50 protein-coding genes are annotated in these 41,816 nt (G+C 38.7%); 4 read left to right on the top strand and 46 right to left on the bottom strand.

Features of this window, described 5'->3' with window-relative positions; all coding sequences use genetic code 11:
* Positions 1-747: 747 nt before the first annotated feature.
* The 3 genes from AAA923_RS11705 to AAA923_RS11715 are packed head-to-tail and all read right to left on the bottom strand — an operon-like array spanning position 748 to position 2,840.
* Positions 748-1,254, bottom strand: coding sequence for a macro domain-containing protein (locus tag AAA923_RS11705; protein WP_338217339.1), 507 nt, complete (start codon positions 1,252-1,254; stop codon positions 748-750).
* 17 nt (positions 1,255-1,271) lie between these two features.
* Positions 1,272-2,096 (bottom strand): Cof-type HAD-IIB family hydrolase, encoded by an 825-nt coding sequence (locus tag AAA923_RS11710; protein ID WP_338217341.1) that lies wholly within the window; start codon positions 2,094-2,096, stop codon positions 1,272-1,274.
* A gap of 9 nt (positions 2,097-2,105) precedes the next feature.
* A complete protein-coding gene (locus AAA923_RS11715; protein WP_338217343.1) occupies positions 2,106-2,840 on the bottom strand; it encodes a DeoR/GlpR family DNA-binding transcription regulator in 735 nt (244 codons plus the stop codon).
* Positions 2,841-3,016: 176 nt separating this feature from the next.
* On the opposite strand from AAA923_RS11715, the gene AAA923_RS11720 reads away from it, so the two are divergent.
* Positions 3,017-4,120 carry a YdcF family protein gene (locus AAA923_RS11720; protein WP_338217345.1) on the top strand — a complete coding sequence of 368 codons (1,104 nt, stop codon included), beginning with the start codon at positions 3,017-3,019 and terminating at the stop codon, positions 4,118-4,120.
* A 33-nt stretch (positions 4,121-4,153) separates the two neighbouring features.
* On the opposite strand, the gene AAA923_RS11725 is transcribed toward AAA923_RS11720, so the two are convergent.
* The 36 genes from AAA923_RS11725 to rpsJ form a co-directional block, all read right to left on the bottom strand.
* Positions 4,154-4,672 carry a GNAT family N-acetyltransferase gene (locus tag AAA923_RS11725; protein WP_338217346.1) on the bottom strand — a complete coding sequence of 173 codons (519 nt, stop codon included), beginning with the start codon at positions 4,670-4,672 and terminating at the stop codon, positions 4,154-4,156.
* A gap of 333 nt (positions 4,673-5,005) precedes the next feature.
* A complete protein-coding gene (rpsI, locus tag AAA923_RS11730) occupies positions 5,006-5,398 on the bottom strand; it encodes a 30S ribosomal protein S9 (RefSeq protein ID WP_338217348.1) in 393 nt (130 codons plus the stop codon).
* A 13-nt stretch (positions 5,399-5,411) separates the two neighbouring features.
* The gene (gene rplM, locus AAA923_RS11735) at positions 5,412-5,855 is read right to left on the bottom strand and encodes a 50S ribosomal protein L13 (RefSeq protein ID WP_338217350.1); all 444 of its coding nucleotides are present in this window, start codon (positions 5,853-5,855) and stop codon (positions 5,412-5,414) included.
* Between the two features lie 125 nt (positions 5,856-5,980).
* Positions 5,981-6,727 carry a tRNA pseudouridine(38-40) synthase TruA gene (gene truA, locus AAA923_RS11740; RefSeq protein ID WP_338217352.1) on the bottom strand — a complete coding sequence of 249 codons (747 nt, stop codon included), beginning with the start codon at positions 6,725-6,727 and terminating at the stop codon, positions 5,981-5,983.
* A gap of 3 nt (positions 6,728-6,730) precedes the next feature.
* On the bottom strand, positions 6,731-7,528 hold the full coding sequence (locus AAA923_RS11745; protein WP_338217354.1) for an energy-coupling factor transporter transmembrane component T family protein: 798 nt from the start codon (positions 7,526-7,528) through the stop codon (positions 6,731-6,733).
* 3 nt (positions 7,529-7,531) lie between these two features.
* Positions 7,532-8,386: an energy-coupling factor ABC transporter ATP-binding protein gene (locus AAA923_RS11750; protein WP_338217356.1), complete on the bottom strand. Its 855-nt coding sequence runs from the start codon at positions 8,384-8,386 to the stop codon at positions 7,532-7,534.
* A complete protein-coding gene (locus tag AAA923_RS11755; RefSeq protein ID WP_338217358.1) occupies positions 8,362-9,195 on the bottom strand; it encodes an energy-coupling factor ABC transporter ATP-binding protein in 834 nt (277 codons plus the stop codon). The genes AAA923_RS11750 and AAA923_RS11755 overlap by 25 nt, the downstream gene beginning before the upstream one ends.
* A gap of 789 nt (positions 9,196-9,984) precedes the next feature.
* Positions 9,985-10,365 carry a 50S ribosomal protein L17 gene (rplQ, locus tag AAA923_RS11760; RefSeq protein ID WP_041501353.1) on the bottom strand — a complete coding sequence of 127 codons (381 nt, stop codon included), beginning with the start codon at positions 10,363-10,365 and terminating at the stop codon, positions 9,985-9,987.
* Between the two features lie 30 nt (positions 10,366-10,395).
* Positions 10,396-11,334, bottom strand: coding sequence for a DNA-directed RNA polymerase subunit alpha (locus AAA923_RS11765; protein WP_041501352.1), 939 nt, complete (start codon positions 11,332-11,334; stop codon positions 10,396-10,398).
* A gap of 63 nt (positions 11,335-11,397) precedes the next feature.
* Positions 11,398-11,784: a 30S ribosomal protein S11 gene (rpsK, locus tag AAA923_RS11770; protein ID WP_041501351.1), complete on the bottom strand. Its 387-nt coding sequence runs from the start codon at positions 11,782-11,784 to the stop codon at positions 11,398-11,400.
* A gap of 21 nt (positions 11,785-11,805) precedes the next feature.
* Complete coding sequence (gene rpsM, locus AAA923_RS11775; protein WP_041501350.1) at positions 11,806-12,171, bottom strand: 30S ribosomal protein S13; 366 nt, start codon at positions 12,169-12,171, stop codon at positions 11,806-11,808.
* Between the two features lie 24 nt (positions 12,172-12,195).
* The gene (gene rpmJ, locus AAA923_RS11780; protein WP_010018546.1) at positions 12,196-12,312 is read right to left on the bottom strand and encodes a 50S ribosomal protein L36; all 117 of its coding nucleotides are present in this window, start codon (positions 12,310-12,312) and stop codon (positions 12,196-12,198) included.
* A gap of 32 nt (positions 12,313-12,344) precedes the next feature.
* Complete coding sequence (gene infA, locus AAA923_RS11785) at positions 12,345-12,563, bottom strand: translation initiation factor IF-1 (RefSeq protein ID WP_010018544.1); 219 nt, start codon at positions 12,561-12,563, stop codon at positions 12,345-12,347.
* A 96-nt stretch (positions 12,564-12,659) separates the two neighbouring features.
* The gene (locus tag AAA923_RS11790) at positions 12,660-13,313 is read right to left on the bottom strand and encodes an adenylate kinase (protein ID WP_338217367.1); all 654 of its coding nucleotides are present in this window, start codon (positions 13,311-13,313) and stop codon (positions 12,660-12,662) included.
* 14 nt (positions 13,314-13,327) lie between these two features.
* Positions 13,328-14,623 (bottom strand): preprotein translocase subunit SecY, encoded by a 1,296-nt coding sequence (gene secY / locus AAA923_RS11795; RefSeq protein ID WP_338217370.1) that lies wholly within the window; start codon positions 14,621-14,623, stop codon positions 13,328-13,330.
* The gene (gene rplO, locus AAA923_RS11800; RefSeq protein WP_338217372.1) at positions 14,623-15,063 is read right to left on the bottom strand and encodes a 50S ribosomal protein L15; all 441 of its coding nucleotides are present in this window, start codon (positions 15,061-15,063) and stop codon (positions 14,623-14,625) included. Before rplO ends, secY begins: the two co-directional genes overlap by 1 nt.
* 30 nt (positions 15,064-15,093) lie before the next feature.
* Entirely contained in the window at positions 15,094-15,279 is a 186-nt protein-coding gene (rpmD, locus tag AAA923_RS11805; protein ID WP_041501346.1) for a 50S ribosomal protein L30, read from the bottom strand.
* A gap of 17 nt (positions 15,280-15,296) precedes the next feature.
* Positions 15,297-15,797: a 30S ribosomal protein S5 gene (gene rpsE, locus AAA923_RS11810; protein WP_041501345.1), complete on the bottom strand. Its 501-nt coding sequence runs from the start codon at positions 15,795-15,797 to the stop codon at positions 15,297-15,299.
* 18 nt (positions 15,798-15,815) lie between these two features.
* Positions 15,816-16,181: a 50S ribosomal protein L18 gene (gene rplR / locus AAA923_RS11815; protein WP_041501344.1), complete on the bottom strand. Its 366-nt coding sequence runs from the start codon at positions 16,179-16,181 to the stop codon at positions 15,816-15,818.
* A gap of 16 nt (positions 16,182-16,197) precedes the next feature.
* A complete protein-coding gene (rplF, locus tag AAA923_RS11820) occupies positions 16,198-16,728 on the bottom strand; it encodes a 50S ribosomal protein L6 (RefSeq protein ID WP_041501343.1) in 531 nt (176 codons plus the stop codon).
* Positions 16,729-16,758: 30 nt separating this feature from the next.
* Positions 16,759-17,157: a 30S ribosomal protein S8 gene (gene rpsH, locus AAA923_RS11825; RefSeq protein WP_041501342.1), complete on the bottom strand. Its 399-nt coding sequence runs from the start codon at positions 17,155-17,157 to the stop codon at positions 16,759-16,761.
* A 30-nt stretch (positions 17,158-17,187) separates the two neighbouring features.
* The gene (locus AAA923_RS11830) at positions 17,188-17,373 is read right to left on the bottom strand and encodes a type Z 30S ribosomal protein S14 (RefSeq protein ID WP_010018530.1); all 186 of its coding nucleotides are present in this window, start codon (positions 17,371-17,373) and stop codon (positions 17,188-17,190) included.
* Between the two features lie 16 nt (positions 17,374-17,389).
* A complete protein-coding gene (gene rplE, locus AAA923_RS11835; protein ID WP_041501341.1) occupies positions 17,390-17,932 on the bottom strand; it encodes a 50S ribosomal protein L5 in 543 nt (180 codons plus the stop codon).
* A 16-nt stretch (positions 17,933-17,948) separates the two neighbouring features.
* Positions 17,949-18,191 carry a 50S ribosomal protein L24 gene (gene rplX, locus AAA923_RS11840; RefSeq protein WP_041501340.1) on the bottom strand — a complete coding sequence of 81 codons (243 nt, stop codon included), beginning with the start codon at positions 18,189-18,191 and terminating at the stop codon, positions 17,949-17,951.
* A 32-nt stretch (positions 18,192-18,223) separates the two neighbouring features.
* Positions 18,224-18,592, bottom strand: a complete 369-nt coding sequence (rplN, locus tag AAA923_RS11845) for a 50S ribosomal protein L14 (RefSeq protein WP_025084417.1) — start codon at positions 18,590-18,592, stop codon at positions 18,224-18,226.
* A gap of 29 nt (positions 18,593-18,621) precedes the next feature.
* Complete coding sequence (gene rpsQ / locus AAA923_RS11850) at positions 18,622-18,897, bottom strand: 30S ribosomal protein S17 (RefSeq protein WP_338217378.1); 276 nt, start codon at positions 18,895-18,897, stop codon at positions 18,622-18,624.
* 22 nt (positions 18,898-18,919) lie between these two features.
* Positions 18,920-19,114: a 50S ribosomal protein L29 gene (gene rpmC / locus AAA923_RS11855; RefSeq protein WP_041501338.1), complete on the bottom strand. Its 195-nt coding sequence runs from the start codon at positions 19,112-19,114 to the stop codon at positions 18,920-18,922.
* Complete coding sequence (rplP, locus tag AAA923_RS11860) at positions 19,104-19,535, bottom strand: 50S ribosomal protein L16 (protein WP_041501337.1); 432 nt, start codon at positions 19,533-19,535, stop codon at positions 19,104-19,106. Before rplP ends, rpmC begins: the two co-directional genes overlap by 11 nt.
* Positions 19,536-19,538: 3 nt before the next feature.
* Positions 19,539-20,216: a 30S ribosomal protein S3 gene (rpsC, locus tag AAA923_RS11865; RefSeq protein WP_338217381.1), complete on the bottom strand. Its 678-nt coding sequence runs from the start codon at positions 20,214-20,216 to the stop codon at positions 19,539-19,541.
* A gap of 17 nt (positions 20,217-20,233) precedes the next feature.
* Complete coding sequence (rplV, locus tag AAA923_RS11870) at positions 20,234-20,587, bottom strand: 50S ribosomal protein L22 (protein ID WP_041501335.1); 354 nt, start codon at positions 20,585-20,587, stop codon at positions 20,234-20,236.
* Positions 20,588-20,604: 17 nt separating this feature from the next.
* A complete protein-coding gene (rpsS, locus tag AAA923_RS11875) occupies positions 20,605-20,886 on the bottom strand; it encodes a 30S ribosomal protein S19 (protein WP_041501334.1) in 282 nt (93 codons plus the stop codon).
* A 35-nt stretch (positions 20,887-20,921) separates the two neighbouring features.
* A complete protein-coding gene (rplB, locus tag AAA923_RS11880; protein ID WP_338217384.1) occupies positions 20,922-21,755 on the bottom strand; it encodes a 50S ribosomal protein L2 in 834 nt (277 codons plus the stop codon).
* Positions 21,756-21,771: 16 nt separating this feature from the next.
* The gene (gene rplW, locus AAA923_RS11885) at positions 21,772-22,059 is read right to left on the bottom strand and encodes a 50S ribosomal protein L23 (RefSeq protein WP_041501332.1); all 288 of its coding nucleotides are present in this window, start codon (positions 22,057-22,059) and stop codon (positions 21,772-21,774) included.
* Entirely contained in the window at positions 22,059-22,682 is a 624-nt protein-coding gene (gene rplD / locus AAA923_RS11890) for a 50S ribosomal protein L4 (protein WP_041501331.1), read from the bottom strand. The genes rplW and rplD overlap by 1 nt, the downstream gene beginning before the upstream one ends.
* 17 nt (positions 22,683-22,699) lie before the next feature.
* Positions 22,700-23,335: a 50S ribosomal protein L3 gene (gene rplC, locus AAA923_RS11895; RefSeq protein ID WP_041501330.1), complete on the bottom strand. Its 636-nt coding sequence runs from the start codon at positions 23,333-23,335 to the stop codon at positions 22,700-22,702.
* Between the two features lie 31 nt (positions 23,336-23,366).
* Complete coding sequence (gene rpsJ / locus AAA923_RS11900) at positions 23,367-23,675, bottom strand: 30S ribosomal protein S10 (RefSeq protein ID WP_010018513.1); 309 nt, start codon at positions 23,673-23,675, stop codon at positions 23,367-23,369.
* A 286-nt stretch (positions 23,676-23,961) separates the two neighbouring features.
* On the opposite strand from rpsJ, the gene AAA923_RS11905 reads away from it, so the two are divergent.
* Positions 23,962-25,167, top strand: coding sequence for a CPBP family intramembrane glutamic endopeptidase (locus AAA923_RS11905; RefSeq protein ID WP_338217389.1), 1,206 nt, complete (start codon positions 23,962-23,964; stop codon positions 25,165-25,167).
* Positions 25,168-25,511: 344 nt separating this feature from the next.
* Entirely contained in the window at positions 25,512-25,919 is a 408-nt protein-coding gene (locus tag AAA923_RS11910; protein ID WP_338217400.1) for a GNAT family N-acetyltransferase, read from the top strand.
* A 141-nt stretch (positions 25,920-26,060) separates the two neighbouring features.
* Here AAA923_RS11910 and fusA read toward each other — a convergent pair whose 3' ends face one another.
* From fusA to rpsL, 3 genes are read right to left on the bottom strand one after another with little or no spacing between them, the layout of a single operon-like run.
* Positions 26,061-28,157, bottom strand: a complete 2,097-nt coding sequence (gene fusA, locus AAA923_RS11915) for an elongation factor G (protein WP_041501327.1) — start codon at positions 28,155-28,157, stop codon at positions 26,061-26,063.
* Positions 28,158-28,203: 46 nt separating this feature from the next.
* The gene (gene rpsG / locus AAA923_RS11920; protein ID WP_041501326.1) at positions 28,204-28,671 is read right to left on the bottom strand and encodes a 30S ribosomal protein S7; all 468 of its coding nucleotides are present in this window, start codon (positions 28,669-28,671) and stop codon (positions 28,204-28,206) included.
* Positions 28,672-28,718: 47 nt separating this feature from the next.
* Complete coding sequence (gene rpsL / locus AAA923_RS11925) at positions 28,719-29,132, bottom strand: 30S ribosomal protein S12 (protein ID WP_041501325.1); 414 nt, start codon at positions 29,130-29,132, stop codon at positions 28,719-28,721.
* Between the two features lie 231 nt (positions 29,133-29,363).
* Here rpsL and AAA923_RS12350 point away from each other — a divergent pair, with 231 nt between their 5' ends.
* A complete protein-coding gene (locus AAA923_RS12350; protein ID WP_366150654.1) occupies positions 29,364-30,029 on the top strand; it encodes a prepilin peptidase in 666 nt (221 codons plus the stop codon).
* Here AAA923_RS12350 and AAA923_RS11930 read toward each other — a convergent pair.
* From AAA923_RS11930 to AAA923_RS11945, 4 genes are all read right to left on the bottom strand, one after another.
* Positions 30,026-30,847 carry an alpha/beta hydrolase gene (locus AAA923_RS11930; protein WP_338217392.1) on the bottom strand — a complete coding sequence of 274 codons (822 nt, stop codon included), beginning with the start codon at positions 30,845-30,847 and terminating at the stop codon, positions 30,026-30,028. The genes AAA923_RS12350 and AAA923_RS11930 overlap by 4 nt on opposite strands.
* Positions 30,848-31,274: 427 nt before the next feature.
* Positions 31,275-34,943, bottom strand: coding sequence for a DNA-directed RNA polymerase subunit beta' (rpoC, locus tag AAA923_RS11935; RefSeq protein ID WP_338217394.1), 3,669 nt, complete (start codon positions 34,941-34,943; stop codon positions 31,275-31,277).
* Between the two features lie 24 nt (positions 34,944-34,967).
* Positions 34,968-38,576: a DNA-directed RNA polymerase subunit beta gene (gene rpoB / locus AAA923_RS11940; protein WP_338217396.1), complete on the bottom strand. Its 3,609-nt coding sequence runs from the start codon at positions 38,574-38,576 to the stop codon at positions 34,968-34,970.
* Between the two features lie 251 nt (positions 38,577-38,827).
* The gene (locus AAA923_RS11945; protein ID WP_338217398.1) at positions 38,828-41,332 is read right to left on the bottom strand and encodes an ATP-dependent Clp protease ATP-binding subunit; all 2,505 of its coding nucleotides are present in this window, start codon (positions 41,330-41,332) and stop codon (positions 38,828-38,830) included.
* Between the last annotated feature and the right edge of the window lie 484 nt (positions 41,333-41,816).

Raw genomic sequence — 41,816 nt, forward strand, 5'->3', positions numbered from 1 at the left:
ATGGGTTCAGAAATCTTGACCACTTGCTTAAAAGAATAAGACTGATTTGTGCATAGAAAAAGCACCTCAATTAAGAGGTGCTTTAGGCTCAAAATCATTCATCAATACGATTTGACAAAGAACCTTTAAAGGACGGATTTTCCGCGGTGCCACCTTGTTTTAACGGATCGATAGTCTGCGCGTATCGCAAAAAATACTCACTATCTATCACCCACTACTCTTAGCGAGGGACCAACATCCCTCCGACAACTTACGTATGCCTAACGTTCTCCCGTACTCAAAGCTTTTCGGAGAGACCCTCGATGGTCCATTTAACTATCTGCGTTCGATTGCCATTCTCAGCACCGGCAACTCTCTGGGCGTGCACGATAATCTTGACTTCCATCTCATTGGTTTATGGACGAATTGATTTGTTGTTAAGAGATTAAAGCTTAACTGAATATTTGTCAATAGGTTTATTTGAATTATTTTAATCTAATTAGAAAATGCCGTCTCCGGTTGTTAAGTAATGTCACTTCTATGTGACCGGTGCGAGCCAAGGTCTCGCGCCTCGATTTTGAGCTTTGCAAAAACCGCAAATCTCAAAATACGTCAGTGGAGTAAGGCCGGAAGAACACCGTCCTAACACCACTACCACAGCCGTATGCATTACTTAACAACCGGAGACTAGTGTATTTTCCATAACTAATAAATAGTAGATATATCTGTATCTTGAAAAGAAGTATATATACAAAAGGATCTCATGCTCTAGTTCTTACTTTCCAAATACTTCTTAGCTAATTTTTCTGTTGTATCATCAAACGCTACAAAATAAACCTTAGCATCTAGGTTGAATTTCATAACGGTATCTAGCGCCACCCTGATTGCTTCTTCCAATGGATAACTGTATATGCCAGTGCTTAGAAATGGTATTGCGACTGAATTAGCTTCTAACTTTTGAGCAATCTTCATTGATGCCGCATATGCATCGATCAATTGTTGTTTTTCACCATGTTCACCATCGTTATAACGGGGACCGACTGCATGGATTACATAGTCAGCGTTCAAATCATATGCTTTTGTATAAACTGCTGTACCCGTTGGTGTTCCGCCAAATTTCAACATATCACGGCCTAGATTTGGGCCGGCTTTACGATTTAATGCTCCGTCAACTCCACCGCCTGGAACTAAAGCACTATTTGCCGCATTAACGATTGCATCTACGTGAAATGGTAAATAAGAAATATCTCCTCTAATAATTGAAACTTTCTCCATAACGCTTACTTCTTTCATTACAAAACATATTTTTCAATGGCCTTGGAAACGCCATTTTTATTATTAGACTCTGTTACCACGTTAGCACACTTCTTGACCTCAACTGGCGCATTTTGCATTGCTACACCTAATCCAGCCAGTTTTAACATCGGCACATCATTGAAGTTATCACCTAAAGTCATAGTTTTATCAAGTGATAATCCATACACCTTAGCTAACTCTCGCAAAGCTTTTTCTTTAGAAACATGGCTATTAGTAATTTCAAGATAGTTTGGTTTGGATAGATAGAATGAACTGTTCGTAAATTCACCGTTATGAAGTTCATGCAAAACCTGACTAATTTCATCTGGATCACCAATTAACAAAAGCTTATGTACTGGGACTTTGTGTGCTGAAATCAACCGTTCGATATCCGTTACAATCGGAGTCAATTTAGTAATGTCTGCTTCAATCTTTACCCACTTGTCGATACTATTAACATACCAATCTGAACCTGAATACAGATTTACCGAAACGGTGGGATACTGTTTCTGAATAATATCATTAATTCTTTTAACGTCATTAATCTCAAGTTCATGATTCAAGATAGTTGTAAAGTCTTTTTTATCAAGGTCTTTAACCACCAAAGCGCCGTTATAACATGCAATTGGATTGTCTAAAACCCCGAGTCCTTTGGCAATTGGTAACATCCCTTCAGGCGAACGAGCAGACGCTAGCACAAATGGCACATTCTTTTGACGAAGTTGCTTCACAGCCTGTTTTAAGCCTGTGTCAATTATATTGTCATCATTTAAAATCGTGCCATCAATATCGCTCAAGATTAATCTAATATCCATCATCATCTTACCTCCTCAATATTTAACAGTCGTTGTTGCCATCACTTCTGCGCTCGGTTTAATATCGGTAATGAAATAGTCGAAATCGGATAAACTGCCGATTGAATAAGTTGCTTTCTTGGCAAACTTAGTATTTTCAGCCAATAAAATTTTGACTTTTGCATTCTTCATAATCAATTGTTTAATATAGGCATCTTCTTGATCTTCAAAACTAACTTGCCCATCCTTCAATCCAGCAGCCCCAATGAATGCCACATCAAAATTGATATGTTTTAAAATTTCAGCTTCATTCAATGAATAAAAGAAACGATTCTTCGTAAAGAATTTTCCTCCTAGAGCATGCAACTCAATATCAGGGTTTCCGCTCAACATAATGGAGTTATCCAACGAATGTGTATAAATCGTGGCCTTAGTATCGACTATTTGAGCTAGTTTTAAAACCGTTGTCGACACGTCAAAAAAATACGTACCTTGAGCTTGAATAAACGTTTGAGCCAACTCAGCAATATGTTTCTTGGCATCACTAAATTCATCCAATCGATCATTAAATGAAACTATCTCATTATTAGCAGGCAACTGCATGATTCCGCCGTGAACCCGTTTGACTTTGCCTGCTTGCGATAGCTTAGCAAAATCACGTCTGACCGTATCACGAGAAACCTGAAAATGCTCAATCATCTGTTCAGTTGTCAGAACATTATCCACACGCAATAGTTTTAAAATTTCTTCTAAACGTTGTTCTTGATACATATTTCCACCTCTTATAAGTATTTTAGCATCTTTATATGTATTTGTAGGTAATATTAAGTATTTATAAGTTGTACTACTTAAAACAACAGGTTTTCATTCGGACTAAATACTTCCTTATGATAAAATTAATATGATTATTTCAGGGGGAAACATATTTTTTATAGTGAGGTGATTTTATGAATGAAATTTCTCCGTATATCAAGGAACTGCAGCAAATCTCTCTGTATTTGGGACTAGCCACACTCGTTATATTCGGACTATTCTTATATTTCTGGCTTAAGGAACCACGTAGACTAATCCATGGGATAACTTTTACCATCTTCTTCATTACATTCTTAGCAGAGCTGGCAGTACTTATCTTCAGTACCGGCAATCAGGAATTCATTGTCGTCATGGGAGTTCTATTTGTTTTAATACTGCTTGGAATTGGTTTAGTAATGCTGTTCATGTGGGCGTTGCTGTTGTGGAATGCCATCGTCGTTTGGAAACGCGAAAGCCATACAGTTTCAAATATGCTGACATTATTTTTAGCAATTTTTCTAATCGCATTGTGGTTTGCCAATAGTGTCATAGCAAGTCATTCGAAATTCCTACCAGGCTGGTTCAACACTTTGATCTCAGGCTTACCTGTAATCGGCTTATATATAATGCTCTGTTCATATAATTATTTAGCTAGTGCATTTTTATATCAATTCTTACCACGGCGTTATAAAGCTAACTATCTAATTGTCCTAGGAGCCGGTTTAATCAACGGTGAAACTGTTTCAAAACTATTAGGTAATCGGATAGACGCGGCTATTAAATTCGCTAACAAGCAGATTAAAAAGGGTCGTCCAGCACCAAAGATTGTTTTCTCCGGTGGACAAGGACCTGATGAAAAGTTGTCTGAAGCTAGAGCGATGGCTGATTACGCAATTGCGCATGGCTGGCACGAGGACTTAGTTATCTTAGAAGACAAATCTCGTAATACCTTACAGAACATGCAATTTTCAAACGCTATTATTCAAAAGGATTACGGAGCTGACAATGCTTATATCAAATTCTTCAGTAATAATTATCACATCTTCCGCGCTGGTCTGTATGCCAAGATGGCAGGACTTGCAGCCAACGGCGTCGGTGCTCCAACTAGACTTTACTTCTTACCTAACGCTTTGATCCGTGAATTCATCGCTGTTTTCTTGATGAATAAGAAACGTCACATGATAGTTATAGGTTTAATCGGTATTGGTATTCTAATAATGATGGGAATTACAATTTATACAGATATCGTGGCCAAATAAAAAAATCGTAGAAAATTAATTCTACGATTTTTTTTATTTATTATCCTTGTGGAAAACTTTTTCCATAATCACCATTGTATAACCAGGAACTGGAACCTCTCGATTCATCGATTGAAATTTATTCTTCAAAAGAAATTTTTGACTCTGTTCATTCCCTTTAGGAAAAGCTAATTCAATTCTTACCAAACCACTATTCTCCAAAACTGTCTCTAAATCAGCAATAATTTTAGAACCAATTCCTTGTCCTTGATATTCAGAATCAACCATGAAAAAGCCGATCCAAGCGTCTTTAGGAGCTGGATAGTCAGTTATTAAGTCCAAAATGGCAACCAATTTATCACCATCAAAATAACCTAAATAATATTTATCATCCAAAGTTTTGTCTGCTGGAACAACCTTCATATCTTCCAAAATACTGTGACGAGTTGGGGCTGGCGGACAGAAATTAAAGAAATTTTGATTACTCTGAACCAATTTCAACGCATGATCAGCATCACGTGGAGTTAATTTCTTAACTTGATAACTTGTGGATAACTTATCAATCTCTAACATTTATAAATCTCCCTCTTAACGTGTATCTATTATTATCAATATTACTCTACTTAAAAGCGATAAGTAAACTTCAATAATTTTAAAAAACTAGCCGAAGGCTGGCAGTAATGTAGACAGCAGTGCTAGTGGTGTTAGGACTTTAGTCCTTACTCCACTGACGTATTTTGAGATTTGCGATTTTTGCAAAGCTCAAAATCGAGGCGTGAGACCTTGGCTCACGTCGATCACACAGCAACCTACATTACTGCCAGCCTTCGGCGGCATAAAAGAAAACAAAAAAAACATCCCTCACACCGAGAGATGTTTTTGTATCCAAAACTGAAAATAGAAATATTAACGTTTTGAGAATTGTGAAGCCTTACGGGCTTTCTTAAGACCTGGTTTCTTACGTTCCTTCATACGAGGGTCACGTGTTAAGAAGCCGGCTGCCTTGAGTGATGGTCTGAAATCAGGATCAACGTCAAGTAGCGCTCTAGCGATACCATGTCTAATTGCTCCAGCTTGTCCTGAGAAGCCTCCACCGTTAACGTTAGCAATAACGTCATAGCTGTCTGCTGTTTCAGTAACATCTAAAGGTTGTTTCATATCAGCAATCAAATTGTCAAAAGGAATGTAATCTTTGACATCACGTTTGTTGATAGTAATCTTTCCGTTTCCGGGTACTAGGCGTACACGAGCAACTGAGTCCTTGCGACGACCTGTTCCGGCGTATGATACTTGTGCCAAATTCTTTTCCTCCTTAAATTAGTTTGTTGATATCCAACATCTCTGGATTTTGTGCTTGGTGGCTGTGATCAGAACCTGCATATACATGCAACTTCTTGAATTCCATACGACCAAGTGTGTTCTTAGGCAACATGCCACGAATTGAATCTTCAACGAAGCGCTCTGGCTTTGTAGCTCTCTTTTCGCCGGCACTAATACTCTTCAACCCACCTGGGTGATCTGAGTGAGAATAATAAATCTTATTCTTAGCCTTTTTACCTGTTAATCTAACTTTATCTGCATTGATGACAATAACATTATCACCTGTATCAACGTTAGGTGTGTAAGTTGGTTTGTTCTTACCTCTAAGAATAGAAGCAACAACTGATGAAAGTCTACCTAAGACAACATCTTCACCGTCGATTACATACCATTTACGTTCAACTTCACTTGCTTTTGCTAATGGTGTTGTACGCACTTTAATTTCCTCCAGTTTCTACGTCTGTTTGACACTCAATAAGTTTCCGGGGCCTATCGTGGGGCAAACAATACCAGTTACAATAATACTGTGATTTCGACCCTAAGTCAATATTTATCCACAGATTATTCGTAAAAAACTTCTTTTAAATATAGACCACTTGCCGGAGCTGTGCCACGTGCCTCTTGGCGGTTCTTCACTTGGAACAACCTCAAGAAGTCGTGAACATCCCTACGCCCATTACCAATCTCTAACAGAGTAGCAACTAAGATTCTAACCATATTATATAGGAAGCCATTGCCTGTAAATTCGAAAACTAATTCGTCATTGTTCTTATTATACACACATGTAGCAGAATAGATAGTCCTAACTTTATTTTCTATCACTCCACCCGATGCTGCAAAACTCGTGAAATCGTGTTCACCTTCAAGATCCTTTAAGGCAATCTGAATTTTATCCACAGACAGAGTATAAGGATAATGCCCTGTGTAAAACCTTTTGAACGGATCTGTATAATGTCCACAATCCACCCGATATTGATAAGTTTTTTTCTTAACACCAAATCGAGCATGAAAATTTTCGTCAACAATTTCAGCATTTTTTACCAAAACATCTAATGGCATGAGTGAATTAAGTGCCCGTAACATATTTTCGGCTGGAATTTGCCCTGGATAATCAAAGTGAATCACCTGTCCAAAAGCATGAACGCCAGCATCTGTTCTACCAGAACCGACGACGTCAAGGTGTTGCCCTTTAGTCATCTTCATCAAAGCTTTTTCCATCACGCCTTGAACAGTACGTAACTCATTTTGGCGCTGAAAACCATGGAACTTAGTACCATCGTAAGCAATGGTTAATTTGTATCTTGTCATAAATTAATAGCTCCGTAAAAATAATAGAATAACTGTTACTGCTGCCATGAATAGCACCATGATATTATCACGTTTATCCCAGCTGAGAACACGGTATTTGCTACGTCCTTCGCCGTCTTTATAACCACGTGACTCCATCGCAATCGCTAAATCATAGGCAATCGAAAAACTGCTGACAAACAGTGGAATCAGGATAGGTACGAATGATTTGATACGTTTAATCAAACCACCCTCACCAAAATCAACCCCACGTGCACGCTGAGCATCCATGATTTTCGTTGTTTCATCAACCAATAAAGGCACGAATCGCAATGCAATCGACAACATTAAAGCAACTTGAGTCACCGGAAAATTAATTTTCTTCAATGGCTTGAGAATGCTCTCGATTGAATCGGAAATCTCGATTGGTGTCGTCGTCAATGTTAATAATGTCGAAATAAAAATAATTAATATAAATCTGATAAAAATATAACCTGCAATGACTAAACCTTCCTTAGAAAACGTGAAGATACCCCAATGCAACAGTGGATGTGCACTCGGGGTGAATAGCAATTGCAACGCGACCGTGAATAGAATCAGCCAAAATACTGGTTTTAATCCTTTGAGAAAGAAACCTAAATTAATTTTTGACAAAAAGACCGCAAATAAAACGAATGCCAATAAGAATGCATATGAAGCTACATTATTGGCCAGAAAAACTATCCCCACAAAATAGAACGTTAATAAGAACTTACCACGCGGATCTAAGCGATAAACTAGTGAATCCCCTGGTAAGTATCTCCCCAAAATTATCTTATCCATTACTTAATCACCATTTAACTGTTGTTCAATCTCAGTTCCTAACTCATTAATTGTAATCGGCAGCTTCTCAAATGAGAAACCTTTTTCAGTTAATTCTTTAGCAAAGGCCGCACTCTTAGGTAAAGTCAGTAAATCCTCTTGCAATAATTTCTGGTTGTTGAAAACTTCTTGTGGAACCCCTGTAGCAATCAGTTTTCCACGGTGGATAACTGCCATTTCTTCCGCATAGTTAGCCACATCGTCCATATTATGCGTAATCAGGATAATTGTCTTACCTTCTTGCTGCAAGCTCTTAAACAAGTCCATAATCTCCTGACGTCCCACTGGATCAAGTCCGGCAGTGGGTTCATCCAAGATGATTGTTTCTGGATCACTCGCTAAAACACCTGCAATAGCCACACGACGCATTTGTCCACCGGATAAGTCAAATGGTGACTGTTCCAACAAAGATTCGTCTAAACCGACTAATTTAATCATCTTGCGTGCAGCAGCTTTAGCTTCATCAGCACTGGCGCCAAAATTCATTGGTCCAAACATGATATCTTTTTCCACAGTATCTTCAAACAACTGACTTTCTGGAAATTGGAAAACCATACCGACTTGTTTACGTAATGACTTGAGATTCTTATTATTCGTTTCGGGAGTAATAACTCTATCTCCAACTGTAATTGTGCCTGAAGTAGGCTTCAAAAGAGCATTGATATGTCTGACCAAAGTTGATTTCCCACTACCAGTTTGACCAACAATCGCTGTAAACTTCTTATCTTGAATCTTGAATGAAACGTCATCTAAACCCAGACTAGCTGTCGGACTATCAGGGTTATACGAATGTGTTACATGTTCGAATGTAATTTCCATAATTGTTCCTTTAGCTCCTCTTCGTTTAAATAGCTGTCAGGCAATTTAATCGTGTCCCTTAGTGTTGATACCAATTCGCTCGTAAATGGCTCCTCAAGGCCAAATTTCTGCAAATCAGCCCCTAAATCGTAGATTTCTTCTGGTTTACCATCACTAACAATCTGACCATCATTCAAAACAACGATTCTCTGCGACAATTCAGTTTCTTCAATATCATGTGTGATTGAAATAATAGTCAAGTCTTGTTGACTACGTAATTGTTTGACTAAATTTAAGACAGTTTTACGCCCATCAGGGTCCAACATACTAGTCGATTCGTCCATAATAACGATTTGTGGCTTCGTAGCTAAGACACCAGCAATAGCCACACGCTGCTTTTGACCACCTGACAGCGACTGTGGATCACGCTCCTTAAAATCAGACATCTTGACCAAAGATAATGCTTCATCAACTGCTTTGACCATCTCTTCGCGTGGCATACCTTGATTCTCTAGGCCAAATGCCACATCGTCTTCTACCGTTGCCCCAACAAATTGGTGATCTGGATTCTGAAAGATAATACCAATTTTGGTACGGGCTTCCCAAATATTTTTCTCATTAATTACCTGTCCATCAACTGCAATGGTTCCGGAATCAGCTTCAATCAAACCGTCAATCAATTTGGTCAGTGTCGACTTACCACTACCGTTCTTCCCAACAATTGATAGCCACTCATTTTTATAAATATCGAGCGACAAATCCTTGATAGCTGAGCGTTTAGCTTCTGGATATGTATAATTTAAGTCTTTAATTGAAATAATTTTTTCCAAAAGTGTCTCCCCTGAAAATGTGTTATATATTAAAAGTTGTCTCCAGGGAAGATAGTATTAACCTGCTATGCGGACCGGTCCGAGCCAAAGAGCGGTCTCGAACCTCGGTTTGAAGCCTTGCATAGACCGCAAGTCTTCAAACTCGCCCGGTGGTGTAATGGCTGAAGCCATAACGCCACACCCACAGCCGGTTAATACTATCTTCCCTTCCGACTAATTGGTTTTCTTTTTGTACAAATTATCTCATGAATATTCAATTTAACACTAAACAATTTGTAATAGTTGGTATTACTAGTAATTATTATATCTAATTTGATTCATTCAACCTCAAATTATGCATTATGTCTTCATCCATATAGATTCACGAAAAGGAGTCAAATTAATATTTCAATAATCAAACACAATATTATTCCATATCCAATGATATAAAGAATAACTAGTTGGAAGAGCCGAGAGTATTCATATGCAGCGAAAGTGGCGTTATGGCTTTAGCCATTACACCACCGGACGTATTGGAGACTTACCGGTCTGTGGTAAGGCTTCAATCGAGGTTCGAGACCGCTCTTTGGCTCGGACCGTTCCGCGCAGCAGATGAATACTCTCGGCTCTGGAAACGGCATACTACTAGCTATATAATACCAAAAATTGGGTAAAAAAAAATCATTCGACAAATTAGTGTCCCCTTTGACAAGGATCTCAGAGATAGACTTAGCCGAAAACGACCATCATCTTAACACTCACTAATTTATCAGAATGACTGATTTTTTAATTATTAATAAACAATTATTATTAAACTAATTCAATAATAACCATTGGAGCTGCATCTCCACGGCGTGGAGTTGTCTTCAAAATACGTGTGTATCCACCATTACGTTCTTTGTAACGAGGTGCAATATCACTGAATAATTTTTGAAGAGCTGATTGAACAACAACTGCGTCATCATCTTCTGTAATGTTAGCAACTTCGTTTCTAACATAAGCAGCAGCTTGGCGACGAGCATGCAAATCTCCGCGTTTACCTAAGGTTATCATTTTTTCTGTTGTACGACTGATTTCTTTAGCGCGAGTCTCAGTTGTAACAATATGTTCATTAATGATTAAATCAGTAGTTAAATCGCGTAACATTGCTTTTCTTTGTGAACTGTTACGTCCTAATTTGCGGTAGCCCATGTCTATACCTCCTGTTTGAATTTGATATTATTAGTCTTCTTGCTTCAATGATAATCCAAGATCAGCAAGCTTTTCTTTAACCTCAACAAGTGATTTACGTCCTAAGTTACGAACACGCATCATATCTGCTTCGGACTTTTCAGTAAGCTCTTGCACAGTATTAATACCGGCACGCTTCAAACAATTATATGAACGAACTGATAAATCAAGTTCTTCAATAGTCATTTCAAGTTTCTTTTCTTTTTGAGTTTCCTCTTTTTCGATCATCATGTCAGCACTCTTAGCTTCTTCAGTAAGATTTACAAAACTTGTTAAATGTTCTGTAAGTATCTTAGCTGACAAACTAATAGCTTCGCGTGGTCCAATTGAACCATTTGTCCAGATATCGATTGTTAATTTGTCGAAGTCGTTTCTCTTACCCACACGAGTGTTTTCAACTTGATAGTTAACTTTTTCTACAGGTGTAAAAATTGAGTCAACTGGAAGAACACCAATAGGTGTTTCGTCCGTCTTATTTTGTTCTGCAGGAGTATATCCACGACCATTTTTAATTGTCATTTGCATGTGGAAGTGTCCACCCTCAGCAACAGTACAAATAAATTGTTCTGGATCGAGGATTTCCAAGTCATCATCAGCTTTGATATCGTTGGCTGTAACAGTGGCGGGACCGACAATGTCGATTTCGGCTTTTAAACTGTCTTCAGCGTAAGACTTAAGCTTTAATTTTTTAACGTTAAGCACGATTTGTGTAACGTCTTCAATTACGCCATCAATAGCTGAGAATTCATGCAATACACCGTCTATTTGAATATCAGATACCGCAGTACCAGGTAATGATGCTAATAAAACTCTACGTAATGAATTACCCAAAGTTGTACCATAACCTCTTTCAAGCGGTTCGATAATATATTTACCGTAACTACTACTTTCTTCAACAGAAGTAATAGATGGCTTTTCAAATTCGATCATTCGGTTAGTTCCCCTTTCAAAACGAAATGTGTGTAGCTTAGTTCATATGGGTATACAACCATTCTATACACGACGACGCTTTGGAGGACGAGAACCATTATGAGGAACTGGTGTAACATCACGAATAGCAGTAATTTCCAAACCAGTAGCTTGTAATGAACGGATTGCAGCTTCACGACCTGAACCAGGACCCTTAACAGCTACTTCGACTGTTTTCATACCATGTTCCATTGATTCCTTAGCAGCTGCTTCTCCAGCCATTTGTGCGGCAAATGGTGTTGATTTACGACTACCTTTGAATCCAAGTGCACCAGCTGATGACCATGAAACGGCATTACCGTTAACATCAGTGATCATAACAAGTGTGTTATTGAAAGTTGAGTGGATATGTGCAACACCAGCTTCAATATGCTTCTTAGTACGGCGCTTACGACCTTTACTTTGTGCCATGATTAACCTCCTATCTTATTATTACTTCTTCTTACCTGCAATGGTAGTTTTCTTACCCTTGCGAGTTCTTGCATTGTTCTTTGTGTTTTGTCCACGAACGGGCAATCCACGACGATGTCTCATACCACGATATGAGCCAATTTCTTGTAGTCTCTTGATGTTCATGCTTACTTCACGACGTAAGTCACCTTCGACACGTACATTATCAACTTCTGCACGAATTTTATCTTCTTGGTCAGGAGTTAAATCTCTTGTACGAATATCTTCAGATACGCCTGCATCTTTTAGCACTTTTTGAGCTGTTGTTTCGCCAATACCAAAAATGTATGTAAGGGCGATAACGATTCTCTTATCACGAGGTAAATCTACACCTGCTATACGAGCCATTGATCACTACACCTCCTATTTTTATTATCCTTGTCTTTGTTTGTGCTTTGGATCTGCAGAGCAAATAACCATGACGCGACCGCGTCTCTTAATTACTTTACAGTGTTCGCACATAGGTTTAACGGATGGTCTTACTTTCATATTGTGGAACCTCCATTCCATTAAAAAACTTATTATCTATATCTATATGTAATTCTTCCCTTGGTTAAATCATAAGGGGATAATTCCACGGTAACCTTATCACCGGGTAAAATTCTAATGTAGTGCATACGGATTTTACCTGATACATGGGCTAGAACTGTAGCACCATTTTCAAGTTTTACCTTAAACATCGCATTAGGCAATGTTTCTGAAATTGTGCCTTCTACTTCAATGACATCTTCTTTTGCCAAAGATATTAACCTCCATACGGGATGAAATTATTTCTGCATATACTGGCGAATTATACAATAATTTTCCGTACATGTAAACAATCAAAGCAAAAAGTTTTACAAGTTTTGTAAAACTTTCTTAACTTCGTTATAAACTTCATCTATTTCCTGTTCACCATTGATCTTGTGCAACAAGTGTAACTTGTCGTAAAAATCAATTAATGGTGTATTCATTTCAATATTAACTTTCAATCTATTCTTAACAGTCTCAGGCTTGTCGTCCTCACGTTGATAGAAGTCATGGCCGCCACAGACGTCACATGTACCTTCTACCTTAGTAGGGTTATAGATTTTATGATATGTTGCTCCACAATTAGAACAAATATATCTTCCAGATAAGCGATCAACTAATGCTTCAGGCTTAACATCGATATAGATGACAGCATCTATCGGTTTGTTTACATTCTTTGCAATTGTCTGTAAAGCGTTAGCCTGTTCAAGAGTTCTCGGAAATCCATCTAACATATATCCATCTTTTTGAACATCATCTTCAGCTAAACGTTCTTCGACGATAGCTTCGGTAACATTATCAGGAACAAGTTCACCTTTATCGATGAACCCTTTAGCCTTTAAACCAACTTCTGTCTTGTTAGCCATGGCTGCTCTAAACATGTCACCAGTTGAAATATGAACAACTTTAAAATCTTCAACAATCTTTTCTGCTTGAGTACCTTTACCAGCACCGGGTAACCCCATCAATACAATATTCATTGTCACATCTCCAATTATCTAATAAATCCAACGTATTCACGTTTCATCAAAAGACCACGTAATTGACGATCCATTTCCAAAGCAACACCAACGATGATCAATAAACTCGTACCACCTAATCCGATGGATTGAGGAAGATTGAACAAGTTAGCTGCTAATAATGGAAGCAATGAAACCAAACCTAGGAACGCAGCTCCGACGGTTGATAGCTTCATCAATACACCTGACATGAACTTGATTGTTTCATTACCAGGCCAAATGCCAGGGATATAAGCCCCTTGCTTTTGTAGGTTTTCTGCAAGCTTTTCGGGATTTACCTGAACAAATGCATAGAAGAATGTAAATAATACAATCAACAATGTATAAATGATCGAACCTGTTGTAGTTTGCATACTGAATATTTCTGTTAATACTTGATACCATTGATCTCCACTGTGATTTGCTTGGAATGCCATCAAAATTGTTTGAGGCGTAACAATAAATGAACTAGCGAAGATAACAGGAATAACACCAGCAACGTTAACCTTCAATGGTAGAAAACTTTCACTACCACTACCTGCTGCACGTCTTGTGTATTGAATAGGAATTCTTCTACTTGCTTGTTGAACATAAGTAACAAATTGCACAACAATCAAGATGATGACTACAAGGCCAACTAAGAATCCGATATTTTTTGCAAGATCTGCAGAGCTAGCGTTCGTAATATAATCACGGTAAATTTGTTTGATTCCATTAGGGAATCTAGCAATAATACCAGCGAAGATAATTACGGAAACTCCATTACCCAAACCTTTGTCAGTAATCTGCTCACCAATCCAAGTAAGAAGCATCGTACCACCAGTTAAGATAATACCGATAGTAATGAAGGCTCTCATATTAGGAGATTTAACTAATCCCAAACCACTTAATTGGTTAAAACCGGCAGTAATACCGATTGACTGAACAAAACCTAAAACAATCGTCAAATATCTCGTTACTTGATTTAACTTTCTACGACCAACTTCACCTTGTTTGCTCCATTCAACAAATTTAGGAACAATGTCCATTTGTAGAAGTTGCACAACGATTTGGGCCGTAATGAATGGTGAAACACCCATTGAGAAAATAGAGTAGTTTGAAAGACCACCACCGGTAACGGTATCCAATAAAGGAACCAAACCAGTAGATCCAACCTTATCCATTGCCGCAGCATTAACGCCAGGCACTGTGATTTGTGATCCCAAACGATATATAACAAGTAACATCAAGGTAAATAGAATCTTCTTACGGATTTCCTTTACCTTTAGAGCATCTCTGATAGTTCCAAGCATTAGATCACCTCTACAGTGCCACCAGCGGCTTCAATTGCTTTAGTAGCTGCGGCTGAACTCTTAGCAACTTTAACAGTTAACTTAGCACTAACCTCACCGTTAGCAAGCAACTTAATACCATTATATTGTTTCTTAACGATTCCTGCTGCCTTTAATGTTTCAACATTAACTTCAGCACCATCATTAAACTTACTTAATTCACTTAGGTTGACAATAGCATATTCCTTGCGGTTGATGTTATTGAATCCACGTTTTGGCATACGACGGAACAAAGGCATTTGTCCACCTTCAAAACCAATACGTGTCTTACCACCTGATCTAGCCAATTGACCTTTTTGACCACGACCAGCAGTTTTACCTGTACCACTTGAAGTACCACGACCTAGACGCTTTCTTGAGTGTCTTGAGCCTGCACTTGGCTTAAGTTCGTTTAGTTCCATTATTGCACCTCCTAATCTCTTGTAATTTTATTAATCTTTAACTTCTTCAACGCTTACTAAGTGAGCGATTTTACGTACAGCACCACGAATTGCAGCATCATCCGGCTTAACAACAGAACTTGAAACTCTTCCGAGTCCCAATTCCTTTACAGTTTTACGTTGAGCAGGAAGGCGGTGAGCTGCACTTCTAATTAGAGTAATTTTAAGTTTAGCCATTATTACACACCTTTCTTCTAGTTAAGCAATTCTTGGGCTGAGATTCCGCGCATTTCAGAAACGCTTTCGGCAGTCTTAAGTTGTTTTAATCCAGCAATTGTTGCACGAATTACGTTGATTGGTGTGTTTCTACCAAGTGACTTACTTGTAACATCACCAACACCTGATAATTCGATAACGGCACGAACAGCACCACCAGCAGCAATACCAGAACCTTCTTCAGCAGGTTTCAACATGATCTTACCAGCACCGAATGTACCGATAACTTCATGAGGAATTGTTGAACCAACCATAGGAACGTTGATAAGGTTCTTTTTAGCATCTTCAACAGCTTTACGAATAGCTTCTGGAACTTCTTGAGCTTTACCAGTACCAAAACCTACGTGACCATTCTTGTCACCAACGATTACGATAGCAGCAAAACGTAGACGGCGTCCACCTTTAACAACCTTAGTAACACGGTTGATTGAGACAACGCGATCTTCTAATTCTAATTGAGATGGATCGATATATGTCATAAATTTGGTTTCCTCCTTCTAGAATTTTAGCCCATTTTCACGAGCAGCTTCAGCAAGACTTTGAACACGTCCGTGATATAAGTAACCACCACGATCAAAGATTACATTACTAATTTTAGCTTCTTGTGCTTTTTGTGCAATTAATGCACCTACAGCTGTAGCTTGTTCAACTTTTGAACCATCTTTAATTTCTTTATCAAGAGTTGAGGCACTTGCTAGCGTTACACCCTTTACGTCATCAATAATTTGAGCGTAAATGTTTTTATTCGAACGGAATACGTTTAAGCGTGGGCGCTCAGCAGTACCAGAGATTTTGGCACGGATACGTTTTTGACGTTTTTGACGTGCTTTGTTTTTGTCTGGTTTTGTAATCACAATTTTCACCTCATAGATTTATTTACTATTTACCAGTTTTACCTTCTTTACGACGTACATATTCGCCAACATAACGAATACCTTTACCTTTATAAGGTTCTGGAGAACGTACATCGCGGATTTCAGCAGCAAATTGACCAACCTTTTGCTTTGAAATACCTAGAATGTTAATTTCTGTATTTGAAGGAGATTCGATCTTGATACCCTTTGGTGCATCCATAACAACTGGATGTGAGTAACCAACGGAAAGTGTTAGTGTGTCACCTTTAACTTGTGCACGGTAACCAACACCTCGTAGTTCAAGTTTTTTCTCGTAACCTTCTGTTACACCAATGATCATGTTGTTAAGGTTTGAACGCATTGTTCCGTGAAGAGCTTTATCATTATCGCTTTCACGTGTGAACTTAGCTTCTGTTCCTTCGATTGTCAACTTGATCTTTGAATTGAATTCTCTTGTTAATTCACCCTTAGGGCCTTTAACAGTGATGTTTTCATCTTTTTGAGTAACTGTAACTCCTGCAGGAATTTCAATTACTTTATAACCGATACGACTCAAATTAGTGCACCTCCTTACTTTATAAGTATATTACCAAATATAAGCGATTACTTCTCCACCAACGTGTTGAGCGCGGGCTTCTTTGTCAGTAATAACACCTTTTGAAGTTGAAAGAATAGCGATACCTAATCCATTAAGAACCTTTGGCACGTTATCTGAATCAACATAACTACGTAGACCTGGTCTTGAAATACGTTTCAAGCCTGAAATGACGCGTTGTTGATCTTTACCATATTTTAAGAAAATACGAAGTACGTTTTGTTTGTTATCTTCGATAACTTCGTAATTCTTGATAAATCCTTCATTCTTAAGAATTTCTGACATACTCTTCTTGATATTTGAAGCAGGAATGTCTAGAGATTCATGTTTAACCATGTTTGCATTACGAATACGTGTTAAGTAATCTGCAATAGGATCTGTCATGACCATTTGATTTGCCTCCTTTTTATATTAAAAATCTTACCAGCTAGCTTTTTTCATACCAGGGATTTGACCTTCATGAGCCAATTGACGAAGGCAAAGTCGGCAAAGCTTAAATTTACGATATACGGAATGTGGACGTCCACAGCGTTCGCAACGTGTATAAGCTTGTGATGAGAACTTTGCAGGTCTGTGATTACGTACGATTTGTGATTTCTTAGCCAATGAATTTACCTCCTATTTATTTTGTGAATGGCATACCGATTTGAGTTAATAGTTCACGTGATTCTTCATCGGTGTTAGCAGTTGTAACAATAACGATGTCCAATCCACGAATTTTGTTAACCTTATCGTAGTCAATTTCTGGGAAAACCAATTGTTCTTTAACACCGAGTGTGTAGTTACCACGACCATCAAATGAGCGTGTTGATACACCACGGAAGTCACGAACACGTGGTAAAGCAATGTTGATTAGTTTGTCAAGGAAGTCATACATACGGTCACCACGAAGTGTAACCTTAGCACCGATTGACATACCTTCACGAAGTCTGAATGTAGCGATTGATTTCTTAGCTTTTGTGATCAAAGGTTTTTGACCAGCAATCAAGCCTAATTCTTCAACAGCTTCGTCAAGATTCTTTGAGTTAGCAATAGCATCACCAACACCCATGTTCAAAACGATTTTTTCAACCTTAGGTGCTTCCATGATTGAAGAATAGTTGAACTTCTTCATCATTGATGGTGTGATTTCGCTAACGTACTTTTCTTTTAATGCGTTAACCATTTAGTTTTCTCCTTTCTTATTTATCTTCTTTATCAGTTGTTTTACTTACAACTTTAACGTTAGTTGCGCTAATAGGTCTTGCAACATCAACAATCCCGCCTTGGGGTTGAGTGCTGCTTGCCTTTGAGTGTTTCTTTACAACGTTAACGCCTTCGATGATTACTTTGTTAGCAGAAGGAATAGCTTGTTTAACTACACCTGTCTTGCCTTTAGCGTCACCTGCAATAACTTTGACATTGTCTCCAGTTTTTACAAACACTAATCAGCACCTCCTGAATTTAATTGTTCTTTTTATAGCACTTCTGGTGCTAGGGATACGATCTTCATAAAATCGTTATCACGTAGTTCACGAGCAACGGGTCCGAAGATACGTGTTCCTCTAGGTGTTTTATCAGCATTAATAATAACTGCGGCGTTTTCGTCAAATCTGATGTAAGAACCATCTGTACGGTGAGCACCTGATACAGTTCTTACGATTACAGCTTTAACAACGTCACCCTTTTTAACAACGCCACCTGGTGTTGCTTGTTTAACAGTAGCGACGATAATATCACCAATATTAGCTGTCTTGCGGTTTGAACCACCAAGAACTTTGATTGTTAGAATTTCACGAGCTCCAGAATTATCTGCAACTTTTAGACGACTTTCTTGTTGAATCACGTTTAGGCCCTCCTCTCATCAGTTATAGTCTAGATTTTGACTGCTTTTTCGACGATTTCTAATAAACGGAAGCGCTTTGTCTTTGACAAAGGTCGAGTTTCCATGATACGTACAACATCTCCAACTTTTGCTTCGTTGTTATCGTCTTGAACGTAATACTTCTTAGAATATCTAACACGTTTTCCATAAACTGGATGTTGTTTAGTAGTTTCAACAACTACAACGATTGTTTGATCCATCTTATCTGAAACGACGCGTCCTTGATATACCTTACGACGGTTACGAGTTTCTTGTGTTTCGCTCAACTTGATGTCCCCTTCCTGTCTATTAATTTTCGTTATTCTTTTGGTTTTGAGCTGTTCTTAATCTTGCAATGTTCTTTCTTACAGCCTTTAAACGAGCTGTGTTTTCCAATTGGCCTGTGGCTTGTTGGAAACGCAAGTTGAATAGTTCTTCTTTATATTCTTTAACTTTGTCTTGCAATTGAGCAGCAGTAAGCTCTTTGATTTCACTAGCCTTCATCAGCGCCACCTACTTCCTCACGTTTTACAAACTTAGTTCTTACGGGTAGTTTGTGTGATGCAAGTCTTAAAGCTTCACGAGCAACCTCTTCAGAAACGCCACCGATTTCAAACAAAATCTTTTCGCGTTTAACTGGGGCTACCCAACCAGCTGGAGCACCTTTACCATTACCCATACGAACACCTACACCCTTAGCAGTGTATGATTTATGAGGGAAGATTTTAATCCAAACCTTACCACCACGCTTCATGTAACGAGTCATAGCAACACGAGATGCTTCAATTTGTCTGTTTGTGATCCAGCTTGAATCAAGTGCCTTCAAACCATATTCACCAAATGCAACTTCTTTTCCACCTTTAGCTTCTCCGCGCATCTTTCCACGGAATTCACGACGGTGTTTTACACGTTTTGGTACTAGCATAGATTATTCTCCTTTCCCTTCATTTTTTGGTTCGTTATTATGTTGTGGCTTTGCAGGAAGAACTTCACCACGGTAGATCCAAGTTTTAACACCTAAATTACCATAAGTTGTCTTTGCTTCAACCCAAGCATAATCGATATCAGCACGCAATGTGTGCAAAGGAACAGTTCCTTCTGTATGCCATTCACGACGAGCCATATCGGCACCGTTTAAACGACCAGAAATTTGTACCTTGATACCTTTAGCACCGGCACGTCTTGAACGTTGAACTGCTTGACGTTGTGCACGTCTGAAAGCAATACGAGCTTCAAGTTGACGAGCGATACTTTCACCAACAAGTTTTGCATCTAGATCAGGTTTCTTGATTTCGATGATGTTGATGTGAATACTTCTCTTAGTTAAATTGTTTAGTTCATTACGTAATTTTTCAACTTCAGAACCACCCTTACCGATAACCATACCAGGTTTAGCAGTATGAATTGAAACTGTAACGTTCTTTGCAGTACGTTCGATTTCGATTCTTGAGACAGAAGCATTTGAAAGTTTGTCTTCAATATACTTACGAATCTTAAGGTCTTCGTGTAAAAATGTTGAAAAGTCTTTATTGTTTGCATACCATTTGGCATCCCAGTCACGGATAACACCGACACGGAATCCGACTGGATTAATCTTTTGACCCACTCAAGTTACCTCCAATACTATTCTTTTTCACTTACAACTACTGTAATGTGACTTGTTCTCTTGTTAATTGGTGATGCTGAACCTTTAGCTCTAGGACGGAAACGTTTTAGAGTTGGTCCTTCGTCTACGAAAGCTTCGCTAACGAATAAGTTTTGTGCATCTAAATCAAAGTTATGTTCTGCGTTTGCAATTGCTGACTTAAGAGCTTTAGCAATAATTGGAGAGCCTGCTCTAGGTGTGAATTGCAAAATTGCAAGTGCCTCAGCAGCTTGCTTGCCTCTGATAAGATCAATAACAAGGCGAGCTTTACGAGGTGCAATACGCACGTTAGTAACTTTAGCTGTTGCAGATGTAATTTCTTGTTCTGCCATCATTTAAGTCTCCCTTCTTATTTCTTAACTGTCTTCTTGTCATCTGTTGCGTGACCATGGAATGTACGTGTAGGTACGAATTCGCCTAACTTGTGTCCAACCATATCTTCTTGGATATAAACTGGAACATGCTTACGTCCATCATGAACTGCGATTGTATATCCTACGAAACTAGGAAAAATTGTTGAACGTCTTGACCATGTCTTGATAACTGACTTCTTGTCAGAATCTGCTTGTGCATCAATCTTCTTTAAAAGATGTGCATCAGCGAATGGTCCTTTTTTTAAACTACGACTCATCTTATGTCCTCCTTATAATTATTCTAATGAATAGTCTACTTACCTTTTCTGTGACGAACGATAAGCTTTTCAGATTTGGCATGAGTTGAACGAGTTTTCTTACCAAGAGTCTTCTTACCCCATGGTGACATAGGAGATGGATGACCGATAGGAGCTTTACCTTCACCACCACCGTGTGGGTGATCGTTAGGGTTCATAACTGATCCACGAACTGTAGGTCTAATACCTAACCAACGCTTACGACCAGCTTTACCAATCTTAATTAGTTCATGTTGTTCATTACCGATAGAACCGATAGATGCACGGCAAGTTGAAAGAACCAAACGAACTTCACCAGAAGGCAAACGTAAGATTGAATACTTTCCATCTCTACCTAGCAATTGGATTGCTGTACCAGCTGAACGACCAATTTGGCCACCCTTGCCTGGCTTCAATTCAACGTTGTGAATTGTTGTACCAACAGGAATATCTGAAAGTAGTAAAGAGTTACCTGGTTTGATATCTGCATCTTTACCAGATTGAATAGTTTGTCCTACTTCAAGACCCTTAGGAGCTAAGATGTATGATTTAACACCATCTGCATATTGAATAAGTGCAATATTAGCTGTACGGTTAGGATCATATTCAATTGACTTAACTGTAGCTTTTACATCATCTTTAATACGTTTGAAATCAATAACACGGTACTTTTGTTTGTGTCCACCACCACGGTGACGAACTGTAATATGACCATATGAATTACGACCAGCAGTATGGCTTTGAGATTCTAGAAGTGTCTTTTCAGGAGTTGTCTTAGTGATCTCGGAAAAGTCAGAACCTGTCATATTACGACGACCGTTTGTGGTTGGTTTATACTTGATAATCGCCATTATTGGACCTCCTTATTTATTCTTCGTCAAAAATCTTAATTTCATCTGAATCAGCAGTAAGAGTAACAATAGCCTTACGACGTTTTGCTGTAAAACCAACATAACGACCTTGGCGCTTCTTCTTACCAGAAACATTCATGATATTTACTTGTTTAACTTTAACACCGAAAACTTCTTCAACAGCTTGTCTAACAAGAACCTTGTTAGCATCTAAGGCAACATCGAAAGTATATTTCTTGTCGCTCATAGCATCCATTGAGCTTTCAGTTACAACGGGGCGAATAATTACGTCTCTTGCGCTCATTATCCAAGCACCTCCTCAATCTTAGAAAGTGCTGCTTGTGTAACAACTAACTTGTTAGCGTTAATAACGTCAAGTACGTTGACACCTTCTGGAGCAACAACTGTAACTTTATCAATGTTTCTAGCTGATAAAGCAACGTTGTCGTTACCATCTTCAAGAACTACAAGAGCTTTGTTGTCAGCACCTACTGTATTTAGTAATTGTGCAAAAGCCTTTGTACTTGGTTTGTCGTATGAAATTGAGTCAATAACGATTACGTTACCGTCAGCAGCCTTTTGTGAAAGTACAGACTTCAATGCCAAACGGCTAACCTTCTTAGGAAGGTGATATGCATAAGATCTTGGTGTAGGGCCGAATACGACACCACCACCTACCCATTGAGGTGATCTAATTGAACCTTGACGAGCACGTCCTGTACCCTTTTGACGCCATGGTTTTCTACCACCACCACGTACTTCAGAGCGGTTCTTAACATCATGAGTACCTTGTCTCATTGATGCACGTTGCATAAGTACTGCATCTGTAACAACACTGTTGTTTGGTTCAATACCAAAGATTGTGTCTTTTACTTCAACAGCACCGTTTTCAGCACCATTATCTTTGTAAGCTGTGATTTTTGTCATAACTCAGTTCCTCCTTCCTATTTTTGATTAGCTTTAATAGCTGTTTGAATTTTAACTAACGATTTGTTAGCACCGGGAACATTTCCCTTAATCATGATTGCATTACGTTCAGCATCAACTTTAATGATTTCAAGGTTTTGTGTAGTAACACGGTTGTTACCCATGACACCTGGAAGCATCTTACCCTTGAAGACACGGTTGATGATAGCACCCATTGAACCAGCAATACGGTGATATCTAGAACCGTGAGTTTCAGGACCACGAGCTTGTCCAAACATCTTAATGTTACCTTGCATACCATGTCCCTTTGTTGTACCTGTAACGTCGACAATATCACCAGAATTAAATGTATCAACTGTAACGTTGGCACCTAATTCATAGTCTCCCATTTCAACATCGCGGAATTCGCGAATGTAATGTTTAGGAGTTGTATTTGCCTTTTCTGCATGACCTTTGGCTGGTTTGTTTGATAGGACTTCGCGTCTATCTTCAAAACCTAGTTGAACGGCCTCATAACCATCATTTTCAACTGTTTTAAGTTGCATAACAACGTTTGGTGTTGCTTCAACAACTGTTACGGGAACAAGTTCACCGTTGTCAGTGAAAATTTGAGTCATTCCGACTTTTTTACCAAGAATTCCTTTTCTGGCCATGTTTGCACCTCCAATAATTTATTTTTAATAATTATAATTTAATTTCAATGTCAACACCAGATGGTAGATCCAACTTCATAAGTGAATCAACCGTCTTCTTTGTTGGGTTAACAACGTCGATAAGTCTTTTATGTGTACGCATTTCGAATTGCTCTCTAGAATCCTTGTGCTTATGTGGTGAAGCTAGCACTGTATATAGTGAGCGTTCTGTAGGCAATGGAATTGGACCTGAAATTTGAGCTCCAGTTCTTTTTGCTGTTTCCACGATTTTGTCAGCTGATTGATCTAGAATACGATGTTCATAAGCCTTCAAACGAATGCGAATCTTTTGACTTGCCATGGGGTTACCTCCTTTTTATCTCTTTCAAGATGACCGGCTCCGTGAAAATTTCCAACAGCCCTGCCGTGGCAAAGCGGCCGGGTGTGTCGCAACCTCTCACTTCTAAGCCGTCGATATTATTTTAATATCAATTTGGTACATACTTCTATATGAAATAAGCACTCTTATAATACTACACGGTGAACTCCACATTTTCAAGTTAAAATCAAACTTTTTTTTAATTGTTTGCCGCTTTCTTAAAACCTGATTTTCAACTATACTCTAAAAGAAAACGTGGAGGTGTGATTTGAATAATAATCTCGAATTTAGTTATAATAACAGGTTTCCAACAAATAATAAAGATAAACTTTATTTTATTTTGTTCAAGACCCAAGTAATCCTGAATGCTCTCTTTATCTTTAGCTACAGTGCAGCAACAAAGAACTTATATCTATTCGGTCCAATTATTCTTAATCTGTTGGCTCTGTACATCAAACCCAATCCCGAAAAAATTCTCGAGCGGATGAATTTCATTTTTCAATTGTTCTTCCAAGTTTTTATCATTGCGGAATCATACTTCTACTTGATCAATGCCACGATGCATCTATACAATTGGAACTTACCTAGTTCGATTGGTTTGTTACTCGTATCAATGCTAGTCATGTATATTCCATATACGATTGTCTTTTATGGAAGAATCAGGAATAAGTTACTGCAACTATTGATAGTCTTCTTTCTATTTGAAGTAGTTGCCATGGGTGCTTCAAGCATCGTCACATATGGCACAATCCTCTACTTCAATCCTTTTATTGGTGCAATCACCAATTCAGCCTTTCTGGGAGCTGTGATGTTTTTAGTCTTAACATTATTCATCATGCATCGCTGGGGATATGAATTTCCTAAGATGCGTTTGTCAAAAGCAGCCAGTCTAAAGGTTATGATTCCTCTATTAATAGTAAGTATCTGGTTTATCATGTGGAATGCTTTTGGCGGTGGCAACAGTTTGTTGAAATCATTCTTCACTTTTAACTTCTCAGGCATCTCCTGGAAACCACAGTTTATTCTCAGTGGATTAGAAGCAGGTATCGCTGAGGAGTTGCTATTCAGATATGCGTTCCTTACTATCTTATTAGTAGCTTTCAAGAACAGTCGTTATAAAATCTTTTACGCTGCCGGAATAAGCAGTCTCTGCTTTGGCTTGATTCATTTGGGTAACGTATCGGCTGGACAAAGCCTAGCTAATACCGTCAACCAAGCGATATTTGCATTTGGCATGGGCTTGTTGATGTGTGGTATCTATTTATATACTGACCTCTTTTATGTACCAGTGATTTTTCATACCCTACTTGATACGCTAGTATTCAGTGTCTCAGGCGAATTGATGTCTGGTAAGGTAACTATCGTTGACAGTCTTTTAACCGTGTTTGAGACCGGATTGTTCGTACTAGCAGCTATTCTGTTACTCGTTGCTGTTTATAATAGAAGAAACACGTCATTTAAATATAGATTTTAGGGTGTGGTCGCCTCCAGAAGTTCAGAAATATAGTCTGCTGTGAGGACCGGTGCGAGCCAAAGTACGGTCTCGCGCCTCGATTTGAAGCCTTGCAAGTTCGGCAAGTCTCCAAAGTCGTCCGTTGAGTAAGGACTAAAGTCCCAACTCAACTTTCACTGCATACTATATTTCTGAACTTCCTCCGGCTAGGTTAATCTTCTTTAATGAGTGGTTCTAATATTCAAACAATTTACATATGAATTTATCGCAGTATAATTTGCGTAATTCACTTAAGGGAGCAATATAAAATGAATAATAGATTAAAGATTAACTCTTAATTATAAAAATAATTAGGAGGATACATGATGATAGACTATAAAGTGAACTCTCAAATTGATATACAGGATTTGAAGCAACTATATTCAAGTGTTGGATGGTTTGCTTATACCCACGACCTAGAAACATTAGAGAAAGCTATCAATAATTCATTGTTAGTAATAACTGCTTGGAATTATGATCAGTTGGTTGGTTTAATTAGGGTAATTGGTGATGGATACACAATATTATATATTCAAGATATTTTGGTTAATCCCAATTTTCAAAATAAAAAAATTGGAACTAGACTGATGACTATGACGTTAGCCAAATATAGAAATGTTCGACAAAAGGTATTGTTAACAGAAGAAGCACCTGATGTTAGATATTTCTATGAAAAATTTGGTTTTGTATCTGGCGACAAAGGAAATGCTGTTGCCTTTTATAAAGAACTTTAGTTACTAAAAAATGTAAATTGGACATACACAAAAGTATCAAATCAAGAACAATGATTTGATGCTTTTTTTATTTAACAAAAGAACGCAAAAAAAAGAGAAGATCAAAATGATCTTCTCTTTAATTTGGTTTCATCCTAAAGACTAGTCTTCAGGGTTACCACCGTTTTTCTTAATAATTTCAGCTTGAATTGACTTAGGAACCTTTTCGTAGTGATCCATTGTCATTGTAAATGTACCACGACCTTGTGTTGCTGAACGAAGTGTTGTAGCGTAACCGAACATTTCTGCTAGCGGTACGAAAGAATTGATAAGTTGTGCATTACCACGAGCTTCCATTCCTTCAACACGTCCACGACGAGCAGTAACTTGTCCCATAACATCTCCAAGATATTCTTCTGGTGTAACAATTTCAACCTTCATAATAGGTTCAAGAATTACGGCACCAGCAGTCTTAGATGCGTTACGTAGTGACATTGAAGCGGCAATCTTAAAGGCAGCTTCTGATGAATCGACTTCGTGATATGAACCATCATATAACTTAGCCTTAACATCGATTAATGGATAACCGGCAAGAACACCGTTTTCCATAGCTTCCTTCAAACCTTGTTCAACTGATGGAATGTATTCACGTGGAACAACACCACCGACGATAGCGTCTTCGAATTCGAAGCCTTTACCCTCTTCATTAGGTGTAAATTCAACCCATACATCACCATATTGACCTTTACCACCAGATTGACGAACGAACTTACCTTGAGCACTTGTTTGTTGTGTAAATGTTTCACGGTAAGCAACTTGAGGTTCACCAACCTTACATGCAACGTTAAATTCACGTTTCATACGGTCGACCATGATATCCAAGTGTAATTCACCCATTCCGGCAATAAGAGTTTCACCAGTTTCAGGATTTGTTTCAGCTTGGAAAGTAGGATCTTCTTCAGAAAGTTTTTGGATAGCAATATCCATCTTATCTCTATCTTCCTTTGAGTTAGGTTCGATAGAAACTTGAATAACTGGATCTGGAATATCCAATGATTCAAGAACCAATGGATCTGAAGGATCTGTTAGAGAATCACCAGTAGTAGTGTTCTTCAAACCGATAACAGCAGCAATATCACCTGAGAATACTTCTGGGATTTCCTTACGGTGGTTAGAATGCATTTGTAGCAAACGACCAACACGTTCACGTTTGTCTTTTGTTGAGTTCAAGACATAAGAACCTGATTCTAGAGAACCTCTATATACACGAATGTATGTTAGACGTCCAACGAATGGGTCAGTAGCAATCTTAAATGCTAAACCAGCAAAAGGCTTGCTATCATCAGCCATAAGTTCAACTTCTGAGTCATCTTTAGGATCTGTAGCTTTGTAAGGACGTACATCAAGTGGTGATGGTAGGTAATCAACAACCGCATCCATCAACATTTGAACACCCTTGTTCTTGAAGGCAGAACCTGCAAGAACTGGGAAGAACTTCAAATTGATTGTAGCTTTACGAATAGCTGCACGAATTTCATCATTACTGATTTCTTCGCCTTCAAGATACTTGTCCATGATGTCATCATCAACATCGGCAACAGCTTCGATCAACTCTGAACGTTTCTTTTCAGCTGTGGCACGATATTCTTCAGGAACATCAACAGTATCCCATTTTGTACCTAATTCATCTTCATCATAAAGGTCGGCTTTCATATCGATCAAGTCGATAACACCTTCGAATTTGTCTTCGGCACCAATAGGCATTTGAACAGCATGCGCATTAGCTTGAAGTCTTTCGTGAAGTGTTTCAACTGAGTAGTCGAAGTCAGCACCGATTTTATCCATCTTGTTAACAAAAACAATACGTGGAACACCGTATGTTGAAGCTTGACGCCAAACATTTTCAGTTTGTGGTTCAACACCAGATTGAGCATCAAGAACTGTAATGGCACCATCTAGCACACGTAGTGAACGTTCAACTTCGATTGTGAAGTCAACGTGTCCTGGTGTATCGATGATGTTAATACGGTTACCTTTCCATTCAGCAGTTGTAGCAGCTGATGTAATAGTAATACCACGTTCTTGTTCTTGAGCCATCCAGTCCATTTGTGAAGCACCATCATGTGTTTCACCAATTTTGTGGATTTTACCAGTATAGTACAAGATACGTTCAGTAGTTGTAGTTTTACCGGCATCGATATGGGCCATGATACCAATATTTCTGGTTTCTTCTAGTGGAAATTCACGTTTATTAGCCATGAAAAATTGTTTCTCCTCTCAAATTAACTAGTTTAAAAACTAGATCCTACCAGCGATAGTGAGCGAATGCACGGTTAGCATCGGCCATCTTATGTGTATCTTCACGTTTCTTAACAGCAGCACCAGTATTGTTAGCTGCGTCCATAATTTCATTTGCAAGACGTTGGTCCATTGTATGTTCACCACGTAGACGAGCATAACTTGTGATCCAACGAAGTCCTAAAGTAGTACGACGGTCAGGACGAACTTCGATAGGGATTTGATAGTTAGAACCACCGATACGGCGAGCCTTAACTTCAAGAACAGGCATAACATTGTTCATTGCTTCTTCAAACACGTCCAATGGTTCGTTACCTGTTTTTTCTTTAATAATATCGAATGAACGATATAGAATTGATGAAGCTGTACCTCTTTTACCATCATACATCAAGTGGTTAATCAAACGAGTTACTAGCTTTGAGTTGTACATTGGATCTGGCAAAACATCGCGTTTTGGAGCTCTACCTTTACGCATATTAAATTCCTCCGTTATTACATTATTTCTAGAATAATTGCTTTATGTTATTTCTTAGGTCTCTTAGCACCATATTTTGAACGGCTTTGCATACGGCCATCAACACCGGCAGTATCTAAGGCACCACGGACAACGTGATAACGAACACCAGGTAGATCCTTTACACGTCCACCACGGACAAGGACAACACTGTGCTCTTGTAAGTTGTGGCCAATACCAGGGATATAAGCTGTTACTTCAATAAGGTTTGATAATCTAACACGGGCATACTTACGTAGGGCTGAGTTAGGTTTCTTAGGTGTCATTGTTCCGACACGAGTTGCGACACCACGTTTTTGTGGGGCTGGGTTCTTTGTGGCAACTTTCTTCATACTATTGTAGCCGTAGTTCAATGCAGGTGCATCGGACTTAGAAGTTTGTGACTTACGGCCTTTGCGAACTAATTGATTAATTGTAGGCATTCAAAGTTCCTCCTAAAAATTTTAAGTACACACATCCAGGTGGTTCATAATTTTGTAAAATAATAAACCACATGAGTGGCGTACGTTATGAGCTTTATATTTAATAAACAAACTAATATTGCTGCCAATAAAAGCACGTCTACTAGAATACCATCTTAAAAAAGCCATGTCAATGCAACATTTTTAAAAAGTTATCCACAAGTCCCCGTAATTTCTATTGAGGTGATAAAAATGAAATACTTTCTATACTTTACCATTTTCATACTTGGAGCTTGCATTATCTCCTTTCTAAAAGTAATTGCACATGATTATCCGCAAATCGACGTCACGCGCCGTTCACATTGTGATTACTGCGGTAGGATCTTACGATGGTACGAAATCATCCCAATTGTGGGCTATTTCATAATCAATGGTAAGTGCTTGAGCTGTAAAAATCAAATCAAATTTTGGCATCCACTTTGGGAATTTATCGGTGGCATAATATTTTTGAGCATGATTTATTTTGGGGACTTTATTTACCTGCCATTGTTTCTAGGTCTAGTCGTTTTGGCATTTACTGATGCTTACTATGGATACATTTACCCTGCAACCTATTTGATAATATTCCCAACACTTTTTCTCACACCGTTACATATCTTAAACGCCCTACTGACCTACTTTATCCTATTATTAATCAGTCGAAAATACGCATTTGGCTTAGGTGACATTGAAATTCTAGCGATTCTCAGTCTGATATTAGGTTTAAGGATGACCTTGTGGATTCTCATGATAGCTTGCCTATTTTGTATCATTAGTTTTTTATTCAATAAAAAAAGATCATTTAGATTTATCCCCTACATTGCAATTGCAACGGGCATCATCTACATGGTCTTATCTTTTAACATATTTACAATTTAACGATTAGGTATAATCTCCTGCAACTTGAGCCAGTTAACACAAAGCTCCCACCACTTAGTATCAAAGGCATTCAAATTGGCCTCGTTACCGGGGTTCTGAGTTACATAGTTACCAAGAGATAACCCATGAGCTCCGGAACCAAAAAGATGCATTTCATAAGGAATACCAAGCATGTCCATCTTCTGAGCGTACAAAATCGAATTCATAACGGGTACTGTTGCATCGGTCACAGTCTGCCAAATAAATGTTGGCTTACCATGTTTAGTTAAGTGTTCCTGAGCCTGCCAATAATAAATATCGGGAGCAATCTTCATAGCCCAGTCCTCATCCTTAGGCCAACCAATCGTCATATCAATCACTGGATAGCAGAGAACATTGGCTGCTGGCATAACAGTTAAATCATCAGGGAAAACTTTCTCCTTTTGATCTGGATCCAACACAATTGAGTTAAAGTCAGCTACAACGTGACTTCCAGCTGAGAATCCAACTAAAACAACTTTACTCAAATCAATATGTTGAATCTCCTCTTGAGACCTTAACCAATTCAAAGTTGTAGCTAATTCTTGTAAAGCTAATGGATAAACACTGTGCTCATCGTCAACTAATTGGTAATCCAAGACTATCGCATGCATTCCCAATGAATTGAAATTAAAAGCAATCGGTTGGGCTTCACGGTCAGTTAGAAACTTGAAAGCTCCACCTGGGCAAATGATGGCTAAAGGACGTTTATTTGGCGTTCCAAAGTCAGCGATTGGATCAACCCAGTAAGTATCCAAGTTAAATTTAGTATCTTGATAAGCTAATTCTTGTTTCTGCAAAATCTTAACCCCCAAAATTATTGTTTGTTTTGCCGTCTCCAGAGCTGAGAACATTCACCTGCTATGCGGACCGGTCCGAGCCAAAAGGCGGTCTTGAACCTCGGTTTGAAGCCTTACCAAGGTTCGGTAAGTCTCCAAACTCGCCCAGTGGTGTAAGAGCTAAAGCTCTAACGATACAACCACAGCCGGTGAATGTTCTCAGCTCTTCCGACTAATTAACTTTTTATACAAACTAATCTACTAATACTCCGAATGATTGCAACAACTACAGCAAACTAAATCATAGGTAGATGGTTGAAAATGAACTGGCAAATATTAATTACCATAACGTTTCTCTTTTATATAAAATACACTAGCCTCTGGCGGCACCTCACAACTACCCTATCATTATACAAAAAAAGACGACCCGAGGGTCGTCTTTTAATTATTAACGTTTTTCTGATTTAGCTGCATCTTCAGCCTTCATTTGAGCTTCGATGTCAGAAATTGTGTAGGCACCATTTAATGAGTTATCTGCCATAGGACCAACTTTCTTTGGTTCCATGTGGTTGTACTTAGCCATACCAGTACCGGCAGGGATAAGTTTACCAATAATAACATTTTCCTTAAGTCCAAGAAGTGGATCATTCTTACCACGAATTGAAGCATCAGTAAGAACTCTTGTTGTTTCCTGGAAGGAAGCGGCTGACAAGAAACTGTTTGTTTCAAGAGAAGCCTTAGTGATACCAAGAAGGACAGGACGTCCAGTAGCTGGAATACCACCATTAAACAATGTTTCACGGTTATGGTCAGTAAATTGAGCAATATCCATCAATTGACCAGGCAATACATCTGTGTCACCAGGATCAAGAATACGGATCTTTCTGTGCATTTGTCTAACCATAACCTCAAAGTGCTTATCAGAGATATCAACACCCTGCATACGGTAAACTTTTTGAATTTCAGCAAGCAAATAGTTTTCTGTATGTAGAACGTTTGTAACTTTGATTAATTCCTTAGGGTCGATTGATCCTTGTGTTAACTTACCACCACGTTTAACGTGATCACCTTCGGCAACCGCAACACTTGATGTATAAGGAACACTATAAGATCTAGAATCTGTCTCACCTTCGACAGTAATTTCCTTAGTATGTTCTGCTTGGTTTTCATCGATTGATGTAACAGTACCATCAACTTCTGAAATGATAGCAAGACCTTTAGGGTTTCTGGCTTCAACGATTTCTTGAACACGAGGAAGTCCTTGTGTAATATCGTCACCACCAGCAACACCACCGGTATGGAAGTTTCTCATTGTCAATTGTGTACCTGGTTCACCGATTGATTGAGCAGCAACAGTACCAACTGCTTCACCAATTTCAACTTCTTCACCAGTAGCAAGGTTACGACCGTAACACTTCTTACATACACCATGCTTTGTATCACATGTGAATGCTGAACGAATTGTAACGTGAGTAACTCCAGCATCAACAACCTTTTGAGCAATTGTTTCATCCATCAAGACACCACGAGGTACGATTACGTCGCCTGTCTTAGGATCTTTAACTGTCTTTTGTGTATAACGACCAACAAGTCTGTCATACAATGGTTCAATCATATCTGTACCTTCCATAATTGAACTTACAACAAGTCCACGGTCAGTACCACAATCTTCTTCACGAACAATAACATCTTGCGCAACATCAACCAAACGACGAGTCAAGTAACCTGAGTTAGCTGTCTTCAACGCTGTATCGGTCATACCTTTACGGGCACCGTGGGTTGACATGAACATTTCCATAACTGATAGGCCTTCACGGAAGTTAGAAATAACTGGGATTTCCATCATACCACCATTAGGGGCAGCCATAAGTCCACGCATACCGGCAAGTTGTGTAAAGTTTGAGATGTTACCACGGGCACCAGAATCAGACATCATTGAGATAGGGTTTGTAGGATCAAATGAATCGATCAACAATTGTTGAATTTCATCCTTTGTATCGTTCCAAACACTGATAACACGATCGTGTCGTTCTGAGTCAGTGATTAGTCCACGACGGAATTGCTTAGAAATTGAAGCAACTTGTTTGTGGGCCTTTTCGATAATTTCAGGTTTTTGAGTCAAGTTAGGAACATCTGTAACACCGACTGTTAAACCAGAAAGTGTACAAATTGTGTAACCTAATTCCTTCATGTCATCAAGCAATGATGATGTTCTTTGAACACGGTAAATCTTGAATACTTGGGCAATGATATCTGAAAGGTAACCACTCTTCAATGGGTCAATCAAATCCATTTCGTCAAGACGTTTGTTAATGTCTTCACCTTTGCCAAGGAAGTATTTGTCAGGAACACCGTGCATCAAGTTGTCATCAGTTGGTTCATTCAAGTATGGGAAATCTTCCGGAAGAATTTCGTTAAAGATAACCTTACCAACAGAAGTAATCATAATCTTATCTCTTTGGTCATCCTTGAATGGCTTGTTAGGCATTGAATCAACAGCGATACCAATTCTTGTGTGATAGTGAATATCACCGTTCAATAAGGCTGTTTGAACTTCGTTAGAATCCTTGAATATCTTACCTTCACCAGTCATATGTCTTGTTTCAATTGTTAGATAGTAGTTACCTAAAACAACATCCTGTGAAGGAGTAACGATAGGCTTACCATCTTTAGGAGCAAGAATATGGTGGGCAGCAAGCATCAACATACGTGCTTCAGCTTGGGCTTCGTCTGATAGTGGCACGTGGATAGCCATTTGGTCACCATCAAAATCGGCATTGTAAGCTTCACAAGCAAGTGGGTGCAAACGCATTGACTTACCATCAACCAAAACAGGTTCAAAGGCTTGGATACCAAGTCTGTGAAGTGTAGGGGCACGGTTAAGCAATACTGGACGTTCTTTGATAACGTCTTCTAGTACATCCCAAATGTCATCATCTTGACGATCAATCTTTCTTCTAGCGTTTTTAACGTTAGAAGCAATTTCACGTTTAACAAGTTCATGCATAACGAATGGCTTGAACAATTCCAAAGCCATTTCACGTGGAAGTCCACATTGATAGAACTTCAATGTAGGTCCAACATCAATAACTGAACGTCCTGAATAATCAACACGTTTACCAAGTAAGTTTTGACGGAAACGTCCTTGCTTACCTTTAAGCATGTGAGAAAGTGACTTCAATGGACGGTTACCAGGTCCTGTAACAGGACGGCCACGACGACCATTATCGATCAAAGCATCAACAGCTTCTTGTAACATTCTCTTTTCGTTTTGAACAATGATGTTAGGAGCATTAAGATCCAACAATCTCTTCAAACGGTTATTACGGTTGATTACACGACGGTACAAATCGTTCAAATCGGAAGTAGCGAAACGGCCACCTTCAAGTTGAACCATTGGACGTAGATCAGGTGGGATAACGGGAATTGCTTCCATTACCATCCATTCAGGTTTGTTACCTGATTTTTGGAAGGCACTCAAAATATCCAAACGTCTGATAGCACGTGTACGTTTTTGACCTTGTGCACTCTTTAGAGTTTCACGAAGTTCTTTAACTTCAGTAGCCATATCAACTTGGCTAAGCAAATCACGGATACCTTCAGCACCCATCTTAGCAACGAACTTGTTACCAAATTCTTCACGTTTCTTACGGTATTCAGTTTCAGTTAAAAGTTGTTTCTTTTCTAGATCTGTTTCACCGGGGTCGATAACTACGTATGATGCAAAGTAGATAATCTCTTCCAAGTTTCTTGGACTCATGTCCAGAACAAGTCCCATACGTGATGGGATACCCTTGAAGTACCAGATATGTGATACTGGGGCAGCCAATTCGATATGAGCCATACGTTCACGACGAACCTTTGAACGAGTAACTTCAACACCACAGCGGTCACAAACAATACCCTTATAACGGATACGTTTGTACTTACCACAGGCACATTCCCAGTCTTTAGTTGGTCCGAAAATTCTTTCATCGAATAGACCATCTTTTTCTGGTTTCAAAGTACGGTAGTTGATAGTTTCTGGTTTCTTAACTTCTCCATAAGACCAACTACGAATCTTGTCCGGAGATGCTAAACCAATTTGCATACTTTCGAATTTATTAACGTCTATCAAAAGGTAACCTCCCTAAAGTTTTGACTAGTTTTCTGATTTTGTACTAGTTGATTCAGCTGAATCTTTTGAGGCTTCAAGCTTCTTAGCTTCCTCTTCAGCACGTTTTTGTTCTTGTTGTTTAGCAAACTTAGATAGTGCGTCGATACTTACAGCATCTTCGTCGTCATCCATATCTCTAAGTTCGATTTCTTTCTTGTGTGAGTCTAGAACTTTCATGTCTAGTCCTAGAGCTTGTAGTTCTTTGACAAGAACACGGAATGATTCAGGAACACCAGGCTTAGGAATACTTTCACCCTTAACGATAGCTTCATAAGTCTTAACACGTCCAACAACATCATCAGACTTGTATGTCAAGATTTCTTGAAGTGTATAAGCGGCACCATAAGCTTCAAGGGCCCAAACTTCCATTTCACCAAATCTCTGTCCACCAAATTGTGCTTTACCACCAAGTGGTTGTTGAGTAACTAGTGAGTAAGGTCCGATTGAACGAGCGTGAATCTTATCATCAACCATGTGAGCTAGTTTCAAGTAGTACATGACACCGACAGCAACACGGTTCTTGAATGGTTCACCAGTACGTCCATCATAAAGGATTGACTTACCATCAGAATCCATATCAGCTTCTTTAACAATGTCCCATAATTCGTCATCACTAACACCATCGAAAACAGGTGTTGCAACATGGATGCCAAGTTTTCTAGCAGCCATACCTAAGTGAAGATCAAGAACTTGTCCGATATTCATACGTGATGGAACACCCATTGGGTTCAATAGGATATCTACTGGAGTACCATCTGGCATGTAAGGCATATCTTCTTCAGGTACAACGATTGAAACAGTACCTTTGTTACCATGACGTCCAGACATCTTGTCACCAACTTGAATCTTACGCTTTTGAGCAATGTAAACACGAACTAACATGTTAACACCAGGATCAAGTTCGTCACCGGCTTCACGAGTGAAGACCTTAACGTCTTGGATAATACCGCCACCACCATGTGGTACACGAAGTGAAGTATCACGGACTTCACGAGCTTTTTCACCAAAGATAGCATGTAGCAATCTTTCTTCGGCTGATAATTCTGTAACACCCTTAGGTGTAACCTTACCAACTAAGATATCGCCATCACGAACTTCAGCACCAATACGGATAATTCCGAATTCGTCAAGATCCTTCAATGAATCTTCACCAACATTAGGAATTTCACGTGTGATTTCTTCAGGTCCAAGTTTTGTATCACGTGCTTCTGATTCGTACTCTTCAATATGAATTGAAGTATAAGCATCTTCACGCACTAATTTTTCTGAAAGTACAATCGCATCTTCGTAGTTGTACATGTTCCATGTCATAAAGGCAATCAATGGGTTTTGACCAAGAGCTAATTCACCGTTTTCCATTGCTGGACCATCGGCGATGATATCACCCTTCTTAATAACCTCATCCTTGTGGACGATAGGTCTTTGGTTGTAACTCTTACCATTATTTGAACGACGGAACTTGGTTACTTTATATTCATCAGTTGTGCCATCTTCGTCACGTTTGATAGTAACCTTTTTAGCATCAACGTAGTCAACGACACCAGCATGTTCAGCTAACAATGCAGCACCAGAATCGTGGGCAGCAATGTATTCCATACCAGTACCAACAAGTGGTGCATGTGGGTTAATCAAAGGAACAGCTTGACGTTGCATGTTAGCACCCATCAAGGCACGGTTTGAATCATCGTTTTCCAAGAAAGGAATACATGCAGTAGCTACAGAAACTACTTGTTTAGGAGAAACATCCATGTAATCGACTTTTTCTGGAGTTGTTTCGATGTTGTCATCTTGGTGACGAGCCAAAATGTTGTTATCAGTAAATGAACCATCATCGTTCAATAGCGTATTTGCTTGAGCAACAACATAGTTATCTTCTTCATCAGCAGTTAAGTAATCGATCTTGTCAGTTACTTTATGTGTATCCCATGAAACACGACGATATGGTGTTTCGATGAAACCATATTTGTTGATGATAGCGTATGAGGCCAAGTTATTGATAAGTCCGATATTAGGACCTTCAGGAGTTTCAATAGGACACATACGACCATAGTGGGTATAGTGAACATCACGAACTTCATATCCGGCACGATCACGAGTCAAACCACCAGGTCCAAGGGCTGATAGACGACGCTTGTGTTCTAGTTCTCCAAGTGGATTAGTTTGATCCATGAATTGTGACAATTGTGATGAACCAAAGAATTCCTTAATTGAAGCAACAACAGGTCTAATATTAATCAATTGTTGAGGTGTAACAGTAGCTGAGTCTTGAATTGACATTCTTTCACGAACAACACGTTCCATACGTGATAGACCAATACGGAATTGGTTTTGTAGCAATTCACCGACTGAACGAATACGACGGTTACCCAAGTGATCAATATCATCAGTTGAACCAATTCCTTCTTTAAGGTTCAAGAAGTAGTTGATACCAGCCAAGATATCAGCAGGTGTGATTGTACGGTTAGTAGCAGGAATGTGACCATTACCAATTACGTTAACAACCTTTTCGTTATCAGCTTCTGAGTAAACCTTGATAGTTTGAACAGTGATAGGGTCTGTTAGAACACCTTCATCAGAAGGATTCAATGTAACAGTCTTGAAATCTTCACGGTCAAGATATGTACTCAAAGTTTGCATAGCTTCACGATCAAGCAATGTGTCTTTAGCCAATACAACTTCACCAGTATCTGGATCAGCAAGTGTTTCAGCCAAAGTCTTGTTCAAAAGTCTTGTCTTAAGGTTTAACTTCTTATTGATCTTGTAACGACCAACTGGAGCTAAATCATAACGACGTGGGTCAAAGAATCTAGCATATAGTAATGAACGAGAACTATCTGCAGTCTTTGGTTCGCCGGGACGAAGTCTTTCATAGACGTCTTTTAGGGCTTCTTCGACACGTGAGTCGCTAGTATCCTTATGAACATCTTTTTCCATAGTAAGGTTCAAAGTATCGTTATCACCGAAAATATCAAGAATTTCTGAATCTTCACCAAAACCTAAGGCTCTAACTAGTTCAGAAATAGGTAACTTTCTAGTTCTATCGATTCTTACATAACCTAGACCTTTAGCATCTGTTTCATATTCCAACCAAGCACCACGGTTAGGGATAACAGTTGTACCAAAGTTTACACGGCCATTTTTATCAGTATCTTGATTGTAATAAATACCAGGTGAACGTACTAATTGAGAAACAATAACACGTTCAGCACCGTTGATGATGAAAGTTCCTTCATCAGTCATGATAGGGAAATCACCGAAGAAAACATCTTGTGTCTTGATTTCACCAGTTTCATGATTAGTCAACTTCAAAGTTACATGTAGTGGTGCTGAGAAGTTAGCATCATGTGCTCTAGCTTCTTCAACAGTATATTTTGGTTCTAGTAACTTGTAATCAACGTATTCCAAAGAAAGATTTCCAGCAAAATCATCAATTGGCATTATGTCGTCAAACATATCTTTAAGTCCTTCATCTAAGAACCACTTATAAGAATTTGTTTGAATGTCAATCAAATTTGGCAGTGGAAGAACTTCCTTGATCTTTGCATAACTACGACGAACACGGTGTGCACCATAATTAACGTTATGATAAGTCAAATTTTTCACCTCAACATTTAATTTGTCCAAATCGCAATCAAAAATAAATATTACAGTTTGATTACATTTTGCATGAAAACGGTTTTTCAACCTATTTTTAGGCAAAAAAAAACCAAAAATAGAATCTAATATCTATTTTTGTGTTTTTTATTTAGCATAACCACGGACAATAGATCGTGATATGCGATTTGAACTTTGAATCTCAAAAAAGATAATACTCTTAACCACTTATCTTGTCAATAGTCAAGGTCTTACTTTTGATGAGTTAGTGTTTTCTTTTCTTCAGGCTTGCCAACAGTTACTGTCAACTTACCCTTCTTAGAACCAACTTTAATCTCGTCACCAGCCTTAACATTACCCATTAAGAGTTGTTCACTAACTGGATCCTCAATTTCACGTTGAATCGTTCTTCTCATTGGACGAGCTCCGTATTCAGGATTGTACCCGTCACGAACTAAATCGCTATAAGCAGATGGAGAAATAACTAACTTGATTTCTCTTTCAGCAAGACGCTTTCTCAAGTTGTTACTCATAATCTTAGCAACAGCCTTCAATTGTTCCTTGTTAAGTGACTTGAAGACGATAGTTTCGTCAACACGGTTCAAGAACTCTGGACGGAAGAACTTCTTCAATTCAACATTGATTCGTTCTTGCATTTCCTTATAGTCATCGTGAACATCACGAGCACCGAAACCAACTTCTTTGTTATCTTCAAGTGATCTAGCACCCAAGTTAGAAGTCATAATGATGATTGTATTTCTAAAATCAACTTTACGACCCTTGGCATCAGTTAAAATACCGTCATCGAGAACCTGCAACAAAATGTTGAAGACATCTGGATGAGCTTTTTCAACTTCATCAAGTAGAACAACTGAGTATGGTTCATTTCTAACTTTTTCAGTTAGTTGACCACCTTCGTCAAATCCTACATAACCAGGAGCTGAACCAATCAATTTGGAAGTACTGTATTGTTCCATATACTCAGACATATCGACACGAATCAAATTGTCCTCTGAACCAAACATTACTTCGGCAATTGACTTAGCTAGTTCAGTCTTACCTACACCAGTAGGTCCCAAGAACATAAATGAACCAATTGGACGAGCTGGATCTTTCATACCACTTCTGGCACGACGGATAGCACGTGAAATAGCATTGATAGCATCTTCTTGTCCGATAACACGCTTGTGGAGCTCTTTTTCAAGGTTAAGTAGTTTCTCACTCTCTTTACAAGTAATTTGCTTAACGGGAACGCCAGTCCATTGAGCGATAACTTCAGCAATGTCATCAGCAGTAACAACTGGTTTCTTGTTGTCAGCAGCTTTCTTATCCTTCAACTTGCTGAGTTGTTCTTGAACATCTTGTTCTTGTTCACGAATCTTAGCAGCTTTTTCAAAATCTTGATCAAGAATGGCGTTGTTTTTATCGTTCAACAATTTCATTGATTGGTCAGTCAATTCTTCCAGCTTGTTGTTCTTTGATACGTTGTGGATTCTAACTTTAGCTGAAGCTTCATCCATCAAATCGATTGCCTTATCAGGTAGGAAACGATTTGTTAAGTAACGTGTTGAAAAACGAACAGCTGCTTCAACCGCTTCATCAGAAATCGTCAAGCCATGATGTTGTTCATATCTTGGACGAAGTCCTTCCAAAATCTTGATTGAATCGTCAGCACTTGGTTCTTCAACATGAACCTTGGCAAAACGACGTTCTAGAGCTGTATCTTTTTCAATATATTTTTGATATTCATTAGAAGTTGTTGCACCAATTAATTGCAACTCACCACGAGCTAAAGCAGGTTTTAAGATATTTGAAGCGTCAATAGCACCTTCAGCACCACCGGCACCAATCAAAGTATGTAATTCATCGATGAATAAAATGACATGCTTATCTTGATAAATTTCTTCAATAACTTTCTTCAAACGGTCTTCAAACTCACCACGATACTTAGTACCAGCTACCAATGAGCCCATATCAAGCATCATGATACGTTTGTTTTGCATATCGACAGGAACATCTTTCTTGACGATAGCAATGGCTAAACCTTCAGCAATAGCAGTTTTTCCAACACCAGGTTCACCGACTAAGACAGGATTATTCTTTGTTCTACGACTGAGAATTTGAATAGTTCTTTCAACTTCAGACTTACGTCCGATAACTGGATCGATTTGATTATCTTGAGCCATCTTTGTCAAATCACGTGACAAGGAGTCAAGTGTTGGTGTACCACCATTACCATTGGCCTTAGCTTGTTGTTTCTTGGCAGTCGCTGCCATATTTGCAGCAAAGCCTCGACGGGCAGCTTTATTAGAAACACCCATCTTGCTCAATAATAATGACTTAGTCTTTGCTAGACTGAGTCCTAAATTAACTAAAATACGATTTGCTAAATTATCAGTGTCATCAAGAATGGCTAATAAAATATGTTCTGTTCCAATGCGATTGGCTTTATATAAGTTAGAAGTCTCTTCTGACTCGCTTAAAATTAATTGTCCCTTTGGAGAATATGGTAAATAAATTCCCTTAGCGGTATTAGATGAGACATCGCCGTAACCAGTCAGATGTTCAATCTCCTCTTCAACATCTCGGTCACTAACAGCTAGATCCCTCAAAGTAATACCGGCGATACCATCATTTTCCATTACTAAGCCGAGCAGAATATGTTCTGTTCCAACGGCATTATGATGAAATGTCTTAGCTTGTTCTTGTGCTAAAACAAGTGCATTCTTGGCGCTTTCGGTAAATACTTTGTCCATTAATGTTACCTCTACTTTTTAAGTGTCTGTTTAGAAAGTATAATTGTGTTTTGAAAAAAAGCAATTAATTTATCTTATTTCATTATTAAATGTATGCCGTCTGCCGTCTCCGGGTGTCAGTAAATATAGCCTGCTATGTGACCGGTGCGAGCCAAAGTTCGGTCTCGAACCTCGATTTTGAGCTTTGCACAAACCGCAAATCTCAAAATACGTCAGTGGAGTAAGGACTAAAGTCCTAACACCACTCCCACAGCTGTCAATATTTACTGACACCCTCCGACTAAAATCTTGTTTTAATTGATGATTAACTCCTATCTGTTATTTAAAATACGTGAAATTTCAAATTAAATACATATCATACGCGTGGTGCTAGTTGATTTTTAACTTTGAACAAAAATAGCCCGACAGGGCTACACTATAGTTACTCTACTAACTAAGAAGTGAAAGCCATGTCAGACCAACTACAGTATAAGCAACCAGTCGT

Origin of the sequence: Companilactobacillus muriivasis (assembly GCF_036246245.1) — a bacterium.
GTDB lineage: Bacteria > Bacillota > Bacilli > Lactobacillales > Lactobacillaceae > Companilactobacillus > Companilactobacillus muriivasis.

Excerpts from the sequence above, each read along its gene's own strand:
- AAA923_RS11705 (WP_338217339.1), bottom strand. The coding sequence starts at position 1,254 with ATGGAGAAAGTTTCAATTATTAGAGGAGATATTTCTTATTTACCATTT.
- AAA923_RS11710 (WP_338217341.1), bottom strand. The coding sequence starts at position 2,096 with ATGATGATGGATATTAGATTAATCTTGAGCGATATTGATGGCACGATT.
- AAA923_RS11715 (WP_338217343.1), bottom strand. The coding sequence starts at position 2,840 with ATGTATCAAGAACAACGTTTAGAAGAAATTTTAAAACTATTGCGTGTG.
- AAA923_RS11720 (WP_338217345.1), top strand. The coding sequence starts at position 3,017 with ATGAATGAAATTTCTCCGTATATCAAGGAACTGCAGCAAATCTCTCTG.
- AAA923_RS11725 (WP_338217346.1), bottom strand. The coding sequence starts at position 4,672 with ATGTTAGAGATTGATAAGTTATCCACAAGTTATCAAGTTAAGAAATTA.
- truA (WP_338217352.1), bottom strand. The coding sequence starts at position 6,727 with ATGACAAGATACAAATTAACCATTGCTTACGATGGTACTAAGTTCCAT.
- AAA923_RS11745 (WP_338217354.1), bottom strand. The coding sequence starts at position 7,528 with ATGGATAAGATAATTTTGGGGAGATACTTACCAGGGGATTCACTAGTT.
- AAA923_RS11750 (WP_338217356.1), bottom strand. The coding sequence starts at position 8,386 with ATGGAAATTACATTCGAACATGTAACACATTCGTATAACCCTGATAGT.
- rplQ (WP_041501353.1), bottom strand. The coding sequence starts at position 10,365 with ATGGGCTACCGCAAATTAGGACGTAACAGTTCACAAAGAAAAGCAATG.
- AAA923_RS11765 (WP_041501352.1), bottom strand. The coding sequence starts at position 11,334 with ATGATCGAATTTGAAAAGCCATCTATTACTTCTGTTGAAGAAAGTAGT.
- rpsK (WP_041501351.1), bottom strand. The coding sequence starts at position 11,784 with ATGGCACAAAGTAAAGGTCGTAAGCGCCGTACTAAGAAGCATATTGAA.
- rpsM (WP_041501350.1), bottom strand. The coding sequence starts at position 12,171 with ATGGCTCGTATAGCAGGTGTAGATTTACCTCGTGATAAGAGAATCGTT.
- rpmJ (WP_010018546.1), bottom strand. The coding sequence starts at position 12,312 with ATGAAAGTAAGACCATCCGTTAAACCTATGTGCGAACACTGTAAAGTA.
- AAA923_RS11790 (WP_338217367.1), bottom strand. The coding sequence starts at position 13,313 with ATGAATATTGTATTGATGGGGTTACCCGGTGCTGGTAAAGGTACTCAA.
- secY (WP_338217370.1), bottom strand. The coding sequence starts at position 14,623 with ATGCTTGGAACTATCAGAGATGCTCTAAAGGTAAAGGAAATCCGTAAG.
- rplO (WP_338217372.1), bottom strand. The coding sequence starts at position 15,063 with ATGGAACTAAACGAACTTAAGCCAAGTGCAGGCTCAAGACACTCAAGA.
- rpmD (WP_041501346.1), bottom strand. The coding sequence starts at position 15,279 with ATGGCTAAACTTAAAATTACTCTAATTAGAAGTGCAGCTCACCGCCTT.
- rpsE (WP_041501345.1), bottom strand. The coding sequence starts at position 15,797 with ATGACATATATCGATCCATCTCAATTAGAATTAGAAGATCGCGTTGTC.
- rpsH (WP_041501342.1), bottom strand. The coding sequence starts at position 17,157 with ATGGTCATGACAGATCCTATTGCAGATTACTTAACACGTATTCGTAAT.
- rplE (WP_041501341.1), bottom strand. The coding sequence starts at position 17,932 with ATGGTTAACGCATTAAAAGAAAAGTACGTTAGCGAAATCACACCATCA.
- rpmC (WP_041501338.1), bottom strand. The coding sequence starts at position 19,114 with ATGAAGGCTAGTGAAATCAAAGAGCTTACTGCTGCTCAATTGCAAGAC.
- rplP (WP_041501337.1), bottom strand. The coding sequence starts at position 19,535 with ATGCTAGTACCAAAACGTGTAAAACACCGTCGTGAATTCCGTGGAAAG.
- rplV (WP_041501335.1), bottom strand. The coding sequence starts at position 20,587 with ATGGCAGAACAAGAAATTACATCTGCAACAGCTAAAGTTACTAACGTG.
- rpsS (WP_041501334.1), bottom strand. The coding sequence starts at position 20,886 with ATGAGTCGTAGTTTAAAAAAAGGACCATTCGCTGATGCACATCTTTTA.
- rplB (WP_338217384.1), bottom strand. The coding sequence starts at position 21,755 with ATGGCGATTATCAAGTATAAACCAACCACAAACGGTCGTCGTAATATG.
- rplW (WP_041501332.1), bottom strand. The coding sequence starts at position 22,059 with ATGAGCGCAAGAGACGTAATTATTCGCCCCGTTGTAACTGAAAGCTCA.
- rplD (WP_041501331.1), bottom strand. The coding sequence starts at position 22,682 with ATGACAAAAATCACAGCTTACAAAGATAATGGTGCTGAAAACGGTGCT.
- rplC (WP_041501330.1), bottom strand. The coding sequence starts at position 23,335 with ATGGCCAGAAAAGGAATTCTTGGTAAAAAAGTCGGAATGACTCAAATT.
- rpsJ (WP_010018513.1), bottom strand. The coding sequence starts at position 23,675 with ATGGCAAGTCAAAAGATTCGCATTCGTTTGAAGGCTTATGAACATCGT.
- AAA923_RS11910 (WP_338217400.1), top strand. The coding sequence starts at position 25,512 with ATGATAGACTATAAAGTGAACTCTCAAATTGATATACAGGATTTGAAG.
- fusA (WP_041501327.1), bottom strand. The coding sequence starts at position 28,157 with ATGGCTAATAAACGTGAATTTCCACTAGAAGAAACCAGAAATATTGGT.
- rpsG (WP_041501326.1), bottom strand. The coding sequence starts at position 28,671 with ATGCGTAAAGGTAGAGCTCCAAAACGCGATGTTTTGCCAGATCCAATG.
- rpsL (WP_041501325.1), bottom strand. The coding sequence starts at position 29,132 with ATGCCTACAATTAATCAATTAGTTCGCAAAGGCCGTAAGTCACAAACT.
- AAA923_RS12350 (WP_366150654.1), top strand. The coding sequence starts at position 29,364 with ATGAAATACTTTCTATACTTTACCATTTTCATACTTGGAGCTTGCATT.
- AAA923_RS11945 (WP_338217398.1), bottom strand. The coding sequence starts at position 41,332 with ATGGACAAAGTATTTACCGAAAGCGCCAAGAATGCACTTGTTTTAGCA.